Source organism: Pseudacidovorax sp. RU35E (assembly GCF_900156165.1).
GTDB lineage: Bacteria > Pseudomonadota > Gammaproteobacteria > Burkholderiales > Burkholderiaceae_C > Xenophilus.
The window spans coordinates 167,698-222,341 of record NZ_FTMY01000002.1 but is presented as its reverse complement, the minus strand read 5'-3'; the positions used below and the strand labels follow the sequence as shown (position 1 = coordinate 222,341).

55 protein-coding genes (2 of these 55 only partly in view) are annotated in these 54,644 nt (G+C 70.9%); 23 read left to right on the top strand and 32 right to left on the bottom strand.

Going from position 1 to position 54,644, the window contains the following annotated elements; all coding sequences use genetic code 11:
• The 4 genes from BXA03_RS03900 to gloA all read left to right on the top strand — a co-directional run.
• Nucleotides 1-40, top strand: partial view of a Fe(3+) ABC transporter substrate-binding protein gene (locus BXA03_RS03900; protein ID WP_076504029.1) — the 3' portion only. 1,013 nt of this gene lie to the left of the window's left edge; 40 of the gene's 1,053 nt are visible here — the last part of the coding sequence; its start codon lies off the left edge, out of view; the stop codon is at nt 38-40.
• A 22-nt stretch (nt 41-62) separates the two neighbouring features.
• Nucleotides 63-1,736: an ABC transporter permease gene (locus BXA03_RS03895; RefSeq protein WP_076504026.1), complete on the top strand. Its 1,674-nt coding sequence runs from the start codon at nt 63-65 to the stop codon at nt 1,734-1,736.
• Nucleotides 1,733-2,428, top strand: coding sequence for an ABC transporter ATP-binding protein (locus BXA03_RS03890; RefSeq protein WP_076504023.1), 696 nt, complete (start codon nt 1,733-1,735; stop codon nt 2,426-2,428). Before BXA03_RS03895 ends, BXA03_RS03890 begins: the two co-directional genes overlap by 4 nt.
• Before the next feature lie 95 nt (nt 2,429-2,523).
• Complete coding sequence (gloA, locus tag BXA03_RS03885) at nt 2,524-2,940, top strand: lactoylglutathione lyase (protein ID WP_076504020.1); 417 nt, start codon at nt 2,524-2,526, stop codon at nt 2,938-2,940.
• A 388-nt stretch (nt 2,941-3,328) separates the two neighbouring features.
• Here gloA and BXA03_RS03880 read toward each other — a convergent pair whose 3' ends face one another.
• Nucleotides 3,329-4,279 carry a LysR family transcriptional regulator gene (locus BXA03_RS03880; RefSeq protein WP_076504017.1) on the bottom strand — a complete coding sequence of 317 codons (951 nt, stop codon included), beginning with the start codon at nt 4,277-4,279 and terminating at the stop codon, nt 3,329-3,331.
• A 127-nt stretch (nt 4,280-4,406) separates the two neighbouring features.
• Here BXA03_RS03880 and BXA03_RS03875 point away from each other — a divergent pair, with 127 nt between their 5' ends.
• Genes BXA03_RS03875 through BXA03_RS03860 form a run of 4 tightly spaced genes read left to right on the top strand, consistent with a single transcriptional unit; the run spans nt 4,407 to nt 8,270 of the window.
• Complete coding sequence (locus tag BXA03_RS03875) at nt 4,407-5,345, top strand: dihydrodipicolinate synthase family protein (protein WP_076504015.1); 939 nt, start codon at nt 4,407-4,409, stop codon at nt 5,343-5,345.
• A 49-nt stretch (nt 5,346-5,394) separates the two neighbouring features.
• Nucleotides 5,395-6,360 (top strand): Bug family tripartite tricarboxylate transporter substrate binding protein, encoded by a 966-nt coding sequence (locus BXA03_RS03870; RefSeq protein ID WP_076504824.1) that lies wholly within the window; start codon nt 5,395-5,397, stop codon nt 6,358-6,360.
• Nucleotides 6,356-7,060, top strand: a complete 705-nt coding sequence (locus BXA03_RS03865; protein ID WP_076504822.1) for an SDR family NAD(P)-dependent oxidoreductase — start codon at nt 6,356-6,358, stop codon at nt 7,058-7,060. The genes BXA03_RS03870 and BXA03_RS03865 overlap by 5 nt, the downstream gene beginning before the upstream one ends.
• Nucleotides 7,061-7,103: 43 nt before the next feature.
• Nucleotides 7,104-8,270, top strand: coding sequence for a mandelate racemase/muconate lactonizing enzyme family protein (locus BXA03_RS03860; RefSeq protein WP_076504012.1), 1,167 nt, complete (start codon nt 7,104-7,106; stop codon nt 8,268-8,270).
• 19 nt (nt 8,271-8,289) lie between these two features.
• Here BXA03_RS03860 and BXA03_RS03855 read toward each other — a convergent pair whose 3' ends face one another.
• The 9 genes from BXA03_RS03855 to BXA03_RS03815 form a co-directional block, all read right to left on the bottom strand.
• Entirely contained in the window at nt 8,290-9,405 is a 1,116-nt protein-coding gene (locus tag BXA03_RS03855; protein WP_076504009.1) for an NADH:flavin oxidoreductase/NADH oxidase, read from the bottom strand.
• 204 nt (nt 9,406-9,609) lie between these two features.
• Nucleotides 9,610-10,233, bottom strand: a complete 624-nt coding sequence (locus BXA03_RS03850; RefSeq protein WP_076504006.1) for a DUF1294 domain-containing protein — start codon at nt 10,231-10,233, stop codon at nt 9,610-9,612.
• 1 nt (nt 10,234) lies between these two features.
• Nucleotides 10,235-10,972: a haloacid dehalogenase type II gene (locus BXA03_RS03845; protein ID WP_076504003.1), complete on the bottom strand. Its 738-nt coding sequence runs from the start codon at nt 10,970-10,972 to the stop codon at nt 10,235-10,237.
• A 40-nt stretch (nt 10,973-11,012) separates the two neighbouring features.
• Nucleotides 11,013-11,648, bottom strand: a complete 636-nt coding sequence (gene eda, locus BXA03_RS03840) for a bifunctional 4-hydroxy-2-oxoglutarate aldolase/2-dehydro-3-deoxy-phosphogluconate aldolase (protein ID WP_076504000.1) — start codon at nt 11,646-11,648, stop codon at nt 11,013-11,015.
• A gap of 175 nt (nt 11,649-11,823) precedes the next feature.
• The gene (gene edd, locus BXA03_RS03835) at nt 11,824-13,659 is read right to left on the bottom strand and encodes a phosphogluconate dehydratase (protein ID WP_076503998.1); all 1,836 of its coding nucleotides are present in this window, start codon (nt 13,657-13,659) and stop codon (nt 11,824-11,826) included.
• A 112-nt stretch (nt 13,660-13,771) separates the two neighbouring features.
• Complete coding sequence (locus tag BXA03_RS03830) at nt 13,772-14,782, bottom strand: TRAP transporter substrate-binding protein (protein WP_076503995.1); 1,011 nt, start codon at nt 14,780-14,782, stop codon at nt 13,772-13,774.
• A 73-nt stretch (nt 14,783-14,855) separates the two neighbouring features.
• Complete coding sequence (locus BXA03_RS03825; RefSeq protein ID WP_076503992.1) at nt 14,856-16,136, bottom strand: TRAP transporter large permease; 1,281 nt, start codon at nt 16,134-16,136, stop codon at nt 14,856-14,858.
• 28 nt (nt 16,137-16,164) lie between these two features.
• Complete coding sequence (locus BXA03_RS03820) at nt 16,165-16,695, bottom strand: TRAP transporter small permease (protein ID WP_076503989.1); 531 nt, start codon at nt 16,693-16,695, stop codon at nt 16,165-16,167.
• Nucleotides 16,692-17,255, bottom strand: a complete 564-nt coding sequence (locus BXA03_RS03815; RefSeq protein ID WP_234983587.1) for a gluconokinase — start codon at nt 17,253-17,255, stop codon at nt 16,692-16,694. The genes BXA03_RS03820 and BXA03_RS03815 overlap by 4 nt, the downstream gene beginning before the upstream one ends.
• A gap of 184 nt (nt 17,256-17,439) precedes the next feature.
• Here BXA03_RS03815 and BXA03_RS03810 point away from each other — a divergent pair, with 184 nt between their 5' ends.
• Together BXA03_RS03810 and BXA03_RS03805 are read left to right on the top strand one after the other, a co-directional pair.
• Nucleotides 17,440-18,465: an HTH-type transcriptional regulator GntR gene (locus BXA03_RS03810; RefSeq protein ID WP_076503987.1), complete on the top strand. Its 1,026-nt coding sequence runs from the start codon at nt 17,440-17,442 to the stop codon at nt 18,463-18,465.
• Nucleotides 18,466-18,587: 122 nt separating this feature from the next.
• Nucleotides 18,588-18,995 (top strand): hypothetical protein, encoded by a 408-nt coding sequence (locus BXA03_RS03805; RefSeq protein WP_076503984.1) that lies wholly within the window; start codon nt 18,588-18,590, stop codon nt 18,993-18,995.
• Between the two features lie 83 nt (nt 18,996-19,078).
• Here the strand turns inward: BXA03_RS03805 and BXA03_RS03800 are convergent, their stop codons facing one another.
• On the bottom strand, nt 19,079-19,633 hold the full coding sequence (locus BXA03_RS03800) for an OmpA family protein (RefSeq protein ID WP_076504816.1): 555 nt from the start codon (nt 19,631-19,633) through the stop codon (nt 19,079-19,081).
• A 139-nt stretch (nt 19,634-19,772) separates the two neighbouring features.
• Between BXA03_RS03800 and BXA03_RS03795 the strand changes: the two genes are divergently transcribed.
• Nucleotides 19,773-20,444, top strand: a complete 672-nt coding sequence (locus tag BXA03_RS03795) for a gamma-glutamylcyclotransferase (RefSeq protein WP_234983586.1) — start codon at nt 19,773-19,775, stop codon at nt 20,442-20,444.
• A complete protein-coding gene (locus BXA03_RS03790) occupies nt 20,441-20,998 on the top strand; it encodes a superoxide dismutase family protein (RefSeq protein ID WP_076503981.1) in 558 nt (185 codons plus the stop codon). The genes BXA03_RS03795 and BXA03_RS03790 overlap by 4 nt, the downstream gene beginning before the upstream one ends.
• Here the strand turns inward: BXA03_RS03790 and BXA03_RS03785 are convergent.
• The 7 genes from BXA03_RS03785 to BXA03_RS03755 are packed head-to-tail and all read right to left on the bottom strand — an operon-like array spanning nt 20,988 to nt 30,037.
• Nucleotides 20,988-22,457: an N-acyl-D-amino-acid deacylase family protein gene (locus BXA03_RS03785; protein ID WP_076503978.1), complete on the bottom strand. Its 1,470-nt coding sequence runs from the start codon at nt 22,455-22,457 to the stop codon at nt 20,988-20,990. The genes BXA03_RS03790 and BXA03_RS03785 overlap by 11 nt on opposite strands.
• Nucleotides 22,454-23,428, bottom strand: coding sequence for a MurR/RpiR family transcriptional regulator (locus tag BXA03_RS03780; RefSeq protein WP_083715865.1), 975 nt, complete (start codon nt 23,426-23,428; stop codon nt 22,454-22,456). The genes BXA03_RS03785 and BXA03_RS03780 overlap by 4 nt, the downstream gene beginning before the upstream one ends.
• Entirely contained in the window at nt 23,428-24,717 is a 1,290-nt protein-coding gene (locus BXA03_RS03775; protein ID WP_076503977.1) for an amino acid deaminase, read from the bottom strand. The genes BXA03_RS03780 and BXA03_RS03775 overlap by 1 nt, the downstream gene beginning before the upstream one ends.
• Before the next feature lie 46 nt (nt 24,718-24,763).
• Nucleotides 24,764-26,659 (bottom strand): dipeptide ABC transporter ATP-binding protein, encoded by a 1,896-nt coding sequence (locus BXA03_RS03770; protein ID WP_076503976.1) that lies wholly within the window; start codon nt 26,657-26,659, stop codon nt 24,764-24,766.
• 2 nt (nt 26,660-26,661) lie between these two features.
• Nucleotides 26,662-27,495, bottom strand: a complete 834-nt coding sequence (locus BXA03_RS03765) for an ABC transporter permease (RefSeq protein WP_076503975.1) — start codon at nt 27,493-27,495, stop codon at nt 26,662-26,664.
• 4 nt (nt 27,496-27,499) lie between these two features.
• Entirely contained in the window at nt 27,500-28,441 is a 942-nt protein-coding gene (locus tag BXA03_RS03760; protein ID WP_076503974.1) for an ABC transporter permease, read from the bottom strand.
• A 21-nt stretch (nt 28,442-28,462) separates the two neighbouring features.
• Entirely contained in the window at nt 28,463-30,037 is a 1,575-nt protein-coding gene (locus tag BXA03_RS03755) for an ABC transporter substrate-binding protein (protein WP_076503972.1), read from the bottom strand.
• A 172-nt stretch (nt 30,038-30,209) separates the two neighbouring features.
• On the opposite strand from BXA03_RS03755, the gene BXA03_RS03750 reads away from it, so the two are divergent.
• From BXA03_RS03750 to BXA03_RS03740, 3 genes are read left to right on the top strand one after another with little or no spacing between them, the layout of a single operon-like run.
• Nucleotides 30,210-30,599 (top strand): RidA family protein, encoded by a 390-nt coding sequence (locus BXA03_RS03750; RefSeq protein ID WP_076503969.1) that lies wholly within the window; start codon nt 30,210-30,212, stop codon nt 30,597-30,599.
• Between the two features lie 11 nt (nt 30,600-30,610).
• Complete coding sequence (locus BXA03_RS03745; RefSeq protein WP_076503967.1) at nt 30,611-31,510, top strand: 2-dehydro-3-deoxygalactonokinase; 900 nt, start codon at nt 30,611-30,613, stop codon at nt 31,508-31,510.
• 36 nt (nt 31,511-31,546) lie between these two features.
• Nucleotides 31,547-32,185, top strand: a complete 639-nt coding sequence (locus BXA03_RS03740; RefSeq protein WP_076503965.1) for a 2-dehydro-3-deoxy-6-phosphogalactonate aldolase — start codon at nt 31,547-31,549, stop codon at nt 32,183-32,185.
• A 37-nt stretch (nt 32,186-32,222) separates the two neighbouring features.
• On the opposite strand, the gene BXA03_RS03735 is transcribed toward BXA03_RS03740, so the two are convergent.
• From BXA03_RS03735 to BXA03_RS03715, 5 genes are read right to left on the bottom strand one after another with little or no spacing between them, the layout of a single operon-like run.
• Nucleotides 32,223-33,077, bottom strand: coding sequence for a CoxG family protein (locus BXA03_RS03735; RefSeq protein ID WP_076503962.1), 855 nt, complete (start codon nt 33,075-33,077; stop codon nt 32,223-32,225).
• Entirely contained in the window at nt 33,067-33,546 is a 480-nt protein-coding gene (locus BXA03_RS03730) for a (2Fe-2S)-binding protein (RefSeq protein ID WP_076503960.1), read from the bottom strand. The genes BXA03_RS03735 and BXA03_RS03730 overlap by 11 nt, the downstream gene beginning before the upstream one ends.
• Entirely contained in the window at nt 33,543-34,424 is an 882-nt protein-coding gene (locus BXA03_RS03725) for an FAD binding domain-containing protein (RefSeq protein WP_076503957.1), read from the bottom strand. The genes BXA03_RS03730 and BXA03_RS03725 overlap by 4 nt, the downstream gene beginning before the upstream one ends.
• Nucleotides 34,417-36,750: a xanthine dehydrogenase family protein molybdopterin-binding subunit gene (locus BXA03_RS03720; protein ID WP_076503954.1), complete on the bottom strand. Its 2,334-nt coding sequence runs from the start codon at nt 36,748-36,750 to the stop codon at nt 34,417-34,419. Before BXA03_RS03720 ends, BXA03_RS03725 begins: the two co-directional genes overlap by 8 nt.
• Nucleotides 36,747-37,739 carry a Bug family tripartite tricarboxylate transporter substrate binding protein gene (locus tag BXA03_RS03715; RefSeq protein ID WP_076503951.1) on the bottom strand — a complete coding sequence of 331 codons (993 nt, stop codon included), beginning with the start codon at nt 37,737-37,739 and terminating at the stop codon, nt 36,747-36,749. Before BXA03_RS03715 ends, BXA03_RS03720 begins: the two co-directional genes overlap by 4 nt.
• Before the next feature lie 213 nt (nt 37,740-37,952).
• Between BXA03_RS03715 and BXA03_RS03710 the strand changes: the two genes are divergently transcribed.
• Nucleotides 37,953-38,480, top strand: coding sequence for a MarR family winged helix-turn-helix transcriptional regulator (locus tag BXA03_RS03710; RefSeq protein WP_076503948.1), 528 nt, complete (start codon nt 37,953-37,955; stop codon nt 38,478-38,480).
• Here BXA03_RS03710 and BXA03_RS03705 read toward each other — a convergent pair.
• Nucleotides 38,420-39,502 carry an AraC family transcriptional regulator gene (locus tag BXA03_RS03705; protein ID WP_076503945.1) on the bottom strand — a complete coding sequence of 361 codons (1,083 nt, stop codon included), beginning with the start codon at nt 39,500-39,502 and terminating at the stop codon, nt 38,420-38,422. The genes BXA03_RS03710 and BXA03_RS03705 overlap by 61 nt on opposite strands.
• 202 nt (nt 39,503-39,704) lie before the next feature.
• On the opposite strand from BXA03_RS03705, the gene BXA03_RS03700 reads away from it, so the two are divergent.
• Nucleotides 39,705-40,865 carry an FAD-dependent monooxygenase gene (locus tag BXA03_RS03700; protein ID WP_076503942.1) on the top strand — a complete coding sequence of 387 codons (1,161 nt, stop codon included), beginning with the start codon at nt 39,705-39,707 and terminating at the stop codon, nt 40,863-40,865.
• On the opposite strand, the gene BXA03_RS03695 is transcribed toward BXA03_RS03700, so the two are convergent.
• Both BXA03_RS03695 and BXA03_RS03690 read right to left on the bottom strand, forming a co-directional pair.
• Complete coding sequence (locus BXA03_RS03695) at nt 40,866-41,435, bottom strand: nucleotidyltransferase family protein (protein ID WP_076503939.1); 570 nt, start codon at nt 41,433-41,435, stop codon at nt 40,866-40,868.
• A complete protein-coding gene (locus tag BXA03_RS03690; protein ID WP_076503936.1) occupies nt 41,432-42,343 on the bottom strand; it encodes a bestrophin family protein in 912 nt (303 codons plus the stop codon). The genes BXA03_RS03695 and BXA03_RS03690 overlap by 4 nt, the downstream gene beginning before the upstream one ends.
• A gap of 60 nt (nt 42,344-42,403) precedes the next feature.
• On the opposite strand from BXA03_RS03690, the gene pdxH reads away from it, so the two are divergent.
• Entirely contained in the window at nt 42,404-43,051 is a 648-nt protein-coding gene (gene pdxH, locus BXA03_RS03685; protein ID WP_076504813.1) for a pyridoxamine 5'-phosphate oxidase, read from the top strand.
• Between the two features lie 3 nt (nt 43,052-43,054).
• On the opposite strand, the gene BXA03_RS03680 is transcribed toward pdxH, so the two are convergent.
• Together BXA03_RS03680 and BXA03_RS03675 are read right to left on the bottom strand one after the other, a co-directional pair.
• Nucleotides 43,055-44,407 (bottom strand): HAMP domain-containing histidine kinase, encoded by a 1,353-nt coding sequence (locus tag BXA03_RS03680; protein ID WP_076503934.1) that lies wholly within the window; start codon nt 44,405-44,407, stop codon nt 43,055-43,057.
• Entirely contained in the window at nt 44,404-45,066 is a 663-nt protein-coding gene (locus tag BXA03_RS03675) for a response regulator (RefSeq protein ID WP_076503931.1), read from the bottom strand. The genes BXA03_RS03680 and BXA03_RS03675 overlap by 4 nt, the downstream gene beginning before the upstream one ends.
• Nucleotides 45,067-45,158: 92 nt before the next feature.
• Here BXA03_RS03675 and BXA03_RS03670 point away from each other — a divergent pair, with 92 nt between their 5' ends.
• Complete coding sequence (locus tag BXA03_RS03670; protein ID WP_076503929.1) at nt 45,159-47,207, top strand: S9 family peptidase; 2,049 nt, start codon at nt 45,159-45,161, stop codon at nt 47,205-47,207.
• Nucleotides 47,208-47,258: 51 nt separating this feature from the next.
• On the opposite strand, the gene BXA03_RS03665 is transcribed toward BXA03_RS03670, so the two are convergent.
• The 4 genes from BXA03_RS03665 to msrA all read right to left on the bottom strand — a co-directional run bounded on the left by BXA03_RS03665 (nt 47,259) and on the right by msrA (nt 52,274).
• Entirely contained in the window at nt 47,259-48,497 is a 1,239-nt protein-coding gene (locus BXA03_RS03665; protein WP_234983585.1) for an OmpA family protein, read from the bottom strand.
• Between the two features lie 549 nt (nt 48,498-49,046).
• The gene (locus BXA03_RS03660) at nt 49,047-51,167 is read right to left on the bottom strand and encodes a TonB-dependent receptor (protein ID WP_076503925.1); all 2,121 of its coding nucleotides are present in this window, start codon (nt 51,165-51,167) and stop codon (nt 49,047-49,049) included.
• 90 nt (nt 51,168-51,257) lie between these two features.
• Nucleotides 51,258-51,671, bottom strand: a complete 414-nt coding sequence (locus tag BXA03_RS03655) for a hypothetical protein (protein ID WP_076503922.1) — start codon at nt 51,669-51,671, stop codon at nt 51,258-51,260.
• Nucleotides 51,672-51,713: 42 nt separating this feature from the next.
• On the bottom strand, nt 51,714-52,274 hold the full coding sequence (gene msrA, locus BXA03_RS03650; RefSeq protein WP_076503920.1) for a peptide-methionine (S)-S-oxide reductase MsrA: 561 nt from the start codon (nt 52,272-52,274) through the stop codon (nt 51,714-51,716).
• A gap of 108 nt (nt 52,275-52,382) precedes the next feature.
• Here msrA and BXA03_RS03645 point away from each other — a divergent pair, with 108 nt between their 5' ends.
• The 4 genes from BXA03_RS03645 to BXA03_RS03630 all read left to right on the top strand — a co-directional run.
• Entirely contained in the window at nt 52,383-53,084 is a 702-nt protein-coding gene (locus BXA03_RS03645; protein ID WP_076503918.1) for a TetR/AcrR family transcriptional regulator, read from the top strand.
• Nucleotides 53,085-53,125: 41 nt separating this feature from the next.
• Nucleotides 53,126-53,797 (top strand): protein-L-isoaspartate O-methyltransferase family protein, encoded by a 672-nt coding sequence (locus tag BXA03_RS03640; protein ID WP_076503916.1) that lies wholly within the window; start codon nt 53,126-53,128, stop codon nt 53,795-53,797.
• 110 nt (nt 53,798-53,907) lie between these two features.
• Nucleotides 53,908-54,249, top strand: a complete 342-nt coding sequence (locus tag BXA03_RS03635; protein ID WP_076503913.1) for a rhodanese-like domain-containing protein — start codon at nt 53,908-53,910, stop codon at nt 54,247-54,249.
• Nucleotides 54,250-54,261: 12 nt separating this feature from the next.
• Nucleotides 54,262-54,644: the beginning of a TolC family outer membrane protein gene (locus BXA03_RS03630; protein WP_076503911.1), read on the top strand. The gene runs 979 nt beyond the window's last position; only the first 383 of its 1,362 coding nucleotides appear in the window; it begins with the start codon at nt 54,262-54,264; its stop codon lies beyond the right edge, outside the window.

Genomic DNA, 54,644 nt, shown 5'->3' with positions numbered 1-54,644 from the left:
GGCCAGCCTGCTGGTGGACAAGGTTGGCTTCGACAAGTAAGCCGCTGCGCTTCGTGCCGTTCATGAGCCGCCCCGCGGGCCTGCGTCCCGTCGGGCGGCTTTGGCATGCGGCCACGGTCGCCATCGCGCTGGGTGTGCTGGCGCCGGTGCTCAGCCTCGCCTGGCTGGCCCTGGGCGCCGACCTGACGCACTGGACGCACCTGGCCACCCATGTCCTGCCCGAGGCCGCGCTCAACACGGCCCTGCTGCTGGCGGGCGTGGGTGCCCTCACGCTGATCGTGGGCACCGGCTGCGCCTGGCTGGTGGCCACCACGGATTTCCCGGGTCGACGCTGGCTGCAGTGGGCACTGCTGCTGCCGCTGGCCATGCCGACCTACATCGTGGCCTTCGCCTATCTCGACCTGCTGCATCCGCTCGGGCCAGTGCAGGGCGCCATCCGTTGGATGCTGGGCTACGACAGCCCGCGGCAGTTCCGCCTGCCCGACCTGCGCTCCCTGGGTGGTGCCGTCTTCGTGCTGGGCATGGTGCTGTATCCCTATGTCTACATGACGGCGCGGGCCATGTTCGTGACCCAGCCCGCGCACCTGATGGAGGCCGCGCGCCTGCTCGGCGAAGGCCGCTGGGGCGCCTTCCGGCGCGTTGCGCTGCCGCTGGCCCGGCCGGCCCTAGCGGTGGGCCTGAGCCTGGCCTTGCTGGAGACGCTCAACGACATCGGCGCCTCGGAATTCCTGGGCGTCAATACGCTCACCGTGGCGGTCTACACCACCTGGATCACCCGCTCCGACCTGGCCGGCGCCGCGCAGATCGCCTGCGCCATGCTGGCGATGGTGGTCGCGCTGGTGCTGCTGGAGCGCCACGGCCGCCGGCACCAGCGCTTCGGCTCGGCGCAGCGCATGCGCGCGGTGACGCCCCGGCGCCTGCAGGGGCCGGCCGCCCTGGGCGCCACGCTGGCCGCGCTGCTGCCGGTGCTGATCGGCTTCGCGGCACCGGCCGCCTACCTGGTGTGGGAAACCATCAAGCGCCTGCGGCTGGGCGGCGGCGTCTCGTCTGCGCTGATCGGCAGCCTGGGCAACACGCTGGCGGTGGCGCTGGGCGTGACGGTGCTGGCCGTGGCTGCCGGTCTGGTGGTGGCCTGGGCCACGCGCCAGCCGCCCGGCGCACTGACGCCGCGCCGCTGGCCGGCCCGCGCCGCAAGCCTCGGCTATGCGCTGCCCGGGACGGTGCTGGCCATCGGCCTGCTGACGCCGGCGCTCGCGGCCGATGCCGGCATCGCCACCCTGCTCGGCCTGCCTGGCCTGCCACTGATGAGCCTGGGCGTGGTGCTGGTGGTGGCCTGCACGATTCGCTTCCTGGCCATGCCGGTGGGCGGCATCGAGGCCGGGCTGTCGCGCATTCCCGCCTCGCTCGAACAGGCCTCGCGCCTGCTGGGCGAAAGCGCGCTGGGCACGCTACGCCGCGTGCACCTGCCCCTGCTGCGCCCTGCCCTGTCGGCCGGCGCGCTGCTGGTCTTCGTGGACGCCATGAAGGAGCTGCCCGCCACGCTGCTGCTTCGCCCCGCCGACTTCGACACCCTGGCCACCTGGCTTTATGCCGAGGCCGCCCGCGGCACCTACGAGGAAGGCGCCATCGCCGCCCTTCTGATCGTGCTGGCCGGCCTGCTGCCCGTGGCGCTGCTGGCCCGCACGCCCGTCAGCGGCGGCGCGGTGCAAGCCGACGACATCACGCCCCATCCATGACGACCGCTGCCGCCCTGCACATCGACCACCTTCGCCTCGGCTACGACACGCCACGGGGCCTGCACACCGTGGTGGACGGCTTCTCGCTCACGCTGGAAGGCGGCCACATCGGTTGCCTGCTCGGTCCCTCGGGCTGCGGCAAGACCACCGTGCTGCGCGCCGTGGCCGGCTTCGAGCCGGTTCGCGGCGGGCACATCCGCCTGGGTGACCAGCTGCTATCGGCACCCGGCGTGCACCTGGCGCCCGAGCGGCGGCAGGTGGGCATGGTGTTCCAGGAATATGCGCTCTTTCCGCACCTCACGGCGGCGCAGAACGTAGCCTTCGGCCTGCGGAAGCAGCGGCGGCCTGCGCAGGATGCGCGCGTGCGCGAACTGCTGGGCGTGGTGGGCCTGGCCGAGGCGGCCGGCCGCTATCCGCACGAACTGTCGGGCGGCCAGCAGCAGCGCATCGCCCTGGCACGCGCACTGGCGCCCGCGCCCGCGCTATTGCTCATGGACGAGCCCTTCTCCAACCTCGACGGCGCCACCCGCCAGCACCTGACGGTGCAGGTGCGCGACATCCTGCGCGCCGCGGGGCAGACGGCCATCCTGGTCACGCACCACGAGGCCGAGGCCCACACCATGGCCGACCGCATCGGCGTGATGCACAACGGCCGGTTGGCGCAGTGGCGGGAGATGGCGCGGCCCGCCTGAGCGCCGGCGGCGACAGCGGGCTTTTGCCGCGAGCCGCGACGAGGAATCGCCCACACGGGAAAATCCGCGGTTTCGTTCCCTCACCCCACGACACCATGCGACTGCTGCACACCATGCTGCGCGTTGGCAACCTCCAGCGCTCCATCGACTTCTACACCCAGGTGCTCGGCATGAACCTGCTGCGCACCAGCGAGAACCCCGAATACAAGTACAGCCTGGCCTTCCTCGGCTTCGGCAACGGCAACCCCGAGCAGGCCGAAATCGAGCTGACCTACAACTGGGGCACCGAAAGCTACGAGATGGGCACCGCCTACGGCCACATCGCCCTGGGCGTCCCCGACGCCTACGCGGCCTGCGACAAGATCAAGGCAGCGGGCGGCAACGTCACGCGCGAGCCGGGCCCGGTGAAGGGTGGCACGACGGTCATTGCCTTCGTGACGGATCCGGATGGGTACAAGATCGAACTGATCCAGCGCAAAGACGACGCCGGCATCGGCCAGGGCCTGCGCTGAGTCGACAGCGGCAGGCAGGAACGGCGACGACCGCGTTGGGGTTCGGCGGCCCACGGCGTGTCGCGCCAGCGCCGGCCGCCTGTCGGTTGCAGGCCCTCGGTCACAGTCGCGCTTCACATTCCGTGGCAAGGCGGCAATCCCCCTGCGCTTCTGACTTAATGTTGTGACAGATGACCTAGGGCCGAGGCCGGGGTGCGCCCTATCTTCGAAGGCTTTGCATCCCTTGCCTGCCGATCCATGCCCGCCAAAGAAACCCGAACCGAAGCCCTCGCAGCCGCCCTCAAGATCGTTCTCCTCCTCTCCGGACTGACCGGCATGGGGCTCCTGCTGACCTACCTCGTCAGCTCCTTCGGCTGACCCCTCGCGGCGCGGCGCCGGGTCCCGCGCATCAGATCGCCGGCGCTGCCGGCATGCTCACCAGCCGCCACAGCGACTCCGCCAGGTCCGACATCGTCGCGGGCTGGCGGTACAGGCGGATCTCCACCGGCACCCGCCATTCCCCGCTTCCCGCATCCACCAGCGCGCCGCTGCGCAACTCGTCCTGCACCAGGCTGGCCGGCAACCAGGCCACGCCCTTGCCTTCGCGCACCATGGCCTTGAGCAGGATGGCATGGTGTGCCGTGAAGACGATGGAGGCGCGGGGTTCAACGGCGGCCTGCGCCTCGTCGCCGAACCACTCACGCAGCTGCGCTCGCAGGATGCGCCCGAGGCCCGAAGCCTCGCTGTAGGCCAGCACGGGCAACGGGCCGCCCGCAGCCATGTCATGCAGGGGCTGGCCGCCGGCACCCGGGGCAGACAGCGGCAGCAGCACGTCGTCATCCAGCCGCAGCCATGGGTGTTGCGCCTCGTCCAGCCGGCCCGCCACCTCGACATGCCCGTGGCACAGCACGAACTGCACGCGCCGCTGAAGGGCCAGGTCTTCGCAGGCCAGGGAGCTGTCCGACAGCGTCTGCACCGGGCCGATGCGCAACCGCCCCTCCAGCCCGGCCAGCCAGGTCGGGAACCAGGTCAACGACAGCACATGCGTGGCCGCGAAGCGCAGGCTGGCCGCGGCCGACTCGTGCGCTGCCCGGGCCTTCTGACGCGCCGCCTCCAGCCCCGCCAGCACGCCGCGCAGCAACGGTAGAAAGCGCTGCCCCGCCGCCGTGAGCGCCACCGGGTGGGCGCTGCGGTCGCACAGCTCCACGCCCACCCACTCCTCCAGCGAGCGGATGTGCCGGCTGAAGGCCGGCTGCGCAATGTGCCGCACCTCCGCCGCGCGCGAGAAGCTGCCGGTGTCGGCCAGCGCGACGAAGTCTTCCAGCCAGTCGAGGTCGAGGGGGCGGTTGCCCGGGCCCATGCGCGTCTCCTGCGGGGCCGCACGGCCCGCGATAGTTGTATGCGATTCGAGTATTGGACGGTCCGGGGGCCGGCGCGGAATCATCCGCTCCGCTTCCTTCACCCATCGCACCGCACGGAGACCTGCAATGCCGTCCATCGAAAATTATCGGGGGATCATCCCCGCCATCGCCTGCCCCTTCACCCCCGACCACCGCATCGACGAGCCGGCCCTGCGCCAGCTCGCCAGTTGGCTGGCCGGCCATGAGGGCGTGGTGGCCGTGATGACCAATGGCCACACGGGCGAGGTGTTCTCTCTCACCCCCGCCGAGCGGGCCGAGGTCACGCGCATCGTGGCCGACGAGCTGCGGGGCCGGCTGCCGGTGATCTCGTCCATCGTCTGCGAAGGCCTGGCCGAGGCAGCGGAACATGCGCGCGCCGCCCAGGCCGCCGGCGCCGCCGCGCTGGACGTGATGCCGCCCCACCACTGGCTGCGCTTCGGCTTCACGCCCGGCCATGCGCTGCAGTACTTCGAGGCCATCCACCGCGCCGCGCCCGAGCTGGACCTGGTCTGCCACGTCTACCCCGCCTGGACGCGCGCCTCGTACAGCTCGCAGTTGCTGGCCGAGCTGGCCCGCCTGCCCTACCTGCAGGCCTTCAAGGTCGGCCAGCGGGACATGAACAAGTACGCCCGCGACATCCAGGCCATCCGCGAGGCCGACCCGGCCAAGGCCATCCTGACCTGCCACGACGAATACCTGCTGGCCTCGATGGTGCAGGGCGTGGACGGCGCGCTGGTGGGCTTCGCCACCTTCATCCCGCAGCTCATCATCGACCTGTGGGCCGCCGTGAAGGCCGGCGACCTGAAGAAGGCGATGGCCATCCAGGCGGTGATCACGCCGCTGAAGGACGCCGTCTACGGCGGCGGCGAGCCCACGGGCGAGGCCCATGCGCGCATGAAGGCCGGCATGTACCTGGCCGGCGTGCTGGAGCGCGCCACCGTGCGCCCGCCCACGGAGGCGCCGAACCCGCAAGAGATGGACGCCCTGCGCGCCGCCTGCCGCCAGGCCGGCCTGCTGCGCCGCTGAGCCGTCCGCGCGGCTCGATCAGAACAACGACACCGGAGACAACACCATGCTGCAACGCAGACGCTTTCTGCACGGCGCCCTGGGCGCCGCCACGCTGGCCGCCGCCGCGCCCGTGATGGCGCAGGGCTGGCCCAACCGGGTGGTGCGCGTGATCATTCCCTTCCCGCCCGGCGGCACGCTCGACACGGTCGGCCGCATGCTGGCCCAGAAGCTGGGCGAGCAGATGGGCCAGACCTTCCTGGTCGAGAACCGTCCGGGCGGCAATGGCGCCATCGGCGCCGAGGTGGTGGCCAAGGCGGGCAACGACGGCTACACGCTGCTGTTCAATGCCTCGACCTTCACCACCGCGCCGATGACCATGAAGTCGGTGCGCTACGACGTGGTGCGCGACTTCGCGCCCGTGGCGCTGGTGGCCAAGGCGCCGCTGTCGGTGGCGGTCAACAAGAACCTGCCGATCACCGACGTGCGCTCGCTGATGGCCTACGCCAAGTCCAACCCCGGCAAGATGACCTTCGCCGTGGGTTCCATCGGCTCGGCCGGCCACCTGGCCACGGAGCTGCTGCGCCGCGCCGGCAATCTGGACTACCTGATCGTGCCCTACAAGGGCACGGCGCCCGCGTTCCAGGACCTGATCGGCGGGCAGATCGACGGCTTCATCGACCCGATCCTCGGCTCGCTGCAGTACCACAAGAGCGGCATGCTGCGCGTGGTGGCCGTCACCTCGGCCCAGCGCGCGGCCAGCCTGCCCGACGTGCCCACGGTGGCCGAGACGCTGCCGGGCTACGAGTTCTACAGCTGGTACGGCCTGTGGGCACCCGCAGGCACGCCGGCCGAGATCACGCGGCGCCTCAATGCCGAGACCAACAAGGCCCTCGTCGGCGAGATGAAGACGCTGCTGGGGTCGCAGGGCCTGCTGCTCACGCCCGGAACGGCGGAGGAATTCGCCACCTTCCAGCAGGCCGACATGGAGCGCGCGCGCAAGATCATCACGGAGGGCAACATCCGTGTCGATTGAGGGCCACACCGGGCAGCCGCATGCCGTGCTCAGTGGCAGCAGCAGCGGCATCGGGCGCGCCATCGCCCTGGCGCTGCTCGATGCCGGCTGGCAGGTCAGCGGCCTCGACGCCGCACCCGCTTCGATCACGCACGCGGCCTTCGCGGGCCATGCCATCGACCTGCGCGACGGCGCCGCCATCGCCCGCCTGTGCGCCACGCTGCCGCCCGCCCAGGCCCTGGTGCATGCGGCCGGCGTGCTGCGCGTCGGCCCGCTGGGCCAGCTCGATGCCGAGGCTGGCGAGCTGATGTGGCGCCTGCATGTGGACGCCGCCAGCCGCCTGGCCGATGCGCTGGTGCCCGGCATGGCCGCGCGCGGACTCGGGCGGGTCGTCTTCATCGGCAGCCGCGTGGCGCAGGGCATGCCCGGCCGGAGCCAGTACGCGGCCACCAAGGCGGCGCTGGTCGCGCTGGCCCGCAGCTGGGGCGCCGAGGTGGCGGCCCAGGGCGTGACGGTCAATGTCATCTCGCCCGCCGCCACGGCCACCGGCATGCTGCAGGACCCGGCCCGCGCCGGCAGCGCACCGCGGCTGCCGCCCATCGGCCGGCTGATCGAGCCGGCAGAAATCGCCGCCCTCGCCACCTTCCTGCTCTCGCCTCAGGCGGGGGCCATCACCGGGCAGGACATCGCCATCTGCGGCGGCTCGTCGCTGCCGCGCTGAGCCTGCTTTTCTCTTTTTTCGACCTTTCACTCACGCGCTCGCCATGAAGATCGTCAACATCCTCGAATCCACGCGGCCCATCCAATCCAACATCCGCAACGCCTATATCGACTTCTCGAAGATGACCCTGAGCCTGGTGGCCGTGGTCACCGACGTGATCCGCGACGGGCGGCCGGTGATCGGCTACGGCTTCAACTCCAACGGCCGCTATGGCCAGGGCGCGCTGATGCGCGAGCGCTTCATCCCGCGCGTGCTGGAGGCCGACCCGGCCAGCCTGCGCGATGAGACGGGCGACAACCTGGACCCGCACCGCATCTGGGCCTGCATGATGAGCAACGAGAAGCCGGGCGGCCACGGCGAGCGCTCGGTGGCGGTCGGCACCATCGACATGGCGGTGTGGGACGCCGTGGCCAAGATCGAGGGCAAGCCGCTCTTCCAGCTGCTGGCCGAACGCTACGGCAACGGCCAGGCCAACCCGCGCGTGTTTGTCTACGCGGCCGGCGGCTACTACCACCCGGGCAAGGGCCTGGATGGCCTGCGCCAGGAGATGGAGGGCTACCTGGCCCGTGGCTACTCGGTGGTCAAGATGAAGATCGGCGGCGCGCCGCTGGCCGAGGACTGCGAGCGCATCGAGGCCGTGCTCAGGATGCTCGCGCCCGGCCAGCAACTGGCCGTGGACGCCAACGGCCGCTTCGATCTGCCCACGGCGCTCGACTATGGCCGCGCCCTGTCGCAGTACCCGCTCTTCTGGTACGAGGAGGCCGGCGACCCACTGGACTACGAGCTGCAGGCCCGCCTGGGCGAGGCCTATGCGGGACCGCTGGCCACGGGCGAGAACCTGTTCTCCATGCAGGACGCCCGCAACCTGATCCGCCACGGCGGCATGCGGCCCGACCGCGACTGGCTGCAGTTCGACTGCGCGCTGAGCTATGGCCTGGTGGAGTACCTGCGCACGCTCGACATGCTCAAGGCGCATGGCTGGTCACCCAGCCGCTGCATCCCGCATGGTGGCCACCAGATGTCGCTGGCCATCGCCGCCGGTCTGGGCCTGGGCGGCAACGAGAGCTATCCCGACCTGTTCCAGCCCTACGGCGGCTTCCCCGACGGGGTGAAGGTGGACAACGGCTACGTGCACCTGCCGGCGCTGCCAGGCATCGGCTTCGAGGGCAAGGCCGATCTGATCGCGGAGATGCACGCGCTGGCGCGCTGAGCGGCGGCCGCCCTGCGCCTCAGCGCTGGCCGATGCGCAGGTCGGCGAACAGGTCCTTGAACTCACGCGGCTGCGAACGCCAGTACTGCCGCGGCGCGCTCACCTGGGCGCCGAGTTCGGCCGCGGCATGCCAGGGCCAGCGCGGGTCGTACAGCATGGCGCGCGCCAGCGCCACCGCATCGGCCTGGCCCTCGGCAATGGCGGCCTCGGCCTGGCGAGGTTCGGTGATCAGGCCCACGCCCAGGGTCGGCAGGCCCACGCGCGCCTTCACCTCGCGGGCAAAGCCCAGCTGATAGCCGGGACCCACCGGAATCTTCTGCTGGGGTGACACGCCACCACTGGAGACATGGATCGCGCTGCAGCCGCGCGCCTTGAGTGCCTCGGCGAAGGCCACCGTGCTGGGCAGATCCCATCCGCCGTCGACCCAGTCGGTGGCCGAGACGCGCACCCACACCGGCACCTCGGCCGGGACGGCCGCGCGCACCGCCTCGAACACTTCCAGCGGAAAGCGCATGCGGTTCTCCAGGCTGCCGCCGTAGGCGTCGCTGCGCGCATTGGCCAGCGGCGACAGGAACTGGTGCAGCAGATAGCCATGGGCCGCATGCAGCTCGATGCCCTGCAGGCCCACGCGCACGGCGCGCCGCGCAGCGGCCACGAAGTCGTCGCGGACCTGGGCCAGGCCGGCCTCGTCGAGCGCCGCAGGCGGCACCTCGCCCTCGCTGTGCGGCAGGGCGCTGGGCGCCACGGCCAGCCAGCCGCCGGGCTCGTCGGGGCGCAGTTGGCTGCCGCCGTCCCAGGGCGCGCGGCTGGAGGCCTTGCGTCCGGCATGGGCCAACTGCACGGCGATCGGCATGGCCGAATGCCCGCGTACCGTGCGGAGCATGTCGGCCATCGCTGTTTCGGTCGCCTCGCCGTAGAGGCCCAGGTCGGCGGGGCTGATGCGGCCCTCGGGCGAGACGGCCGTCGCCTCCAGGATCAGCAATCCGGCGCCGGACAGGGCCAGGTGCCCGTAGTGGATGCGGTGCCAGTCGCCCGCCCGACCCTCGTCGGCGGAGTACTGGCACATGGGCGCGATGGCGATGCGGTTGGGCAGCGTCAGTGCGCCCAGGCGCAGGGGTTCGAACAGGGGACTCATCCGGAAGGCTCCTCGGTGCGCAACAAAGCATCGGAGCCTAGCGGAGCGCTGCGCCGGCCGCCGCCGTGGGGCCATGGCGTGCGGCGCGGGCGCGCACAGCAGAGACACCGCCACCGCAAAAACTTCGGACCGGACAGCGCGCTGACTTTGGCCAGGACACGTGGAGGCAGGCCGGGAATCCTCACTCACACGCGCATCAGGGCCTCAGGGCGACCAGCCGAGGTGGCCGCCCGCAGCCAAGGCCAGGAAGCCGACCACGTTCGCCACCACCGTGCCCCAGAGCGCCTTTCGGAACGAGGCCTTGCTCGACTTGTGCCGCAGGTACTGCTGCGCCAGGATCGCCCCCGGCCACCCCCCAAGCAGACCGAGCATCAGCAAGGTGCTCTCCGGCGTGCGCCAGCGCCCTGCCCGCGCTGCAGACTTGTCGAGCGCATAGGCGGCGAAGCAGACTGCGCTGGCGCCCACGTAGAGCCAGCCAGTCCAGCGGGGCGCATTCCCCGTCATCACCGCAGTCAGCCAGACGAGGCCGAAGGCCGGCAGCACGAACAAGGTCACGCCCCCGCGCCGGGCGCGAATGGGCGCTGCACGCCGACGGCCCGCTGCCGCGACGGCGACGCCGCGCTCCGGCCGGACGTGCAGGGCACGCTTGCGCTGGTTGGGTCCCTGCCCCACCTCGAAGCTCAGGCGCTGGCCCCGCTGCGGCCGGCCGGCGCCCGGCGGCAGCGCCTTGATGTGGAAGAAGATCGGCTCGCCGCCCACGTCGGCATCGATGAAGCCGAAGCCCCGCTCATCGTTCCATTCGCGGACCGTGCCCGTGAAGCGGCTCACCTCAGCAACCCAGCAGGTCGGCCAGTTGCCCGATGTCCCTCACATGAAGATCGTTGCCCTGCTGTGGCGACACGTCCTTGGGGCGCGACGGGCCGAACTCCGCGGGCCGCTCGATGTAGGCCGTGGCCAGGCCACAGTGGCGTGCGGCGGCCAGGTCGTTGTGGTGGGCCGCGGCCAGCATCACGCGGTTGGGCGGCAGGTCGAACACGCCGGCCACGCCGAGGTAGGTGCGCGGGTCGGGCTTGTAGGCCTTGAAGACTTCGGCCGAGAGCACGCAGTCCCAGGGCAGGCCAGCGCGCTTGGCCATGTTGGTCAGCAGGCCGATGTTGCCGTTGGACAGCGGGCAGATGGTGTAGCGGCGCTTGAGCCGGGTGAGCCCCGCCACCGCATCGGGCCAGGCGGGCAGCCGGTGCCAGGCGCGGTTGAGCTCGCGCTTGGCGGCGCGGTCCAGCCGATCCGAGCCGATGGAGAAGTCGGCCAGCACGGTCTCCAGGATGCTCAGGTGCAGCTCGTCGAGCAGTGTGAAGCCGCCTTCGCCTGCCGAGATCCGCTCCATCACGGCCTTCATCGCCGGCTGGTAGCCGGCGCGCCAGGCCAGGGCGAAGGCGCTGCCATCGGTGCCGGGCAGCAGCCGCTCGACCTCGGCGGCGATGCCGCTGTGCCAGTCCACGACGGTGCCGAAGACGTCGAAGGCGATGACCTCGATGGAGGCGGGATCGAAATCGTTGGGTGCAGTCATGGCTTGGCACTCTAGCGCCAGGGGGCGCCGGCGTCCTGCATCAGCGCGACAGCGCCTTGGCCTCGCGCGCCAGGGTCTCGATGCGGGCCCAGTCCTTCTGCGCGATGGCATCGGCGGGCACGATCCACGAGCCGCCCACGCAGGCCACGTTCGCCAGCGCCAGGAACTCCGCCGCATTGCCCGCATGGATGCCGCCCGTGGGACAGAACTTCACCTCGCCGAAGGGCCCTTGCCAGGCCTTGAGCATGGGCGCACCGCCCGCCTGCAGCGCCGGGAAGAACTTGAGCTGCTGGAAGCCGTCTTCCTGCGCCATCATGATCTCGCTGCCCGTGGCCACGCCCGGCAGCAGCGGCATGCCCAGGTCGTGGCAGGCCTTGCCCACGGCGCGGGTGTAGCCCGGGCTCACGCCGAAGCGGGCACCGGCCAGGGCAGCCGCCTGGGCATCGGCGGCGCTGCGGATGGTGCCGGCGCCGGCCACGGCCTCGGGCACTTCCTTGGCGATGCGCTCGATGCACTCCAGCGCCACCGGCGTGCGCAGCGTCACCTCCAGCATGCGGATGCCGCCGGCCGCCAGGGCACGGGCCAGGGGCACGGCGTCCTGCGGGTCCTGCAGCACGATGACCGGAATGACGGGTGCGTCTTGCATCACGTCGAGGGCGGTGAGGGTGGGGTTCATGGCATTGGCCTTGGCAAGGCGGAAAGAGGTTTCAGAGGAAAGAAGAACGAGGGCATCGCGAGACAGTCGATCCAAAACCGTTCAGGCTGAGCTTGTCGAAGCCGGGGCACCGGGGTGTCAAAAGCCCTTCGACGAGCTCAGGGCGAACGGGTCAATCGACTGGACAGGACGGTGCTCAAAGCCAGGTGCAGGCGCCCTCTTCCGCGGCAGTGGCGTTGCGGCGCATGCCGGCGAAGAGCTCGCGGCCCAGGCCGCGGCCATCGGCGGCGCGCTGCTCGGCGGACATGACGGCCGCCTCGCGCTGGGCCCATTCGTCCTCGGGCACCAGCACCGCAAGCGTCCCGGCCACGGCGTCCAGCCGGATCAGGTCACCGTCGCGCACCTTGGCCAGCGGGCCACCGGCCGCGGCTTCGGGCGAGACATGGATGGCGGCCGGCACCTTGCCCGAAGCGCCGCTCATGCGGCCATCGGTCACCAGCGCCACCTTGAAGCCCTTGCCCTGCAGCACCGACAGCGGCGGCGTCAGCTTGTGCAGCTCGGGCATGCCATTGGCCTGCGGGCCCTGCCAGCGCACCACGCAGACCACGTCGCGCTCCAGCTCGCCGGCCGCAAAGGCCTTCTGCAGCGCGGCCTGCGAGTCGAAGACCTGCGCGGGCGCCTCGATCACATGGCGGTCGTCGGGCACCGACGACACCTTGATCACGCTGCGGCCCAGGTTGCCGGTGAGCAGCTTGAGCCCGCCGGTCGCGCTGAAGGGATTGTTGGCGGGGCGGGCCACGTCCACGTCCTTCGACGGCCAGGCGGGCACCCAGTTCAGGCCGCCGCCGTCGGCGCCCTGCGGGATCTGCGCGTACTCGGCCAGGCCGCCGGGGCGCACGGTGCGCACGTCGGCATGCATCAGGCCGGCCTCCATCAGCTCGTGGATCACGAAGCCGGGGCCGCCCGCCTGCTGGAAGCCGTTCACGTCGGCCGTGCCGTTGGGGTACACGCGGGTCAGCAGCGGCACCACGTCGGACAGCTGCGAGAAGTCGTTCCAGTCGATCAGGATGCCGGCAGCGCGCGCCACCGCCACCCAGTGGATCAGGTGGTTGGTGGAGCCGCCCGTGGCCAGCAGCGCGACCATGGCGTTGACGATGCAGCGCTCGTCCACCAGTTCGCCGATCGGCGGTACCGCATAGCCCTGGGCCGCCGTCCTGCCGAGCACGGTGCGCACCGCCTCGCGCGTGAGCTGCTCGCGCAGGCCGTCGTGCGGCTGGATGAAGGCGGTGCCCGGCACATGCAGGCCCATGGCCTCCATCAGCATCTGGTTGCTGTTGGCCGTGCCGTAGAAGGTGCAGGTGCCCTGGTCGTGGTAGGCGGCCATCTCGGCCTCCATCAGGCCTTCGCGGCCGACCAGGCCTTGCGCCGCCTGCTCGCGCACCTTGGCCTTGGCGCTGTTCGACAGGCCCGAGGGCATGGGCCCGGCCGGCACGAACACCGTGGGCAGGTGGCCGAAGTGCAGCGCGCCGATCAGCAGGCCCGGCACGATCTTGTCGCAGATGCCCAGCATGAGCGCGGCATCGAACATGTCGTGCGTGAGGGCCACGGCGGTGCCCATGGCGATGGTGTCGCGGCTGAACAGCGACAGCTCCATGCCCGGCGTGCCCTGCGTCACGCCGTCGCACATGGCCGGCACGCCGCCGGCGACCTGGGCCGTGGCACCGAGTTTGCGGGCCTCGTCCTTGAGCACCTCTGGGTAGGTGCGGAAGGGCGCGTGGGCCGACAGCATGTCGTTGTAGGCCGTGACGATGCCGATGTTGGGCGCGCGCTCGGCCACGATGCGCAGCTTGTCGTTGGCGGGCACGCCGGCCACGGCATGGGCCACGTTGGCGCAGCCCATGCGGTCGGACCCGCGCTGGCGGCTGCCGATCTCGGCGATCTGCTGCAGGTAGGCCGCACGCAGGTCGCGGCTTTTCTCGCGGATGCGTTCGGTGACGGCGTGGAGCGTGGGGTGCAGGGAGGAGCTGGGCATGGCGGGCGCGTGGGGCTGGGGAAACTACGGAGTCAATCGTACGTCGCAACCGGCCCGGCACGCGCGTCGGATTGCAACGCCCGCCCCGCGCGCCGGGCCGTTGCGGCGCGCCTTACTTGCCGCCGCGGGCCTTGGCGACCGCCGCGTTGACCGAGTCCCAGGTCTCCTGGCCCACGGACTTGGCGATGCCGGCGTGCACCGACGTGAGCTTCTCGCGCATGCGGTTGGCCTCGGCAGGCGGCAGCTCGTTGACCTGCATGCCCTTGGTCTTGAGCTCGGCCAGGGCCTGGGCGGCTTCCTCGCGGGTGTCCTTGCGCTCGAAGTCGCGGCTCTTGACGGCGGCGTCCTGCAGCACCTTCTTCTCGGCCGGGCTGAGCGTGTCCCACCACTTCTTGCTCACCGTGACGATCCAGGGGCTGTAGACGTGGTTGGTGACCGTGAGGTACTTCTGCACTTCGTAGAACTTGCTGGAGAGCACCGTGTTGTATGGGTTCTCCTGGCCGTCCACGGCGCGCGTCTCCAGCGCGGTGAACAGCTCCGAGAAGGGCAGCGGCACCGCGTTGGCGCCCAGCGTCTTGAAGCTGTCGAGGAACACGTTGTTCTGCATCACGCGCAGCTTGACGTCGTTCAGGTCCTCCAGCTTGGTGACGGGCCGCTTGCTGTTGGTGAGGTTGCGGAAGCCGTTCTCCCAGTACACCAGCCCCACCATGCCCTTGGGCTCCAGCTTGGCCTTGACGGCCTCGCCGGTGGGGCCGTCGAGTACCGTGTCGGCCTCCTTGGCGGTGGAGAACAGGAAGGGCGTGTCCCACACGGCCATCTCGGGCACCAGGCCCACCAGGGTGGCGGTCGAGCCGACCATCATCTCCTGCGCACCGCCGATCAGGGCCTGCTGCATCTGGGTGTCCGAGCCCAGGGACGCATTGCCGATGCCGCGGATCTTCATCTTGCCGCCGGTGGCCTTCTCGACCTCCTGCGCGAAGAAGCGCACCGCGCGGCCCTGGTTGGAGTTGTCGACCAGGCCATAGCCGAAGCGCACGATGCGCGGCTTGAAGTCCTGGGCGTGGGCGGCACCGGTGGCCACGAGAGCGGCGACGAGGCCGGCGAGAGCGAAACGCATGCGCATGGTTGTCTTCCTTTGGATCGAGACGAGGGTCGGGAACGGAAACGGGACGAGAAAGCGGGGGCGTGGCGGCGGATCAGTGCATCCACGCCAGCGGCGCCGTGATGAGCTGCGGAAAGATCACCATCAGCACCAGCAGCAGCACGTACATCAGCAGGAAGGGCGTGGTGCCGCGGATGACGGTCTCCATCCGCAGCCGGCCCACGCCGGCCACCACGTTCTGCACCGTGCCCACGGGCGGGGTGATCAGCCCGATGCAGCCCACGTAGATGAACATGAAGCCGAAGTACACCGGGTCGATGCCGGCCTTGACGGCCAGCGGCGCGCACACCGGGCCGAAGATCAGGATGGTGGGCGTGAGGTCCATGGCCGTGCCCACCGCCAGCAGGAAGACCATCATCAGGGCCATGAACACCACGGGGTTGCCCATGACGCCGGCGAAGCTGTCGGCCAGCAGGTTGGGCAGGTCGGCCAGCGTGATCATGTAGGCCGTGACGGTGGCCGCGCCGCACAGGAACATGACCACGGCGGTGGTCTTGCCGGCCGCCAGGAACACGTCGTACAGGCGCGCCAGCGTCAGCTCGCGGTAGATGAAGGTCGACACGAGCAGCGCGTAGACCGCCGCCACGACGGCCGCCTCGGTGGGCGTGAAGATGCCACCCTTGAGGCCGCCCAGGATGATGACCGGCATCATCATGGCCCAGAAGCTGTGGCCCAGCGCCTTGACGCGCGCACCCCACTGCACGCGCGGCAGGGCCGCCAGCTGGTGCTTTCGCGCGATGAAGGCCCAGGCCGCGATCAGGAAGATGCCCATCAGCAGGCCGGGCACCACGCCCGACAGGAAGAGCTTGCTGATCGAGGTGTTGGTCGTCACCCCGTAGATCACGAAGGGCATCGACGGCGGGATGATGGGCGCAATGATGCCGCCCGAGGCCAGCAGCCCCGCGCTGTAGCCGGGCGGGTACTTCTGCTCGCGCATCATCGGCAGCAGGATGGTCGCCAGCGCCGCGGTGTCGGCGATGGCCGAGCCGCTCATCGAGGCCAGCAGCACGGCCGCGCCGATGGCCACGAAGCCCAGGCCGCCGCGGATGTGACCCACGAAGGCGCGGGCCAGGTCGATGATGCGGCGCGACAGGCCACCCGCGTTCATCAGCTCGCCCGCCAGGATGAAGAAGGGCACGGCCAGCAGCGGGAAGTTGTCGAAGCCCGCCTGCAGGTTCTGCGCCAGCAGCTGCGAGTCGAAGAAGTCCAGGTGCCACATCAGCGCCACGCCGGTGAGCACCAGCGCCTGCGCAATGGGCATGCCGATGGCCATGCCGCCGATGAGCACGGCCAGGAAGATGAAGGTGACGATCATGTTCTGCTCGGAAGGTGGGACCGGGTCGTCATTCGAGGATGGCTTCGTCGTCCGCGCCTTCAAGCGGCTTGCCGCGGCGCAGTTCGATGGCCAGGGCCGCCAGCAGGCCGAGGCCGAGCACCAGGGTGGCCGCCGCGCCCAGCGCCAGCGGATAGCCCAGCACGGTGCTGAAGCTGTTCATGCCGGCCTTGACCTGCTCCCAGGAGCCGATGACGAGCAACACGAGGCACAGCCCGATGAGCAGGCGGCTCACCCAAAACAGCAGCCGCGCCGGCGTGCCCGAGAGCCGCGACGTGAGCATGTCGAAGCCCAGGTGCTTGGCCTCGAAGGCCGCCACGATGGCGCCCACCGCCACCAGCCACACGAAGAGCAGGCGCGAGATCTCCTCGTACGACACGATGCTGGTCGAGAAGACGTAGCGCAGCACCACGTTGACGAACACCGCCACAACCATGCCGGCCAGGGCCAGCACCATGAAGTGCTCGGCCAGGCGCTTGAGCAGCGGCCCGCGAACGGGGCCCGAAGGGGTGGATGAAGAAGATGGGGAAGAGGTCGTCATGCGATGTCTCCGGCGTGTCGGTCGGCGGCCCGCGGCGCGGCAGGCCGGGCCCAGGCGGCGATCTCGGCCACCAGGTCGACCAGTGGCCGCGTGGCGTCGAGCGTGAGCACGCCGGCTTCGCCCGTGGGCGACTCCAGCGTGGCGAACTGGTTGGCCACCAGGTCGGGCGAGAAGAAATGGCCGGGCCGCGACTTCACGCGGTCCAGGGCCTGTTCGAAGTCCAGCGACAGGAAGGCGAAACCCAGGCGCGGATTGGCGGCACGCAGCCGGTCGCGGTACTTGCGGCGCAGGGCCGAGCAGGTGAGCACCACGCCGCCAGGTGCGGCCTGCGGTGTCAGCAGCGCGGCCAGCCGGTCCAGCCAGCCGGCGCGGTCGGCGTCGTCCAGCGGGATGCCCGCGCTCATCTTGGCGATGCTCTCGGGCGCGTGGTAGGTGTCGCCCTCGCACAGCGGCCAGCCCAGCGCGTCGGCGCAGCCCTGGCCCACGCTCGATTTGCCGCAGCCGGACACGCCCATCACCACGATGGCCGACGGCTGGAACGATGAGATAGCGCTATCCATTCGAATCCAAAAAAAGCTGCGCGGTTTCAGCCTGCGCAGCCGAGGGGAGAGAGGAGAACCTCCCTCGACATGAAGTGCCGGTCGTTCAGGTCGGGTTGATGCACCGCACAAACCCTGCTGGTCGAACCGACTGGATAGCGCTATCTTATTGAACAATGATTTCTCGCCCGCCTAGGACAAACCCTTGACCGACGCCACCCGCCGCCCCCGCCGCTCCAGCGGCCGCCTCACCCTGGAAGACGTGGCGCGCGCCGCCGGCGTGAGCCCCATCACCGTCTCGCGTGCGCTGCGGGGCGAGCGCAGCGTGGACCCGGTGCTGGTCGAACGTGTGCGGGAGGCTGCTGCGCGCCTGGGCTACGTGCCCGACCCTGCCGCCCGCGCCCTCGCCTCGCAACGCAGCAGCCATGTCGCGGTGCTGATTCCGCTGCTCACCAACACCCTCTTCGTCGACCTGCTCGAAGCCGTGCAGCGCACCCTGCGCGCCAACGGTTTCCAGACGCTGATCGGCGTGACCCACTACGACCCGCGCGAGGAAGAGCAGCTGCTGCGCGAGCAGCTGATGCACCGCCCGGCCGGCCTCATCGTCACCGGCTTCGAGCGCAGCGAGGAGACCCGCGCGCTCATCCAGGCCAGCCGCGTGCCCTGCGTGCACGTCATGGAGACCAGCCGTGCCCCAGGCGTGCATTGCGTGGGGTTCTCGCAGCAGGACGCCGGTCAGGCGCTCACCGCCCATCTGCTCGCGCGCGGCGCGCGCCGCATTGCCTACGCCGCCGCCCAGCTCGATGCGCGCGTGATGCAGCGCGCCGAGGGCTACCGTCGCGCCCTGCAGGCCGCCGGCTGCTACGACCCGGCGCTCGAGTTCCTGCGGCCCGAGCCCTCGTCCTTCGCCCTGGGCGCGCAGATGTTCGGCCGCATCGTGGCCGAGGCGAAGCCCGACGCCATCTTCTTCTGCAACGACGACCTGGCCCAGGGCGCCCTGATGGCCGCGCCGCGGCTGGGCATCTCGGTGCCTCGCGACGTGGCCGTGGCCGGCTTCAACGACCTGCCCGGCAGCGACCAGCTGCTGCCCAGCCTGACCAGCGTGCGCACACCGCGGCGCGAAATCGGCCAAGCGGCGGCCGGCATGCTCCTGCAGCTGATGCGCGGGACGCCGGTCGAGCAGAGCTGCATCGAGCTGGCCTGGGAGGTGGTGGGCCGGGAAAGCGCCTGAGGGCGAAGCGCCGATCCAGCCCGGCCACCGCCCTCCCTGTGCCCGACAACCCGAAGGCGGGAACATTCCAACGCGCCGCGCACCTCACCTATTTTGTGTTCCCTTCGAAAAGCACCCTACCCATGGCCGCCGGCACCCTCTTCACCGTTCTTGCCAACATCCCCTGGGGCCAGGTCGTCGAGAACGCGCCCAAGGTCGCGGAGGGCGCGGCGAAGCTGTGGGGCTCCGTCACCCGGCGGCGCCAGAGCGCGGAGCAGGCGGCGGCCACCGAGGCCGAGACGCCACCCGCCCGGCCGCTCACCGAGGCGGAACAGCTTCGCCAGCAGGTCCAGCGTCTGGAAGGCGCCGTCCGGGACATCGAGGCGCAGATGCAGGCCTCGACCGAACTCATCAAATCCCTGGCCGAGCAGAACACCCAGCTCATCGCCCGCATCGAGATGAACCGCGTGCGGCTGCAGCGCTTGAAGTGGCTCACGGTGGGCCTGGCCGCAGGACTGGCGGCGACCGTCGTCCATCTGATCGCACGCTGATCGCGGTCAGCGGCCCGGGCTGCGGGCGCGCACAAAAAAGCCCGGCATCGCCGGGCTCGGTCGGGCATAGGGCAGGCGCTGCGTCAGTCGACCAGCTTGACCTCGACGCGACGCGCTGCCGCGTCGTCGCCCTGGCCAGCGGCGGCGACGGCCGGCTTCTCCAGCGTGACCTTGTCCTGCGGCACGCCCAGGCCCACCAGCACGTCGCGCACGGTGATGGCACGCTGCTTGGCCAGTTCGTCGTTCTTGGCCGCGTCGCCCGTCGTGTCGTGGTAGCCCGAGATGACCGCCTTGCGGCCGTTCTGCACACCCTGCAGCACCAGGGCCAGCGCCTCGGCGGCGCCCGGGGCGATGTCGGCACTGCCGGTGGCGAAGTAGAACTTCACCACGCCGCCTTCCACGCGCACGCTGGCACCTTCGGGCACCACGGCCACCACCGTCTCGGTGATGACGGCGACACCCGTGGCAGGGGCCGCCGGTGCGGTGCTGGCGGTGCCGGGGGCATCGGCGTCGCCGCGGCCGGGCATGCCGTAGTGGTAGACCGCGGCGCCGATCGTCGTGGCGACGATCAGGGCAATGATCACGAACACGAGGCCAAGGGCAAAGCGTTGCTGGGAGTCGTCGTCGGGGGTGGACATGAGGCTGCGTCTCTCGGGATGTTGAAGGGTGGCCATGGAAGATGCCTTGGCAATAATGGGCCGCGTGAAGCCCGTTTCAGAAGCCGAAATTTTAGGTGCCACCTCCGTGCCGCCTCTTGTCGGCGCGCATCCTCCGCTCGTGCGCGACCCTGGCCCGTTGCTGGAACGCACGATTGCCGAATGGGGCGGCCATGAAGACCTGTGGCTGTTCGGCTATGGATCACTCATCTGGAACCCCGGCTTCGACCACGACGAGGCCCGGCCCGCCCATGTGCGCGGCTGGCACCGTGCGCTGAAGATGTGGAGCCGCGTCAACCGCGGCAGCATCGACAAGCCCGGCCTGGTCTTCGGCCTGCTCAGCGGCGGCAGTTGTCGCGGCATGGTGTTCCGCATCCCCCAGGCCATCGCGCTGGAGACGCTGGGCCGGCTGTGGCTGCGCGAGATGCCCACCGGGGTGTACGACCCACGCTGGCTGCATTGCCGCACCCCACAAGGGCCGGTGCGGGCGCTCGCGTTCACGCTCTCGCGCAAGTCGCCCAACTTCACGGGCACGCTCAGCGAAGAGCGCTACCGCGAGATCTTCGCCACCGCCGTGGGCCGCTATGGCAGCTCGCTCGACTATGCGCGGCAGACGCTCGAAGCCCTGCAGCGCCATGGCATCCGCGACTCCGCCCTGGCCCGGCTGTTGCGTCTGGCCTCCCACGCGCCCGGGCAACTGGCGACCTCCGCCGACAGCCAGGCCCTCGCCGCATCGCTACACCTGAGCCCGTCCGATCCTCTTTCATCCTCCTCCAAAGGAACAACGCCATGAACCTCCGCTCCGCCCTGCCCTCTGCCCGCGTGCTGGCCGCGTGCACCCTGGCCGGCTCCAGCCTGCTGCTCGCCGCCTGCGCAGGCATGGGCATGGGCGCCTCGCGCGCCACGGCCAATCTCGCGCCCACCGGCGCCATGTCGCCCAACCCCACGATGGGTCAGGTCACGCTGACGGCGCTGGACCACGGCGTGCGCGTGGCCGGCGAGGTGCGTGGCCTGGCGCCCGGCTCGGAGCACGGCTTCCACATCCACGAGAAGGGCTCCTGCGCCGACAACGGCAATGCCTCGGGCGGTCACTTCAATCCCGCAGGCGGCACGCACGGCAAGTTCGGCGCGCCCGGCAGCCATGCCGGCGAGCTGCCCAGCCTGGTGGCCGACGCCAATGGCGTAGCCCGCTTCAGCGTGGACATCCATTCCATCTCGCTGACCGACGGTGCCGCCAGCAACGTGGTCGGCCGCGCCATCGTGGTCCACAAGGACCGCGACGACTACACCTCGCAGCCGGCGGGCAATTCCGGCCCGCGCATCGCCTGCGGCGTGATCACGCGCTGAAGTCCTTGCGGCTGAGCAGGCGGCCCGCCCGTGCGGTGAGGGCCGCTCCGCCTTCGCGGTAGGTGCACTGGCCGTTCACGTACACCGCTTCGATGCCCTCGCTCAGCTGTTCGGGCTGCGCATAGGTGGCCAGGTCGCGGATGCGCTCGGCATCGAAGACGACCACGTCCGCATGGTGGCCGGCACGCAGCATCCCGCGATCGGGAATGCGGAAGTTGCGGGCCGTGAGCCCGGTCATCTTGTGGATGGCCTGCTCGAGCGTGAACAGGCCACGACCCCGCCAGTAGCGGGCCAGCACGCGGGGAAAGGCGCCCCACAGCCGCGGATGCGGATGGCGGTCGTGCGGCAGGCCGTCCGAGCCGATCATGGTGCGCGGATGGGCCATCACCCGTTCCACATCGTCCTCGTGCATCTGGAAGTAGCAGGCGCCGCCGGGCTTGAGCCGGCGCGCGGCGCTCTGCTGGTCCACGCCCCACTCGGCCGCGATGTCCGCCAGCATGCGGCCGCCCGCTTCCGGGTGCGGCTCGCTCCAGGTGATCAGCACGTCGATGACGCCGTCCACCAGGTCCTCGCGCAGCACGGTGGAGCCGGCCACGTAGGGGTAGACGTCCATCGCGATGGGTTGGCGCTCGCCCAGCCGGTCGACCAGCGGCAACGTCTCTTCGGTGCGGCCCCAGTTGGCCGGCCCCGCGCACTTGTGGTGCGAGATCACCAGCGGCACGCCGGCCTCGAAGGCGCAGTCGCCCGCCTCGACCATGGCTTCGAGGATGGTCGCCATCTCGCTTCGCAGGTGCGTGGCATAGACGCCGCCATGCCGGGCCACCACGCGGGCCAGGGCCGTCACCTCATCGGCCGGGGCGGCGTAGGCCTCTTCATAGAACAGGCCCGAAGAAAGGCCGAAGGCGCCCTCGGCCATGCAGCCGTCGAGCAGCGCCGCCATGCGCGCCTGTTCCTGTTCGCTCGCGGGACGGTCGAGGTCCTCCATGGCGGCGAAGCGCAGCGTGGTGTGGCCGATCAGCGGCGCCACGTTGAGCGAGGGCCGCGCCGCCACTACCGCGTCGCGGTAGGCGGCCATGTCCGCGTAGCGGAAGGAGTCGGCACCCAGCAGCGTGAGCGGCGACTTCGCCTGCGCCACGCGGTAGGGCGCGAGCGAGATGCCGCAGTTGCCCGTGACCACGGTGGTGATGCCCTGCGAGAGCTTGGGCAGGTACTCGGGCATGCGCAGCACGGCGGCGTCGTCGTGCGTGTGGGCGTCGATGAAGCCCGGCGCCACCACCTTGCCGCGGCAGTCCACCACCTCGGCGGCGGCCAGGTCGATGCCCTGCGGCGGATGGGCGCGCAGGCGCTCGCCCAGGCAGACGATGCGGTCGCCTGCCATCAGCAGGTCGCCCTGCCAGCCGGGCTGGCCCGAGCCGTCGACCAGCAGGCCGCCTTCGAGCAGGGTGTGAGGAAGAGTCATGAACGGTTCTTGTCGTTGTCGTCTGGGTCGTCGCCGCCGATGCGCTTCGGTGCGGCGGCGTCGTTGGCGGCAGGCGGCGCAGCCGGGGCGGCGCCCCATACCGGCAGCGGGTAGCCCTGCACGTCGATGCCCTGGCGCTGAAGGGCGGCGCGCACGTCGCGCAGGCGCCGCACGGCCGGGTCGCCCAGCTGCTGGGCCACCAGCACCGACAGGATCTCGATGATGAGCAGATGCGCCAGGTAGGCGTCGATGCCCACGCGCATCACTGCGTCCTCCGGCACGTCCACGGCCAGCAGCAGATCGGCGCGCGCCGCCAGCGGCGAGCCGGGCCGGGTGATGGCGACGGTACGCGCGCCCTGGGCGCGGGCCACGTCCACGCTGTCCAGCAGCGAGGGCATGCCACCCACATGCGAGAAGACCACCACCACGCTGCCGGGCCCATGCGCGCCCGCCGCCACCTGCTGCAGGTGGTAGTCGGCCCAGGCATTGGCCGACAGACCCAGGCGAAAGAGCCGTGCCTGCAGGTCGTTGGCCATGAACCACGACGTGGCCCCGGCGCCGAAGATGTCGATGTGCGGCGCTGCGGCGATGGCGGCGGCCGTGGCCTCGACCACGGCCATGTCGAGCTGGGCGCGCACGCCCTGCACCGTGGACGCGGCACTGCCCACGATCTTGGCCACCACGTCCTGCGCGCTGTCGCCCAGGCTCACGCTGCGGTGCAGGGGCGAGGCGCCCACGGCCAGTTCCTGTGCCAGCGCCAGCTTGAACTCGCGCAGGCCGGCAAAGCCCAGGTCGCGGCAGGTGCGCATGATGGTCGGCACCGAGCTGGCGGAGCGCTCGGCCAGTTGCTCGAAGCTTTCCTCCAGCGTGCGCTGGGGGTCCGCGAGCATCAGGTCGAGGATGGCGCGGCGGGTGGCGGGCGCGTGTTCGCGCGCCCGGGCCATGCGCTGCAGCAGCGGCAGGTCGGCCATCAAAAGTGCGTGGTGATCGCGTCCACCACGGTGTAGTTAGCGTCCACCACGGGCATCCAGCGCCACTTGTCGAAGGTGGTGCAGGGATGCGAGATGCCCAGGCCCACGCGCTCGCCCACCACCGGCGCAGCGGCGTCGTCCGCCTCTTCCCAGCGCAGGTAGGCATGCTGGTCGTTGAGGGCCGTGATCTGCCAGCTCGCAGGCACCGCCTGCGGGGCCGCGGCGCCGCGCACGGCCCGCGCGATGGGCACGGGCAGCGAGAGGTCGAAGGAGATGTCGCGCCGGCCCACCGTCAGGATGGCCAGCCGCGGCTCGGGCCGCGACTGCACCGCGGCCCAGACCTCCATGGCCGGCTGCAGGCCTTCGCCGCAGTCGCAGCCCAGGCGGCGGTTCACCGCGCCGACCATGCGGGTGTAGAAGCCGTGGTCGTGCGTCACATAGCAGCCCGAGCGCAGCAGGCCGCGCACCGGCCGGCCCAGGGCCGGGCGCAGGCGGCCGGCCACCAGGTCGAAGATGGCGGAGCCGCCGGCCGAGAACAGCAGCTCGTCGGCCTCGAACAGCCCCTCGGCCACGCAGGCCTCGGCCACGGCCTGCACGCGGTCCATCAGCGCGGTGGCGTAGGCGGTGTCGGGGCCGTCCTGGCCGGTGGCGCCCTGGCCTTCGTAGCACTCGATGCCGACCAGCCGCACGGCCGGACTTGCGTACACGGCACGGGCCAGGGCCAGCGCGTCCTCGTGCGTGCGGCAGCCTGTGCGGCCGCCATCGACGCCGATCTCCAGCATCACCTCGAAGGGCCGTGCGCCGGCATGGCGGGCGGCCCAGCCGGCGATGAGCGCCAGCTGCGCCTGCGAGTCGACCAGGAACACCACGCGCAGGCCCGCATACGCCACCTGCAGCTGCTGGATGCCGGCCAGGTCCTCGTCCTGCACCACCTGGTTGGCGATGAGCGCGTTGCGCACGCCCGCCGCCGCGCCGATGGCCAGCTGCGCCACGTTGGCGAAGGTGATGCCCCAGGCGCCGGCATCGAGCTGGCGGGCGAAGAGCTGCGGCGACATGGTGGTCTTGCCATGCGGCGCCATGTCGATGCCCTGGCCCTGCGCATAACGCTGCATCCAGGCCAGGTTGTGGGCGAGCTGCTCGCGCTTGATCAGCGCCAGCGGCAGCGGCAGGTCACCGGCCAGCACGTTCCAGCCGGCGCTGCCCACGCGGCTGCGCGGGCGCGGCGCCTGGGTGCGGGGATAGCCCTTGTAGGTGCCGTCGAGAAGGGGGTCGGTCAGGTCGGTCGTCATGGCGAACGGAATGCGGAACGAATGAGGAGTGGAAAGCGATGGCCGCTCAGAACCCTGCTGCGATGGGATGGCGGGCCACGAAGTGGCCAGGGCCGACCTCCACCAGCGGCTGCACCACCGGCTCGTCGCCGATGGCGCGGATGGGACTGGGAATCTCGCCCTCGATCAGCGCGCGCTTGAGGTGCCGCCGCTGCGGGTCGGCCACCGGCACGGCGGCCATCAGGCGGCGGGTGTAGGCATGCTGCGGATTCTCGAAGACGGCGCGGCGCGGGCCGATCTCCACGATCTGGCCCAGGAACATCACGGCCACCCGGTGGCTGATGCGTTCCACCACCGCCATGTCGTGCGAGATGAAGAGGATGGCCACGCCCATCTCGCGCTGCAGCTGCATCATGAGGTTGACGATCTGCGCCTGGATGGAGACGTCCAGCGCCGACACCGATTCGTCCGCCACGATCACCTTGGGCTCCAGCGCGAGCGCGCGGGCGATGGCGATGCGCTGGCGCTGGCCGCCGGAGAACTCGTGCGGATAGCGCTCGGCGGCCTCGGGCGGCAGCTGCACCTTGTCGAGCAGCCAGCGCACCCGCGCCTGCCGCTCGGCGGGCGTGCCGACCTTGTGCACCATCAGCGGCTCGGCCAGCGAGAAGCCCACCGTCTTGCGCGGATTGAGCGAGGCGAAGGGGTCCTGGAAGATGAACTGGATGTCGCGCCGAAGGGCCTGCACCTCGCCGTCGCGCAGCTTCAGGATGTCGCGGCTGCCGAACTCGATGGCACCGCCCTGGCAGGGCACCAGGCGCAGCAGCGAGCGGCCGGTGGTGCTCTTGCCGCAGCCCGACTCGCCCACCAGCGCCAGCGTCTCGCCGGGATGCAGGTCGAAGCTCGCATGCTCCACCGCATGCACGCGGCGCGTGGCCTTGGCGAAGAGGCCGGGCTTGAGGTCGAAGCGGGTGACGAGGTCCTTCACGCGCAGCACGGGCGCGGCACCGGGCGTGCGGCTGTCCACCGCCGCCTCGGGCACGGGGGCGGGCGCGCCGTCCTCCACACGCAGCAGCTCGAAGGGCCGCGGCAGGTCGGTGCCCTGCATGGCGCCCAGGCGCGGAACGGCGGACAGCAGCGCGCGGGTGTAGGCATGGGCCGGGCGGGCGAACACCTCGTCGGTCGCGCCCTCATCCACCCGATCGCCGCGGAACATGACGAGCACGCGGTCGGCCACCTCGGCCACCACGCCCATGTCGTGCGTGATGAAGACGACGCCCATGTCCAGGTCGTCCTGCAGCTGGCGGATGAGCCGCAGGATCTGCGCCTGGATGGTCACGTCCAGCGCCGTGGTCGGCTCGTCGGCGATCAGCAGCTGCGGCTTGCACGACAGCGCCATGGCGATCATCACGCGCTGGCGCATGCCGCCCGAGAGCTGATGCGGATAGCGGCCCAGCACATTCCGCGCCTCGGGGATGCGCACCAGCTCCAGCATGCGCAGCGCCTCGGCGCTGGCCGCGGCGCGGTCCATGCCCTGGTGGGCGCGCACCGATTCCGCGATCTGCTCGCCCACGGTGAACACCGGGTTGAGGGAGGTCATCGGCTCCTGGAAGATCATGGCGATGTCGGCGCCACGCACCTCGCGCATCTGCGCCTTGCCGGCCTGCAGCAGGTCTAGCACCTGGCCGTTGCGACGGCGCAGCAGGGCCGAGCCGCCGACGATGTCGCCGCCGCCGTGCTCCACCAGCCGCATCAGCGCCAGCGAGGTGACCGACTTGCCCGAGCCCGATTCGCCGACGATGGCCAGCGTCTGGCCGCGGTCCACGGTGAAGCGCAGGTCGCGCACGGCCTGCACGGTGCGCTCGGCCGAGCGGAACTGCACCGACAGGCCATCGACGGTCAGCACGCGGCGCTCGGGCATCGCCAGCGCGGAGCCAGCGGCCTGGGGAATGACAGCGGCATCCATGCTCAGGCGGCCTTCTTCAATTTGGGGTCGAGCAGATCGCGCACGCCATCGCCCAGCAGTTGCAGCGACAGCGCCGTGAAGATGATGGCCAGGCCTGGGAACAGCACCACCCAGAAGGCCCGGTCGGCGTACTGCTGGCTGCCGGCGACCATGGTGCCCCAGGTGGGAATCTCCGGCGGCACGCCCACGCCCAGGAAGGACAGGCCGGCCTCGGCCAGGATGGCGTAGGCGAAGATGAAGGAGCCCTGCACCAGGATCGGCGAGAGCAGGTTGGGCAGCACGTGGTGCCACAGCACATGCGGCGTGCGCGCCCCGATGGCGCGCGCGGCCTCCACGAACAGCAGCTCGCGCACCACCAGTGTGGAGGCGCGCACCACCCGCGCCACGCGCGGCGTGTAGACCAGCACCAGCGCCAGCACCACGTTGGCGAGCGACGGCCCGAGGATCGCCACCAGGGCGATGGCCAGCAGGATGTCGGGGAAGGACATCATGGCGTCCACCACGCGACTGAGCGGCGCATCGAGCTTGCGGAAGAAGCCCGCCAGCAGCCCCACCAGCGTGCCCAGCACGATGGCACCCACGGCCGTGAGCGCCGCGATGGCCAGCGAATAGCGCGCGCCGTGGATGACGCGCGAATACAGGTCGCGGCCGAGTTCGTCGGTGCCCATCAGATGGGCGCCGCTGGGCGGCTTGAGGCGGTCGAGCACCGCCGTGTCGTTCGGGTCTGCACTGGCGAAGACCGAGGCGCCCAGCGCCAGCACCACCGTGGCCAGCAGCACCAGGGCGGCCAGCAGCACGATGCGGCGGCGGAAGAGCCGGGAGAGAAGCGCAACCATGGCTTCAGACCTTCACGCGCGGATCGACCACCGCATACAGCAGGTCGATCGCGAAATTGATGAACACATAGATGGCGGCGATGACCAGCAGCGCGCCCTGGATGACCGGGTAGTCGCGCCGCAGCACGGCATTGACCACCAGGTTGCCCACGCCCGGCAGGCCGAACACCGTCTCGGTGACGACGGCGCCGCCGATCATGAGCGCGGCCGTCAGGCCCACCACGGTGACGATGGGCACCAACGCATTGCGCAGCGCATGCTTGAGCACCACGACCACTTCGCGCAGGCCCTTGGCCCGGGCGGTGCGCACATAGTCCTCGCCCAGCACGTCGAGCATGCTGGCGCGGGTGAAGCGGGTGATGAGCGCCGAGTTGAGCAGGCCCAGCACCACGGCCGGCAATACCAGCGCATGCAGCCGCTCGGCCAGCGGCGCGCCAGGGTCGCCGTAGCCGGAGACGGGGAACCAGCCCAGCTTCACCGCGAAGAGCTGGATCAGCACGATGCCCAGCCAGAAGCTGGGCACGCTGGCGCCCAGCATGGCGACACCGGTGAAGGCCTGGTCCACCGCCTTGCCGCGGAACACCGCCGAGACGATGCCGCAGGGAATGCCGATGAGCGCCGCCAGCCCCACGGCCATCAGCGTGAGCAGGGTCGTGGGTTCGGCCCGCTCGGCCAGCGCCTGGGTGACCGGCCGCTGCAGGAAGATGGAATCGCCCAGGTTGCCGTGCAGCACCTCGCGCAGCCAGTAGCCGAACTGCACCGGCAGCGGCTTGTCCAGGCCGTACTGCTGCTGCACCCGGGCGATGTCGGCCGCCGTGGCCTGGTCGCCCAGCAGCACCGCCACCGGGTCGCCCGAGGCGGCGCGGGTGAGCACGAAGACCAGCACGGCCACGATGGCCAGCACGGCGAGCATGCCCAGGGCCTTGGAGAGGATGAAACGGTGCACGCGCGCGGCTCCCTGTGGGGCTTACTTGACCTTCACGTTCCAGAAGAAGGGCCAGGTGGCGGGCGTGTAGCCATCCAGCGCCGGGCTCTTCGCCGACAGGCCGCTGAACTTGCCCACGTTCACATACGGCACCTCGTCGTAGACCGTCTGCTGCACCTTGCCCCACAACGCGCCACGCTTGACGGGGTCGGACTCGGCATTGAACGCGCTCAGCACCGCCTTCTTGGCGGGCGTGTCCCACCAGCCCGGCGCGCCGTCGCCCAGTTGCGGCGGCGAGAGCATGGGCTCGGGGAACTGGCCGGAGTGGGTCACGTAGACATCCCACAGCTTGGCGTCGTTGCGGCGCTGCACCAGCGTGGCCCAGTCGACCACGTTCAGCTCCACCTTGAAGCCGGCGCGCTTGAGCTGCTCGGCCATCAGCAGCGCCATGTTGTAGTGGAAGTCGTACTGGCGGCTGGTGAGCACGCGCACCGGCTCGCCCTTGTAGCCGGCCTTGGCCGCCTGTTCCTTGGACTTGGGCGCATTGCGCTGGTTGTAAAGCTCGGTGCCGGCCGTCGAGTAGAAGGGCGAGCCCTTGGGGAAGTGGTTGCCCTCGGCGGTGAAGAAGCGGGTGTCGCCGAAGCCGGCGGCCAGCATCTCGCCCTCGCCCAGCGCGGTCTGCAGCGCCTGGCGCAGGGGCTGGTTGGCCATCACGCCTTCCTTGGTGTTGAACACGAGGTACGGGAAGCCGAAGGCCGGCGTCATGACCGGCACCGTCTTGCCGGCGGCCTTCTCCAGGCGCGGCAGGGCCTCGGTCGGCAGCAGGTCGGCAAAGTCGTACTGGCCGGCCAGTGCGCCTTCGACGCGGGTGTTGGCATTGGGCACGGGCACGAAGCGCAGCTCGCGGATCAGCGCCTCGCGCTTGCCGCCGTAGCCGTTGGCCGGCTCCTTGCGGGCGCTGTACTTGTCGAAGCGCTCCAGCAGCAGGTACTGGTCGGGCCGGCGCTCCTTGAACTGGTAGGGGCCGGTGCCCACGAAGTCCTTGAGCGGCGTGGCGATGGAGTCCTTGGCCATGATGGCCGCCATGCCGCTGGGCAGCGCCAGCTGGGCCAGCAGCGGCGCATAGGGCGCGGTGAGCGCGATCTCCACCGTCAGCGGGCCCTTGGCCTGGACATGCGCCAGCTGCTTGCCCACGGCCTTGCCGCGCGGCGACTGCTCGATCCAGCGCTGCAGGCTGGCCACCACGTCGTCAGCGTTGAGCTCGCGCCCGTTGTGCAGCATCACGCCCTTGCGCAGGGCGATGGTGTAGACCTTGCCGTCGGCCGAGATCCTGGGCTGGCCCTCGGCCAGCATGGGCACCACGTTCCACTTGCCGTCGAAGGTGTAGAGCGTCTCGTAGACGTGCTGCATGATGGTGCCCACCAGGTCGGCGGTGGAGGCCATCGGGTCCAGCGTCTGGGGCTCCGCCACCATGGCGAGCGTGGCGTGGTCGCGCACGGCTGGCTGGGCGTAGGCCAGCCCCGCCCAGGGCAGCAGGCAGGCAGAGACCAGCAGGCTGCGGCGGGCAAGGCGCAGGCCGCGGGCAGCGGTCAGGACATCGGCGGCAAAGTGGGGCATTGGGGTTCCTCGGTCAGTGGCCATGCGCCAAGTTGGTGAAAGTTTTTTTCAGGAAGAGCGCAGGTTAGCCAGCCGCAAGCAGCAATCATGCCCGTGTTAACCCTAGTTTGCTGAAATTCAATTTCATTCCAACCTAAACTGGGCGCTCGTTGTTCTGAAAGAAGGTTTTTCCATGCCGCTCGAATACCTGGGCCTGCCGCCCGTCGCCTCCGACCGCCAGGCCCGTCCGCTCTCCCCCGCCGTCCGCGCGGGCGATTTCGTCTATGTGTCGGGCCAGGTGCCCGTCGGTGCCGACGGCGAACTGGTCGTGGGCGGCATCGAGGCCCAGACCCGCCAGGTGATGGACAACATCCGCGCCGCGCTGGCGCTGGCCGGCGCCGGCTTCGAGGACGTGTGCAAGTGCACCGTGTGGCTGCAGGACGCGCGCGACTTCGGTGCCTTCAACCGCATCTACATGGGCTACTTCCCGGACGGCAAGCCCGCCCGCTCGACCACCGAGGCGCGCCTGATGATCGACGCCAAGGTCGAGATCGACGTCATCGCCTACAAGCCCAAAGCCTGATCCAACGCCTGATGCCCAACACCCTCGTCGCCCTCGATTGGGGCACCACCTCTCTGCGCGGCGCGCTCATTGCCGAAGACGGCCGGGTGCTGGAAGAGCGCAGCGCCCCGCGCGGCATCCTGCACCTGGACGGCGCCGGCTTTGCGGAGGTGTTCGAGGCCTTCACCCTCGACTGGATGGCCGTGCCCGGCCGCCGCTGCCTGATCGCCGGCATGGCCGGCAGCCGCCAGGGCTGGGTGGAGGCGCCCTACTGCGCCTGCCCCTGCGGGGCGGAGGAGATCGCGCAGCAGGTCATGCCGGTGGAACCCGGCCGCATCGACATGGTGCCGGGCCTGGTGGATCACCAGTCCGGCGTGCCGGACGTGATGCGCGGCGAGGAGACCCAGATCCTGGGCGCCATGCGGCTCACCGGCCTGCAGGACGGCCTGTTCGTGCTGCCCGGCACGCACAACAAGTGGGCGCGGGTAGCCGAGGGCCGGGTGACGGGCTTTCGCACCTTCATGACGGGCGAGTTCTATGCGCTGCTGTCGCAGCATTCGATCCTCTCGCGCACGCTGCAGGCCGACGCGCCACTGCACGAAGGCGCCTTCCTCGATGGCGTGGGCCGGGCACGACGGCCCGACTCGCCGGGGTTGCTCAACCTGGCCTTCGGCATGCGCGCGCTCTCACTCTTCGAGCGGCTGAGTCCCACGGCGGCCAGCAGCTACCTGTCGGGCCTGCTCATCGGCGACGAACTGCGCGCCCAGCCGCTGCAGCCCGGCGTGTCGGTGGTGCTGGTGGGCAGCCCGACGCTGACCGAACGCTATGCCCTGGCGCTGGACAGCGTGGGCGTGCCGGCGCGGCAGCTCGACGCCCAGGCCACCTGGGCCGGCGCGCATGCCCTGTGGCGCGCGCGGCTGGCCGCCGGCTGAGCGCCCGGCACTTCCCCCCTTCCGACATCCATGCACATGAACGACCTGCTCCCCGCCTTCCAGCGCGCAATGGCGCAACTGCCCCTCGTCGCCATTCTGCGCGGCCTCACGCCGGCCGAGGCGCCGGCCGTGGGCCAGGCGCTCGTCGCGGCAGGCTTCGACCTGCTGGAGGTGCCGCTGAATTCGCCCGAGCCGCTGCAGAGCATCCGCCTGCTGCGCGAACAGTGCCCCGCTGCGCTGGTGGGCGCGGGCACCGTGCTGACGACGCAGCAGGTGCGCGAGGTGCATGCAGCGGGCGGCCAGTTGATCGTGTCGCCCTGCTTCGATGCCGCGGTGGTGCGCGAGACCGTGGCGCTCGGCATGGTCGCCCTGCCCGGCGTGCTCACGCCGACCGAGGCCTTCGGCGCACTGGCTGCGGGCGCCCACGCGCTCAAGCTCTTTCCGGCCGAGATGGCCTCGCCCGCCGCTGTGAAGGCGCTGAAGGCGGTGCTGCCACGCGACACGCCGCTGCTGCCGGTGGGCGGCATCACGCCCGAGGGCATGGGGGCCTGGCGCGCGGCCGGCGCCGATGGCTTCGGCATCGGCTCGTCGCTCTACAAGCCGGGCAAAGCGGCGGCGGCCGTGGCCGAGACGGCGAAGGCTTTCGTCGGCGCCTGGCGGGCCATGGCGGGCTGAGCGCCGGGTCCCTTGCGTCCGTGCCGGTCCGCCGCGCTCAGCGCAGGGGCGTGCCGGATGCCGTCAGCTCGCGCAGCCATTCGCGGCACTGGTCGGCGGCTTCCACGGGCCATTCCACGCTGACGGTGCGATCGCGCTGACGCACCTCCACACGGATGCTGCGGCTGCCCGCAGCGCCCGAGGTGCGGTGCCAGAAGCGCGACCACCAGCCACCGGGCCGCGCGACCGTCCCGCCGGATTGCAGGCCTGCGTGCGAATCGATCGCGGCGACAGGCGCCTCGGTCGGCGGCGTGGATGCTGACGGAGGTTTCGCCTGCGCGAGCTGCGGTGACTTCTCCGGCGGCTGGGGCGGCCGTGGCAGCGGCTGCGCCTGCGGCAAGGCCGAGGCGGCCTGTCGATCTGGAAGGGTTGTGCCCTGCGGCTCGGCAGCGGTCGGCAGCGCAGCGCCGGCCTCCACCCGTGCCTTGAGGTTGGCACCGAATTCGTCCCACAGCCGGTCGGCCTTGGTCTTCATCACCGACAGGCCGAAGGTGCCCAGCCGACCCAGCAGGTCGACGGACACGCGGATGCGCAGCTCGGTGCCGCCTTCCGCCGCCGGCGTCAGGAAGACCTCGGTGCGCTGCTTGAGCGAGCTGGCGACGGAGGCATCTTCTCCGGTGCCTTCGGCGCACAGGTATTCGGGTGCGCGCTGCTCGACGATGCGCGTGCGCAGCCGGAAGCGGGCACTGATGAAGGCGATCTTCTGGTGCATCACCGCCGCGTACTCGGTCGGGCTGACCACGTCGATGGACTGCATCCCCGGCACGGCGCCGGCCATGACCTGCGGGTCCAGCAGCAGCGCCCACACCTGCTCGCGGGGCGCGGCCACCGTGAGCGTCTTCTCAATGTCCATGGTTCATCTCCTGGGCGGCGTGCAGCACCGATTCGACGATCTGCGTGTAGCCGGTGCAGCGGCAGAGGTTGCCGCCTAGGCCGTGACGGACCTCGTCGACGCTGGGCTGCGGGTTGTGGGCGAGCAGGTCGCACGAGGCCATCACGAACCCCGGCGTGCAATAGCCGCATTGCAGGCCGCCGCAGCGCATGAAGGCCTCCTGCAGCGGATGCAGGCGGTCGCCGTCGGCCAGGCCCTCGATGGTGGTGAGGCTGCGGCCATCGACCTGCACGGCCAGCAGGAGGCAGGACTTGACCACCTCGCCGTCCAGCAGCACGGAGCAGGCACCGCAGATGCCGGTCTCGCAGCCGCGCTTGGTGCCGGTGAGGTTCAGGTCCTCGCGCAGGAAGTCGGCCAGCAGCCGGCGTGCGGGCACGTCGACGGCATGGGCCTCGCCGTTGACGGTGCAATGGATGCGGTGGGTGCTCATGCGCTCATTCCTTCGTCGATCGAAAGGCCGAACTGTTCGGCCACGGTGCGGCGTGTCATGGCCCGCACCATCTCGCGGCGGTGCTCGGCGCTGCCACGCAGGTCGGACACGGGCGCGATGTCCTGCGCCACGATGTCGGCCGCCTCCGCGGCCACGGCCGCGGTGATGCGGCGGCCGGCCAGGAAGGCCTCGGCCCGCCGCATGCGCGCCGGAATGGGCACCGAGGCGCCGATGGCCAGGCGCGCCTCGTGGCACAGCGCACCGTCGCGCCGCACCACCAGCGCCACGCTGGCCAGCGGCCGGTGCTCGGCCGCGGTGCGCAGGAAGCGGGTGTAGACCCCTTCGCTGCCGGGCAGCTGCAACGGGACGCGGATCTCCAGCACCAGCTCATCGGGCTCCAGCGCGGTGACGTAGTAGTCGACCAGGAATTCCTCCATGATCAGCACCCGCTCGCCGCGGGCACTGCCCAGCACCACCCGGGCATCGAGCGCCATAAGACAGCCCGGCGGGTCGGTGGACGGGTCGGCATAGCAGAGGTTGCCGCCCAGCGTGCCCTGGTTGCGCACCTGCGGGTTGGCCACGCGCGCGGCCATGCTGGCCAGCACGGGCGCATGGGCCTGCACCAGCGGCGATCGGGCGATGTCGCTGTGCCGGGCCAGCGCGCCGATGCGCAGGCCATGGCCTGTTTCGAATCCGATGCCGCGCAGCCGCTCGATGCGGGCCACCGAGATCAGGTGGGTCGGCGCGAGCATGCGCTGGCGCATGGCCAGCATGAGCGCCGTGCCGCCCGCGATGACGCGCGCGTCCTCGCCCACGTCGGCCAGCATGCGGCTGGCCTCCTCGACCGAGGCCGGCTCGAGGTAGTCGAACTCACGCATGGCGCGGCTCCTCCTGCTGTCGGGCCCGCAGGGCGGCGAGCACCTTTTCGGGCGTGATGGGCAGGTCGCGGATGCGGATGCCCACGGCGTCCTCCACCGCATTGGCGATGGCGGGCGCGCCGGGCAGGATCGCCGTCTCGCTCGCGCCCTTGGCGCCGTAGGGCCCGTTGGGGTCGTTGCTCTCGACGAAGCCGCCGCGCAGCATCGGCACGGCATCGGCCGTGGCCATGCTGTAGTCGGCGAAGTTGCCGTTGGCCAGCCGCCCGTTCTCGTAATGCAGCTGCTCGTACAGCGCCCAGCCGAAGGCCTGTACCGTGGCGCCGTTGGTCTGGCCATGGATGGCGATGGGGTTGAGCGCCTTGCCGCAGTCGTCGGCGACATAGCTGTCCAGCACCGTCACGCGGCCGGTCTCGGTGTCCACCTCCACCTCCACCGCCTGCGCCGCATAGGAATAGGCGGCGGCCACGTTGCCGAACAGGTCGGCGTCGTGCATGACGGTCTTGGGGTCCCAGCGGCCTTCGACCTGGATGCCGCCGCCGCCATGGCGCCAGACCGCCTGCCGGGCCAGTTCGGCCAGCGTGGCGCGCTGCGCGGGGTCCGCCGTCACATGGACCGCACCGCCGGCGATCGACAGCGCCTCGGGTGCCACGCCCCAGCGCGGCGCAGCCAGCGCGAACAGGGCGTCGCGCACCTTGCGCCCCGCCTGGATCGCGGCATTGCCGGCCGACATGGTCACCCGCGAGGCCAGCGTGCCGACCGCGAACGGCGCCACGTCGGTGTCGGGCGCGAGCACATGCACATGCGACAGCGGCAGCCCGAGCTCATGCGCCACGATCTGGCTCATCATGGTGTTGGCGCCCTGGCCCATGTCGCACTCGCCGCTGATGACGAACACGCGGCCGTCCTCGTTGAGCCTGACGACCACGGTGGCGCCGTCCCAGTTGCCGATGGTGCGGTTGCCGCTGACGTGCATGGCCCCGGCCACGCCCACGCCGCGTCGCTTCACGCCCCGGTCCTTCGGCCGCTGGCGCTTCCGGGTCCAGCCAATGGCTTCGGTGGCCTGCTGCAGGCACTCGACGAGGCCGGTGCTGCCGATCTGCCAGCCGTGCACCGACACGTCGCCGGCCTTCAGCGCATTGCGCACATGCACCTCGACCGGGTCCAGCCCCAATTGCCCGGCCATGTTGTGGATGTGGCTGTTGAGGGCGAACTGCATCTGCGTCCCGCCGAAGCCGCGGAAGGCACCCCGCGGCGGGTTGTTGGTGTAGACCAGCGTTGCATGCGAGCGCACGTTGCCGTTGCGGTGCATGTTGTCGCTGCGCATGGCGCTGACGTGCATCACGTCGCCGGCCAGGCCGGCATAGGCGCCGCATTCGGCCAGGATGCGCACCTCCTTGGCCACGATCAGGCCCTCGCGGTCCATGCCAAGGCGCAGCGTGATGCGCTCGGGCACGCTGGCACAGCAGGCCTGGAAGTCCTCCAGCCGGTTGTTGACCAGGCGCACCGGGCTGCCGGTCTTGAGCGCCAGCAGGCCGGCGACGAGCTGGTTGTCGTCCTCGACGATCTTGCCGCCGAAGCCGCCCCCTGTCGTCGCCTGCACCACCCGCACCCGCGACACCGGCAAGCCCAGCGTCGCCGCCACCTGCAGGCGCACCAGGTTCACCGCCTGGGTCGAGGTCCACAGCACCAGCCGGCCGTCCGGGTCGAGCGCGGCCACCGTGGCCATCGGCTCCATGTAGCCGGGGTACTGCGAATGCGTGGTGTAGGTGGCCTCGTGCACCAGATGGGCCGCGGCGAAGCCGGCGTCCACGTCGCCGCGCTCGAAGCGGATCTCGTGGCCGATGTTGTCGGCGCGGCCGGGATGCAGGGGCGGCGCCTCCTCGTCCAGGGCCTCGTCGATGCTCAGGATGGCGGGCAGTTCCTCGTACTCGACCTGGATCAGGTCCAGGGCATCGCGGGCGATCTCTTCGGAGACGGCCGCCACGGCCGCCACCTCCTCGCCGCAGAAGCGCACCACGCCGCGCGCCAGCACGGCCCGCTCCTTGTGGTGCGCGCCCCAGAGTTGGGCCGGCGCGTCGTCGCCGGTGAGCACGGCCCGCACGCCCGGCAGCGCGCGCGCCGCCGCGGTGTCGATGGCCACGATGCGCGCATGCGGATAGGGGCTTCGCAGCACCTTGGCATGCAGCATGCCGGGCAGGCGGATGTCGCCCGCATAGACGGCGCGGCCCAGCACCTTGGCACGGGCCGTCACCTGCGGGATGCCGACGCCGAGGGTGGACGCGCCCTCCTCCTGGATGTCGGCAGGCGATGGGGCGGCGGTGCTCATTCGGCCGAGATGCCCAGATCGCGGATCGCCTTGCCCATCACCGCATATTCGCGCTGGTTGAGCCGTCCCAGGACCTCGGGCGATCCGCCCGCGGGCAAGGCGCCGAACACCGCCAGCTTCTGCGTCACCTCGGGCTCCTTCAGGATGGCGTTGAGCTCCTGGTTGAGCCGCTGCACCACGGCCGCGGGCGTGCCCTTGGGCGCGAAGAAGCCGTTCCAGGCGCCGACCACCACGTCGGCATAGCCCAGCTCGCTCAGGGTGGGGACGTCGGGGGCCAGCTTGCTGCGCTGCGCGTCGCCGATGGCCAGCGGCACCAGCTTGCCGGCCGCGATGTACTGGTAGACCGGCCCGAAGGTGACCCAGGCCACATCCACATGGCCGGCCACCACGTCAGTGACCGAAGGGCCGACACCGCGGTAGGGCACGTGCGTGAACTTGACGCCCGCCGCCTTGTTCAGCCACTCGCCCACGATGTGCATGGGCGAGCCCGCGCCCGGGCTGGCATAGCTCACGGCCTTGCCGGCCTTGGCCGCCGCCACCAGCTGCGGCAGGGTGCGCGCCCCGCCGAGCGCCGCCGGATTGCCCACCAGCACCAGCGGCTGCACCGCCGTGTTGATCACCGGCTCGTAGCCGCCCAGCACGTCGTAGGCCGCCGCGCCCGACAGCTTCATCACCAGCGGGGCCGTGGTGAAGGGGTTGGGCGTGAAAAGCAGCGTGTAGCCATCGGGCTGGGCGCGGCCGACGAAGCCGTTGCCGATCGCGCCGCCGGCGCCGGGCTTGTTGTCGACCACCACCGGCTGCTTCAGGCGCTGACCCAGCTTGTCGGCGAACAGGCGTGCAATGGCATCGGTGTCGCCGCCGGGCGGATAGGACACGACGACCGTGATGGGCTTGCTCGGATAGGCGCTCTGGGCCAGGGCAGGCACCGCGGCGGCCGCGAGCACGGCGGCGGCGGTCGAGGCCAGGATCAGACGGCGATGGCAGGACATGGTGGGACTCCTCGTGGGGCAGACGGACTGCAGGACAGACAAAGGGATGGGACCGCACGATTGATCCACGTATGAAACGATCAATCGCCACCGGAACGATGCAGATTCTGTGCCGCTTGTTGATGCATCAACTTAGGGCAAACACTGATTTCCGGCGCCTCACCGATCGGACCGAAAAGCCGGGCCTTCTGCCCGTGGAACAATCCGCCGCCCATGACCGATGCCTCTCCCACCCCCTGGACCGACCTCGACGAACAAGGCAATGGCCTGACCGTCGATGCCTTCATCACCACGCTCATGAGCCAGGTGGGCAACGCCCTGCGACGCACCATCACCGTGCCCTATGCAGAGCAGTTCGGCCTGACCGTGTCGGAATGGCGGGTGCTGGCGCTGGTGGCGCATGCCGGGCGCATCGCGTTCAGCGATGTGGTGCAGCAGTCCACCTCGGACAAGGCACTGGTCAGCCGCACCCTGAAGCTGCTGGAGGGCCGGGGGCTGGTCACCCTCTCCTACGAGGGCAACACGCCCCGCAAGAAGGTGTTCTGCCTCATCAGTGCGGCTGGCGAGGCGCTGCATGCCCAGGCCATTCCGCTGGCCCGCGCGCGCCAGGCGGCCGCCATCCGCGTGCTGCCGCCCGAGGAGCGCGACGCCATGTACCGCGCCTTGATGCGGCTGCGCCGCTACTGCCTGGAGGACGGCGACCGCGCCGGCGCCGACGACATCCGCGGCCTGGATATCTGAGGATCGGCCCCAGGTCGCCCGCCCGCGTCGGACAGCGAGCCGGTAGCGCGCGCAGCCGGCTCGCCGAAGCCGCCCAGCGCCTGCCGGCGCGCACGCTCCCGCTTGAGGTAGGCGGCCGGCGTCAGCCCCGACCAGCGGCGAAAGGCCCGGGCGAAGACCTTGTCCGATTCGTAGCCCGCTTGCGCCGCCGCCTGCGCCACCGTGAGGCGGCCGGCCTCGAGCTGCTCGGCCGCGAGCGTCATCCGATGGGCCGTGAGGTAGCCGATGGGCGTGCTGCCGACCAGGCTCTTGAACCGCAGGCAGAAGCGCGACCGCGACATCGCGGCGGCGCTGGCCAGTCGCGCGATGTCCCAGTCGTCGTGCGGCGCATGGTGGATGCCTTGCAGCGCACGGGCGATGGCCGGATCGCCCAGTCCGCGCAGCCAGCCCGCCTGTGCGCGCGCCGCATCGCCCAGGCGCTCGCGCAGGATGTTGACCAGCAGCAGCTCGCCCATGCGCTCGGCCGACAGGCGCCAGCCCGGGCGCCGGCTGAGCGTCTCCTGCACCAGCGCCTGCAATGCGCCCGCCAGGCTGCCCCCGGCCGGCATGTCGCCCTGGCGCACATGCAGCAAGGGCGGCAGCAGGCGCAGCACCGCGTGCCGGCTGTACGCCGAGAACCAGAGCAGCGTCGAGAAGATCTCGGTCACCGCACCATCGCCGCCATGGCGGAACACCAGCGGGTTCTCGTCCCGGGCGCCATCGGCGTGCTGCGCGATCAGGTCGGCAAAGGGGGTGGGCGCAAGGCCAGGGCTCGACGCCAGCACGTGCGGGCTGCCCAGGGGCAGCATCAGCAGATCGCCTTCCAGCACCTGCACGGGCGACTCGCCGTGCACCTGCACCCAGTACGGCGCCCCGCGCGAGATCCGCAGCATCACGCCCGGCACGCCCGCCGACGACAGCGCCCAGGGCGCGCCCAGCGAGAAATGCGCGGTCACGGCCCGCTCGGCACGGCAGATGGCGAGCACGTCGCTGAGGACATCCATGAGAGGCGGTGGTGGCTGGCGCGGCGCTCGCGCGTGGGGAGGGTGAAGGCGGTGGAGACGCTTCGTCCCCATTGCGGGATTTTCGGCGGTTATGCGTGGCGAGGCCGGCCGGAAGAATCGCGCTCATCACGACGGCCATCCGGCCCGAAAACCAGGCCACACGGCCTGCCCCATTCCCTCCCTCTTCGAACCTCTCACTGCCATGCCCGAATCCCCGCCCCCTCCCCTTCGCATCGGCATCGTCGGTGCCGGCATCGGCGGCCTGGCCGCCGCCTGCGCACTGCGGGCCGCCGGCCACGACGTCCAGGTCTTCGAGCAGAGCCGCCAGTTCCTGCGGGTGGGCGCCGACATCAACCTCACGCCCAATGCCGTGCGGGCGCTCGACGGCCTCGCGCCCGGCATCGGCGAGGCGGTGCGCGCCTCGGCCGCCCGGCCCACGCACCGCATCAGTCGCACCTGGGACAGCGGCGAGGAGACCTCGCGCCTGGCCATGGGCGACACGGCCGAGCAGCAGTACGGCGCGCCGCAGCTCACCATCCACCGAGCCGACCTGCTGGCCGCGCTGGCCGACGCATTCCCGCGCGAGCGCGTGCGGTTCGGCAAGCGGGCCCAGGCCATCGCGCAGGACCGCACCACGGGCGAGGTGACGGTGCACTTCGCCGACGACAGCGAGGCCCACCGGCTCGACCTGCTCGTGGGCGCGGACGGCATCCATTCGGTGGTGCGCGCCGCCCTCTTCGGCGATGAGCAGCCGCGCTTCACCGGCGTCGTGGCCTTCCGTGCGGTGGTGCCGACCCCACGCGTCGGCGAGGTGCCGGACCTGGGCGCCTTCACCAAATGGTGGGGGCCCACGCCGGAGAGCCAGATCGTGACCTTCCCGCTCAACCAGGGCCGCGACACCTTCATCTTCGCGACCACGGCGCAGGATTCCTGGCACGAGGAGTCGTGGACCACCCCGGGCAGCGTGGACGAGCTGCGCGAGGTCTACCGCGACTTCCACGCGCATGCACGGGCACTGCTGGCAGCGTGCGACTCGGTGCTCAAGACCGCCCTGTACGAGCGCGACCCGCTGCCCGCGTGGTCGCAGGGCGCGATCACGCTGCTGGGCGATGCCTGCCATCCCATGATGCCCTTCATGGCCCAGGGCGCCGGCTCGGCCATCGAGGATGCCGTGGTGCTGGCCCGCTGTGTGGGCCTGGCCGGCCCGGCGGCCGGGGTACCAGCGGCGCTGAGGCGCTACGAGGCCGCAAGGCAGGAACGGGCCAGTCGCATCCAGATCGGCTCGCGCGGCAACAACTGGCTGCGCGCCGGCGGCAATGCGGACTGGGTGTACGGTTACGACGCCTGGGCCGTGCCGGTCTGATCAGCCGCCGCTGCGGCGCGCCTGCCACAGCGCCTCGGCCCGCGCGAGGTCATCCAGCGTGTCGATGTCGGTCACCACGCCGGCATCGTCCACCGTCAGTTCGCGCACGGCGCCGCGGGCGCGCAGCGCCTTGAGCACCGGTGCGGCGCCCTGCTCGCCGGCCAGTGCCTGCAGGGCCGCACCGCTGGCCACGCCGAAGCCCACCGGATGCCCCCGCTCGCCCCGGTACACGGGCTGCGCCGCCCCGTCTTCCGTCAAGGCCTGCGCCACCGCCCGGAGCGTGGCGGGCAGCACCAGCGGCAGGTCGGCCGGCAACACCAGCCAGCCCGGCGCATCGGCCGTGGCACGCACCGCTGCGGCGATGGAGTCGCCCATGCCGGGATGGCCGGCGTCCTCCACATGCCAGGGCAGGCCGCTCGCGCGCACCGACTCCAGGGTGCGGTCGATCACGCGGCCACCGGCCAGCAAGGCCTGCAGCTTGTGCACCCCGCCGCCGGAGGCGCGGAAGCGCTCGCCACGGCCGGAGGCCAGCACCAGGACGACGGGCAGGCTTTCGGGATTCATGGTCATGTGAGCACGTAGTCGCGGGCCTGGGGCTGTGGTGGCCAGTCGGCGTCGCCGATGGATTCGAGCACCGAGGTCTCGATGCTCCAGCAGATGGCGTCGAGCGCCAGATCGTTGGGCGCCTCGCCGAAGGGCTCCTCGATCTCGGAGCCCAGCGCCTCCAGCGCGAAGAAGGTGTAGGCCACCAGCACCACGATCACCGGCGTCATGGGCCCGATGGCATCCACCAGCCCGAAGGGCAGCAGCAGGCAGTACAGGTAGATGGTGCGGTGGATGATGACGCCGTAGGTGAAGGGGATGGGCGTATTGGCCAGGCGCTCGCAGCCCCCGATGGCCGCGCCGATGCGGTCCAGCGGGCCTTCCAGCGCAGGCACGATGGCGGCCTCGGCCCGGCCCTGGACGCGCAGGTCGCGCAGCCATTCGCCGGCCATCAGCAGCAGCATCGCCGGCCGGTAGCGCGCCGCCATCACGCGCTGGGCCTCGGCGGCCGGCAGCAGGCGCGCGAGGTCGGCCGCCGGATCGCTCCCGCGCAACTGGTGGCGCAGCGCATGCACCAGCGCGATGAGCCGCAGCGCCAGCACCCGCGCCTCGCCGCCGCCCTCGGGCAGGGTCAGCGCCTGCCGCACGGCGGCCCGGCAGTCGATGAGCAGCGCGCCCCAGAGCATGCGCGCCTCCCACCAGCGGCCATAGCTGGTGCTGTTGCGAAAGCCCAGGAAGATCGCCAGCGTCAGTCCGATCAGCGAGAAGGGCACGAAATTCATCGGCACCTTCCAGCGCAGCACCTGGCCGTGCAGCAGCGTCACGACGACGGCCAGCGCCAGGGTCAAGGCCAGCTGCGGCAGGATCTGCGAAAGGATCGAGCCGCGCCAGACGAAGAGCAGGCGCAGCCAGTGCGGGCGGGGGCGGACGATCATGGGCGGCCGATGTTAGGCCTCGTCAAGGCGCGGCCATGGCCAGCGCGGACAATGCCCGCCATGAGCGATCTGAAGACCTCCCTGGCCGACCTGCGCAAGAGCTACGAGCGGGCCGAACTCGACGAAACCCACAGCGCCGCCGACCCGCTGCTGCAGTTCGAGCGCTGGCTCGGCGAGGCCATCGCCGGCCAGGTGCCCGAGCCCAACGCCATGACCGTCGCCACCGTGGGCAGCGACCTGCGGCCCTCCACCCGCATCGTGCTGATCAAGGGCTACGACGCGCGGGGCATCGTCTGGTTCACCAACTACAACAGCCGCAAGGGCCAGGAACTGGCAGGCAACCCGTTCGCCGCCCTGCAGTTCCACTGGGTCGAGCTGGAGCGCGTGGTGCGCATCGAGGGCCGGGTGGAGAAGGTCAGCGACGAGGAGAGCGACGCCTACTTCGCCAGCCGCCCGCTGGACTCGCGCATCGGCGCCTGGGCCAGCCCGCAGAGCCAGCCCATCGAGGGCCGCGGCGTGCTGGTGGCCAATGCGGCCAAGTACAGCGCCAAGTTCCTGCTGAACCCGCCGCGCCCGCCGCACTGGGGCGGCTACCGGCTGGTGCCCGAGCGCTGGGAGTTCTGGCAAGGCCGCAAGAGCCGGCTGCATGACCGGCTTTGCTACCAGCAGGACGGCCAGGACTGGATCAAGACACGCCTGGCACCCTGAGGCTCAGGGCAGGCGCAGATGAAAGCCCGCGCCGCGCCCTTCCAGACCTGGGCCCAGCCGCACCTCACCGCCCAGCCGCACGGCGGCCTGCTGCACGATGGCCAGGCCCAGGCCGGCACCCCGAGTGAGCGGGTCGGCGCCGCGGTGGAAGCGCTCGAACACCTGAGCCGACTCCCCGGGCGGAATGCCCGGCCCGTCGTCCTCCACCGAAAGGCACAGCGGATGCACCGTGTCGGCCAGCGTCACCACGATGCGTGTGCCTGCCGGTGTGTGGCCGATGGCGTTGGCCAGCAGGTTCTGCATGATGGACAGCAATGCCGCCGGCTCCACGGTGGCCATCAGCCGGTCGGGCGCGACCAGGCTCAGGTCCATCTCGCGCGCCATGGCCGCCGGGGCCATGTCCGCCAGCACCTGACGCAGCCAGTGCGCCACATCGATCAGGGGCGCCGCGGCGGTGGGCGCATCGTCCAGCCGGGCCAGGTCCAGCAACTGCTGCGTCAGGTGCGAGGCGCGGGCGATGGCCGATTCCAGCTGCTGCTGCGCCTCGCGCCGTTGGCCGGCATCGGCGGCGCCGCCCAGTGCATGGGCCTGGGTCGCGATCACCGCCATGGGCGTGCGCAGTTCGTGGGCCGCGTCCTGGATGAAGGCGCGCTCGCGGTCGATGCGGGCCTTGAGCTTCGACAGCAGCCCGTCCAGCGCCTCGGCCAAGGGCTGCAGTTCGGCATGCCGGGGCTGGAAGCCGAGCGGCGTCAGATCGTCCGGCGAGCGGCGCTGCAGCCGCTGCGTGAGCTGCCGCAAGGGCCGCAACCCCAGCGCCACCGCCAGCCAGGCCGGCACCAGCACCAGTGGCAGGGCGATGAGCAGGTAGGGCAGCACGGCCCGCGTGTTGTTGGGCACCACCCGCGCCAGCGTGCGCTCGGGCTCGGCGGCATAGACGCGCCATCGGCCGGCGTCGGCGCGGTAGACCCAGTAGGGCACGCCCTCCATGTCCATCGTGCTCACGCGACCGGGCGGCGCGTCGAGCGCCCGGTCGCGCAGCAGCGGTGCGCTGAAGAGCAGCCGCCCCTGCCGATCCTCCAGCCGGAAGACCAGCGTGCCGGTCGGGTTGCCGCCCAGGCGCAGATGGCCGTAGATCGTCTGCATGGCCTGCACCGTGGCGACCGCCTGCGCTTCGTCGTCGATGGCCGCCAGCGCCTCGCCCAGTCCACTGCCCAGCCGGCTGAGCGGCTGGCTCACCGCCAGCGATTGGCGGAAGTTCAACCACATGTAGGCCTGCAGCACCGCCAGCACCAGCACGAAGGACGCCAGCACTACGAGGAAGATGCGCCGCGAGAGCGATCGCCGCCAGAGCGTCATGGCGCCACCAGCAGGTAGCCCACGCCGCGCACCGTGCGGATGCGCTCGGCGCCGACCTTGCGGCGCAGGTTGGAGACATGGACCTCGACCGTGGCGAAGTCCAGCGCCTCGCCCAGCGGCTCCATGCGCTGGGCGAGCAGGCCCTTGGGCAGCACGGTGCCGGGCTCGCGCGCCAGCTCCAGCAGCAGGCGGAACTCGCGCGGCGACAGCTCCAGCGGCTGGCCGTCCAGCCGGGCCGCATGGCCCCGCGGCTCCAGCGTCAGGCCACCGCCCAGCGTCCAGTGTTCGCTGGCCTGTCGGGCCGAGCGGCGCAGCACGGCGCGGATGCGCGAGATCAGCTCGGCCGTCGCGAAGGGCTTGACCACGAAGTCATCGGCCCCGGCATCGAGGCCGGCGGTGCGGTCTTCCACCGCCGAGCGTGCCGTGATGACGATCACCGGCAACTGCTGCCCGCTGCGCCGCCAGCGCGTGAGCAGCGACTGGCCATCGCCATCGGGCAGGCTCAGGTCGAGCAGCACGCAGGCGAACTGCGCCGCGTCCAGCACCGCCGGCGCATCGGCAGCGCGACGCAGCCATTCGCTGCTCAGGCCCTCGACCTTGAGCGCCGCCTGCAGGGCGCGGCCGAGGTCCAGGTCGTCTTCGATGAGGAGAAGGTGCACGGCGGCGATTGTGGCGGGCGCTTTCTTTGGCGAAGCCAAAGGTGCGGTCGACACAATGCCGCGACGAGAGAGATCCCGAGGAGGAGTGTTCGATGCTTTTACCTGCCCTGCGCCGCCTTGCGGTGCTTGCCGGATCGGTGGTGCTGCTGGCCCTGGCCGGCTGCGCCACCGCGCCCCGCCACCCGGCCGTCCAGGCCGCTGCGAGCGAGGGCCGGCTGCCGCCGCTGGTGCCCATGCGCCGCTTCGTCGCCGACCTCGATTTCGCGGACGGCCACATCGTCTCGCCCGACGGCCGCCGGCTGCTGTGGCGCCAGGTGGTGGGCACGGACATCGGCCTGGCCGTGCGCCCCGCCTTGTCCGAAGACGGGGCAGCCGCGCCGGGGCGCATCCCGACCGGCACGCTGGCGCGCCCGGGTGCCTCCGGCGCCACCTATGCCTGGCTGCCCGACAGCCGCCACATCGCCTACCAGAAGGACTTCCGCGGTGACGAGAACACGCAGTTCTTCGTGGTCGACGCCGACAACCCCGAGGCCTCGCCCTGGGCCGTGACCCCCTGGCCCGGCGTGCGCTCCACCTTCGTCTCGCGCGGTGCGCCGGGCAGCGCGCGCTTCTTCTTCGCCAGCAACCGGCGAGAGCGCAGCAGCATGGACCTGTACGAGGCCGACGCCGCCACCCGCACGGTGCGGGAAGTCGCCCGCAGCGACGCCGACAGCCGCGTCATCGGCTGGCTGATCGGCACCGACCACCAGCTCGCCGCGCGCTGGCGGCAGCTCGGCGACGAGGACGGCCGCGACGTGGCCGTCGAGCTGCGCCTTCCCGATGGCGAATGGCGCCGGCTGCGCACCGTGCCGGCCTTCTCCTTCTTCTCGATCCACCGCATCGATCCTGCCGCCGGCCGTCTCTGGGCCATGACCAACATGGGCCGCGACAAGGTGGCGCTGGTCGAGCTGGACCTGTCGGCCGACCGCGAGACGGTGCTTGCCGAGCACGCCGAGGTGGACCTCGAGGGTGCCTGGTTCCCCCCTGCCGGGGGCGCGCCGTATGCCGTCTCCGCCCTGCCCGACCTGCCGCAGATGCGCTACCTGGACACCGGCATCGGCGCGGAGCTGGCGCGCGCCGCCGACGAGGCCCGCGCGCGCGAATGGATCGATGCACCCGCCGTGGTCATCCGGCCCACCAGTGCGGCGCAGGACAACCAGCGCATGGTGCTGCGTGCGACCACGCAGACGGAGGCGGTCGAGATGCTGCTCGACCGCACCACCGGCCGCCTCGAGCGGCTGACACCGACGCGCCGGCCCGAGCCCGGGCTGTTCTCGCCCATGACGCCCTTCGTCTTCACCGCCTCGGATGGCCTCAAGGTGCATGGCTACATCACGCGGCCGACCGGCGTGCAAGGAGCGGCGCCGACCGTCGTGGCGATCCACGGCGGCCCATGGGCGCGCGACAGCTGGCAGCTAGCGGGCTACACCTTCACCCAGATGCTGGCCAACCGCGGCTATGCGGTGGTGCAGGTCAACTACCGCGGCTCGGCCGGTTACGGCAAGGCGTTCATCCGTGCGGGCGACGGCGAATACAACGGCCGGATGCAGCAGGACATCGCCGAGGCCACGCAGTGGGCCATCGACCAGGGCATCGCCGACCCGAAGCGGCTGGCCGTGCTGGGTGCGAGCTTCGGCGGCTTCTCGGTGCTCGCCCAACTGATCCAGAAGCGGCAGGACTGGCGCTGCGGCGTCGACATGGTCGGCGTGGCCAACTGGCCGCGGGTGATCGAGAACTGGCCGCCCTTCTGGCGCAACCGCCACTACTTCGCACGCACCTTCGGCGACGTGAACGACCCGGCGCAGCGCGCCCGCATGCTGGCCAATTCGCCCATCACGCAGATCGACCGCATCGACGTGCCGCTGCTGGTGGTGCATGGCGACAACGACGTGCGGGTGCTGCGGCAGGACTCGGACGAGGTGGTCGACGCGCTGCGGGCGCTGGGCCGTCCAGTGACGCACCTGCGCTTCGCCAACGAAGGCCACCAGGTGCGCCACTGGCGCAACCGCCTGGCCATGTGGCGCGCCACGGAGGACATGCTGGCCGGCTGCCTGGGCGGGCGCAGCGGCGGCTTCGACCTGTTCGAGCTGGTGCCGCGCTGAACGCGGCCCCCGTAGCCGAGCTCAGCCGCCGGCCTGCCGGTGCCGAACGGCTCAGGACGAGGCTGCGCAGTCCTCGACCTTGAACTCCACGCGCCGGTCCAGCGCGTCGCTGGCATCGTCGGCGCCGGTGCCGACGATGTTCTCGCGAAAGCCCATGCCGGCCTCCTTGAGGCGCCTGGCCAGGCTGGGCGCCTCGGCCGCCAGGCGCGTGCGCACGATGGTGGCGCGCTGCAGCGACAGCCGCTCGTTGATCGACTCCGAGCCGGTGCGGCTGGTGTGGCCCGTCACGAGCAGGCAGTTGTTGTTCATCTGAGCGGCCTGCCGGGCGATCTGCCTCAGCCACATGGGATAGACGCCGCTGATGCGCGCATCGTTCAGGAACTCGGTGGAGCCGGGACGGAAGAGGAACTTGACGCTCAGCTTGCTGGCCTCCAGGCCCAGCTTGGCGAGCTGGCCGAAGCTGCGCTCGGCATCGGCGGTGCGACCCAGCTGCATCTGCGTGAGGTACAGGCCGTTGTAGACGCGCAGCTGCTGCCCGTCGGGCCGCTGGGCGGCGGCCTCGTAGCGGGTCAGCGCCTCCTGCCAGCGGCCGGCGGCATAGGCATCGATGGCTTCCTGCAGCACGGCGGTGGTGGGCAAACGCTGCAGGTACAGCGCATCCGCCTGCTGGCCGGCCGGCGTCTGGCTGGTGCGGATGTAGCCGTCGACGGCGCGGTCGCGGGTGCTCACCGGGCTGTCGCGGTAGAAGGCGGTGGGCCGGGTGTCCAGCTTCTCGTCGGCGACGCGCGCCACGGTCTGGGCGACCACGGTGCCGCTCTTGATGTCGGTGAGCGCCAGGGCCAACTGCCAGCGGCCGGCCGAGGCATCGGCCTGGCGGGTCAGCGTGCCGCTCAGCAGGTACTGCGCCTGCTCCACCGCCTGGCTGTCGACCTGGCTGACCGTGAACTGGCTGAAGCGCTCCTGCATGCGCTGCACGATGCGTTGCTGCGCAGCTTGCGTCACCTCGGTCTGCTGGCCGGTGGTGCCGTCGATCAGCGGGTCGATCACGATGCGACTCTTCTGCAGACGCGATTCGACGCGGGCCAGGAAGGCCGGCATCTTCTGCGTCTGCACGATCAGGTCGTCCACGGCCTGCTGCACCGCGCGGTCGAAGGGCATCACCTCGGTGGACGCGACAGGCTTGTTGGCGCAGGCCGCCAGCAGGGTGCCGGCGGCCGCGATCAGCAGCAGCGCACGCAGGCGCGTCCAGGCACGGAGAACGACGGCGGCAACGGCAGACGACGGATTCAACATTCACTCCTCAGATAAGCCATGTCTTGTGCCGACAGGGGTTCGCCCACCGCGGCGCGCATGTTGATGTCGATGCACCGACGCGAGGCCGGCGGGCGTGGCGGCGGCTCCGGAGCCGCTGCTTCGGTGGACACGGGCGCCGCAGCCGGCGCTGGCCGGTTGCGTACGACCGGCCGCGGCGCTGGCGATGGGGGCGCCTGCGCCGGTGCCGGCAGGGGACGGGCCAGGCAGGGTGTGGGGCACGGGGCAGGCCCGTCCGCGGCGTTCGCCGGCGCAGCCGGTGCGAGCCATCCACCCACGCCCAGCATCCATGCTCCGGCGAGCGCCGTCCTGCGCATGCGGGCTCAAGCCACGCGCACGCGGGCGCCAGACTGCGCGGCCGGGCCGGCAGTCGGGCCGTCCAGGCGGGCCGTGTGCAACATCATCGAGACGAATGTAGAGGAACACGTGCGCGCCGAACGCCTGCCGAATGGCCGGTCCGCCGAATGGCATAGGCACGCCGCCGGGCGCTGTCGCACCTGGCGGCGGCCCATGGCCGCACTGCCTGCGTCAGAAGTCGACGCGCAGTCCCACCTTCACGCTGCGGCCCGGCAGCGGGGCCCGCGGGTAGACCGTGGTGGTCAGGATCGACGTCGCGCTGTAGGCCAACTCGTTGCCCAGGTTGTCCACGCGGGCGTACCACAGCAGGCTGGCGCGCTGCACCTTCATGCGGTAGCCGACAGAGGCATTCCACAGGGTGTAGCTGCCGGTGGCGCGGTCGGTGGCCGGCACGCGGTTCTGCGCGGCATAGTGGTCAAAGCCCAGGCGCGCGTTCCACGGGCCGCTGGTCCAGGCCAGCGTGGCGCCGACGCGCACCGGGGCGATGCGCGGCAACGGCTGGCCGGTGTCGGTGTTGGTGGCGCGCACGGCGTCGGCGCGCCATTCGAGGTCGACCTTGCCGCCGGCGAGCGGGCGCAGGCCGTCGCTGCCCAGCAGACGCAGGTTGCCGCTGGCCTCGACGCCGGTGAAGCGCGCACGCACGCCACGGTAGACGTATTCGGCCAGCAGTTCCTCGTCCAGCGCAGCGGCCTGGGCTTCGTCCGAGCCCGCGACGAAGGACGCGCCCTCGTCGTTGCGCAGATTGCCCGTGGACGTCAGGCCGATGTAGTTGCGGAACTTCGACCAGTAGGCGTTGACGTGGGCATTGTTGGGCCCGGACTTCCACTGTGCGCCGATGTCCGCGCCCATCGAGCGCTCTTTCTGCAGGTTCGTGTCGCCCACTTCCCAGGCCGCGGTGGCCACGTGGGGGCCGTTGGCGAACAGCTCGTAGTCCTTCGGCGCGCGCTCGGTATAGGCCAGGTTGCCCGTGATCTGCCACTGCGGCGCCACGTTGTAGAGCAGGCCGAAGGAGGCGCTGTGCGGGTCGAAGCTGCGCTCGCCCAACGCAAAGCGGGTGATCGACGGATCGTCCGGATAGCCCTGCGACGACACTTTCACCCGCTCGGTGCGCGCCCCGAAGCTCAGCTTGCCCCACGACAGGGGCAGTTCCTCGTACAGGAAGAGCGCGTCGCTGCGCGTGCGGCTGTGCGGTGCGAAGGCCTCCTCGCCATCGGCAGCGAAGCGCGTGCGCTCGCTCTGCAGGCCGATCAGGCCCTCGAAGCCCGCGATGGGCCGGTGCCGGGCCTCGATGCGCAGGTCGTTGCCCTTGTTCATGAAGGTGGTGCCCGGCGAGCCGCCTTCGTACTCGGTGTGCTTGTAGTCGGTGTGGCTGGCCTTGGCATGGATGCTGGTGAAGAAGCCCCCGGGTCGCCATTCGCCCTCGATGGCCTGGCGCTGCTGGCGCATGCCGATGGTGACGTCGTCCTCGGCCACGGTGCCGTAGTTGCTGTGGTAGTCGCTCACCGACGCGCCGATGTAGCCTGCGCCACCGAAGAACAGCGTGCCGCCCACCGCGCCGCCACGGCTTTCGGAGGCCGAGTTGCAGATGCGCTTCTGCAGCACGTTGACACCGCCCTTGCCGCACTCCAGCCAGGTCGGCGCGTTCACATCGTCGGCATGACGGCGGAAGGCGTCGACATGCAGCGCGAAGCGGTCGTTGCCACCTTCGAGCACCACCGCGCCGCTGCCTTCCTTGCTGCCGCTGGCATAGCTGGCATCGGCCCGGCCGCCGAAACCATCGAGGGGCTCGGTCGGGATGCGGTTGTCGATCACGTTGACCACGCCGCCGACGGCGCTGCCGCCATAGAGCAATGCGCCCGGCCCACGCAGCACCTCGATGCGGTCGGTGACGAGCGCGTCGGTGGGTACCGCATGGTCGTAGCTCAGGGCCGAGGCATCGACCGAGGCGCCGCCGTTGGAGAGGACGCGGATGCGGTCGCCGTCCTGGCCGCGGATGGTGGGCCGGCTGGCGTTGGGGCCGAAATAGGTGCTGGAAACGCCGGGCAGGCCCTGCAGCGTCTCGCCCAGCGTGGACTGCGAGCGGTAGAGCAGCGCGCTGCCCGACAGCGCCTCCACCGGCGCGATGGCGTCAGCCGAGCGCAGCGGATTGCCGGTCACCGTGATGGTGCCCAGGCTGGGCGTGCCATCGGAGGCCGGCTGCGCTGCCACCTGGGCGAGGGCAGGAACAGCCTGCGACAGCACGAGGCAAACGGCCGCGCCGACGGCGTGGCGGGAGAAGGAATGAATGATCATGGAAAGCTCGTTGAATCCGGGATTGCCGCGCGTGAGCGGCAGCGCCGCACAGGCCGAAGCGCTGCGCGGCGAAAGAGAAAGCCAGGGGATTCAGCGAGCCGCGGGAGGACCGCGCGCGTCAAACAGCAGGACCCAGCGCCGAAGCGCTTCGCCCTGCATGAAGGCCATCACTGCGGCGGGTGGCAGTGCAGGCAGCATCACCGACGCCACGGTGGGCGTCGCACCATCATGCTGGAGCTGGTCGAACAGCAGGCACAGGGCACTGCCGTCCTCATGGTCGTCGAAGAGGGCCGCCAGACCCGCATGCCGCGCATGTGACCGAGCGGCTGGCGCGGACGCTGTCTGTCCACCGGCGGCGGTGAGGACATGGCCGCCGCCTGCCCCGAGGTGCAGCGTCCGGTGGGCGAGGCCCAGGACCGAGGCGAGCACCAGCACGAGCACCAGCCCGACCGCGAACGCGGTCGTGCAGCGTAGGCGCAGCAGACGCAAGGTCGAGAGCGGCATCCGGGCGGGGCGTGAGTCAGTCGGAAAGCGGGCGCAGGCCGCTCAGTCCTTCCTGACCCGGTCCGCGAAGGTCTTGCGGAACTTCTCGACCTTGGGCGCGACGACGAAGGCGCAATAGCCCTGGTTCGGGTGGTTGACGAAGTACTCCTGGTGGTACGCCTCGGCCGGCCAGTAGCGCTGCAGGGGCGCGATCTCGGTCACGATGGGCACGCCGCCATAGGCCTGGTGGCTCGCCAGCTCGGCCACCACCTCGCGCACGGTGGCCATCTGCGCGTCGTCCGTGGTGTAGATGGCGCTGCGGTACTGCGGGCCGACGTCGTTGCCCTGGCGGTCGGGCGTGGTCGGGTCATGCACGACGAAGAAGATGTGCAGGATCTCGCGCAGGTCGATGACCGCCGGGTCGAACTGCACCTTGATCACCTCGGCATGGCCGGTGGTGCCGCTGCACACCTGCTCGTAGGTGGGATGGTCCACATGCCCGTTGGCATAGCCGGATTCCACGTCCAGCACGCCTTCAACGCGGTCGAACACCGCCTCGGTGCACCAGAAGCATCCGCCCCCGAGGACGATGGTCTGCGGCGATGCGGATGGGATCTCGGACATGGCGCTTCTCCTGGGCAAACCGTCGATTGTGCCGCCTCGCCTTGACGCCTGCAGAATCGGCGGCCAATAATTAATAACCAACCGGTCATTAACTGAGTTCCAGCTTCCATGGGTTCGTCCCCCTCCCTGCCCTGCCGCCTGCGCGACGCCGTCACCGGCGCCAAGCGTGCGCGCCGCAAGGAGGCCCGTCCCGGCGAGCTGCTGCAAGCGGCACTCGACCTGTTCGTGGAAAAGGGCTTCGCCGCCACCCGCTCGGAAGACGTGGCCGCCCGTGCGGGCGTCTCCAAGGGCACGCTGTTCCTGTACTTCGGCTCCAAGGAAGAGCTGTTCAAGGCGGTGGTCACCGAGAACCTCGCCGGCCGCTTCACCGAGTGGAACCAGGAATTCGAGACCTTCGAGGGCAGCAGTCCCGACATGCTGCGCTACGCCCTCAACACCTGGTGGGAGCGTGTGGGCAGCACGCAGGTCTCGGGCATCAGCAAGCTGATGATGAGCGAGGGCCGCAACTTCCCGGAGCTGTCGGCCTTCTACCACCAGAGCGTGGTGGCGCCCGGCAACGCGCTGGTGCGGCGCATCCTGGAGCGCGGCATCGCCCGCGGCGAATTCCGCACCATGGACCTGGACCAAGCCGTGCATGCGGTGGTCGCACCGCTGCTCTTCATGATCCTGTGGAAGCATGCGCCCGAAGTGTGCGGCGGCACGACATCGCTCGACCCGACGCGCTATCTGGCCACGCAGGCCGATCTGTTGCTGCACGGCATGTGCACCCGCCACGGGCGCGCTGCGGACGGCAGCGCGGCAGGCTCCTAGAATCCCGGGCTTTGTCCGTTCTGCGTCGCCCCGCCCCCACCATGACCGCCTCCCTCGTCACCGATCCCCTGCGCTTCAACATGATCGAGCAGCAGATCCGCCCCTGGAACGTGCTCGACCTCGAGATCCTGGAACTGCTGACCGAAGTGCGCCGCGAAGACTACGTGCCCGAAGCCCACCGCGGCCTGGCCTTCTTCGACATGGACATCCCGCTCGGCGACGGCCCCGGCCAGGTCATGCTCTCGCCCAAGATGGAGGCGCGCCTGCTGCAGGACCTGCAGATCAAGAAGACCGACTCCGTGCTCGAGATCGGCACCGGCTCCGGCTACATGGCCGCCCTGCTCGGCGCCCGTGCCGCCCGCGTGCTGACTCTGGAAATCGACCCCAAGCTGGCCGCCACGGCCGCCCAGACCCTGCAGCGCAACGGCGTCGGCAACGTCGAGGTGCGCCACGCCGACGGCGCCCAGCCGCTGCCCAGCGGCCCGACCTTCGACGTGATCCTGCTCAGCGGCTCGGTCGCCCGCATTCCGCAGAACCTGCTCGGCTCGCTGAACATCGGCGGCCGTCTGGCGGCCATCGTCGGCGACGAGCCGGTGATGCGCGCCCATTTCGTCACCCGCACGGCCGAAGGCAAGTGGGACACCCAGGAACCCTGGGACACCATCGCCCCGCGCCTGCTGAACTTCCCGGAGCCCTCGCGCTTCAACTTCTGACCGGTACCGACCGCGCCTCGACCGTCATCCGTTCGCGCTGAGCCTGTCGAAGCGCTGGGCCGGGACGTTGAAGGGGCGCCAGGGACGGTCTCCTGCCCACCTCGCGCCAAATGATCGACCAAGTCCCTCCCGCCCACCTGCAAGCCTGGTTCGACCAGGCACCCGACGCGCCGGCCGTGGTGCTCGACGTGCGCGAGCCCTGGGAACTGCAGACCGCCAGCGTGAAGCCCGATGCCGGCTTCACCGTTGTGGCGGTGCCCATGAACGAGATCCCCGCGCGGCTGGCCGAACTCGCCCCCGCCCAGCGCATTGCCTGCCTGTGCCACCACGGCGCCCGCAGCCAGCGCGTGGCGGCCTTCCTGGCCCACAACGGCTACGAGCAGGTGGCCAACATCAGCGGCGGCATCGACGCCTGGTCGCAGCAGCGCGACCCTTCCGTTCCCCGCTACTGACCGGCGCACGCCATGCGCCCGTTCGTTCTTCGCGGGGCGGCCCTGGCGGCCGCCGCGCTGGCCCTGCACGGCCCCGCCGCTGCCCAGAGCCTGGGCAGCCTCTACGACGCCGCCCGCGGCTACGACGCCGGCTACCAGGCCGCCCGCGCCCAGTCAGAGGCCACCACGGCACGCGGCGAGCAGGCCCGCGCCGGCATCCTGCCGCAGGTGGGCTTGGCGGCCAGCGCCTCGCGCACCGACTCCGAGATCCGCACGCCCGTGGGTACCGGCCCGCGCGACTTCACCACCACCCAGGTCGGGGTGCAGGCCACCCAGCCGATCTACCGCCCGGCCAACTGGGCCAGCTACCAGCAGGGCCAACGGCAGGCCGCACTGGCCCTGGCCCAGCTCCAACT

Excerpts from the sequence above, each read along its gene's own strand:
- BXA03_RS03800 (WP_076504816.1), bottom strand. The coding sequence starts at position 19,633 with ATGTCCACCCCCGACGACGACTCCCAGCAACGCTTTGCCCTTGGCCTC.
- gloA (WP_076504020.1), top strand. The coding sequence starts at position 2,524 with ATGCGACTGCTGCACACCATGCTGCGCGTTGGCAACCTCCAGCGCTCC.
- BXA03_RS03820 (WP_076503989.1), bottom strand. The coding sequence starts at position 16,695 with ATGACGACCTCTTCCCCATCTTCTTCATCCACCCCTTCGGGCCCCGTT.
- BXA03_RS03890 (WP_076504023.1), top strand. The coding sequence starts at position 1,733 with ATGACGACCGCTGCCGCCCTGCACATCGACCACCTTCGCCTCGGCTAC.
- BXA03_RS03660 (WP_076503925.1), bottom strand. The coding sequence starts at position 51,167 with ATGATCATTCATTCCTTCTCCCGCCACGCCGTCGGCGCGGCCGTTTGC.
- BXA03_RS03655 (WP_076503922.1), bottom strand. The coding sequence starts at position 51,671 with ATGCCGCTCTCGACCTTGCGTCTGCTGCGCCTACGCTGCACGACCGCG.
- msrA (WP_076503920.1), bottom strand. The coding sequence starts at position 52,274 with ATGTCCGAGATCCCATCCGCATCGCCGCAGACCATCGTCCTCGGGGGC.
- BXA03_RS03645 (WP_076503918.1), top strand. The coding sequence starts at position 52,383 with ATGGGTTCGTCCCCCTCCCTGCCCTGCCGCCTGCGCGACGCCGTCACC.
- BXA03_RS03635 (WP_076503913.1), top strand. The coding sequence starts at position 53,908 with ATGATCGACCAAGTCCCTCCCGCCCACCTGCAAGCCTGGTTCGACCAG.
- BXA03_RS03775 (WP_076503977.1), bottom strand. The coding sequence starts at position 24,717 with ATGACGACCGACCTGACCGACCCCCTTCTCGACGGCACCTACAAGGGC.
- BXA03_RS03640 (WP_076503916.1), top strand. The coding sequence starts at position 53,126 with ATGACCGCCTCCCTCGTCACCGATCCCCTGCGCTTCAACATGATCGAG.
- BXA03_RS03715 (WP_076503951.1), bottom strand. The coding sequence starts at position 37,739 with ATGTCCTGCCATCGCCGTCTGATCCTGGCCTCGACCGCCGCCGCCGTG.
- BXA03_RS03695 (WP_076503939.1), bottom strand. The coding sequence starts at position 41,435 with ATGACCATGAATCCCGAAAGCCTGCCCGTCGTCCTGGTGCTGGCCTCC.
- BXA03_RS03670 (WP_076503929.1), top strand. The coding sequence starts at position 45,159 with ATGCTTTTACCTGCCCTGCGCCGCCTTGCGGTGCTTGCCGGATCGGTG.
- edd (WP_076503998.1), bottom strand. The coding sequence starts at position 13,659 with ATGCCCAGCTCCTCCCTGCACCCCACGCTCCACGCCGTCACCGAACGC.
- BXA03_RS03790 (WP_076503981.1), top strand. The coding sequence starts at position 20,441 with ATGAACCTCCGCTCCGCCCTGCCCTCTGCCCGCGTGCTGGCCGCGTGC.
- BXA03_RS03680 (WP_076503934.1), bottom strand. The coding sequence starts at position 44,407 with ATGACGCTCTGGCGGCGATCGCTCTCGCGGCGCATCTTCCTCGTAGTG.
- BXA03_RS03855 (WP_076504009.1), bottom strand. The coding sequence starts at position 9,405 with ATGAGTCCCCTGTTCGAACCCCTGCGCCTGGGCGCACTGACGCTGCCC.
- BXA03_RS03780 (WP_083715865.1), bottom strand. The coding sequence starts at position 23,428 with ATGGCCGACCTGCCGCTGCTGCAGCGCATGGCCCGGGCGCGCGAACAC.
- BXA03_RS03770 (WP_076503976.1), bottom strand. The coding sequence starts at position 26,659 with ATGGATGCCGCTGTCATTCCCCAGGCCGCTGGCTCCGCGCTGGCGATG.
- BXA03_RS03700 (WP_076503942.1), top strand. The coding sequence starts at position 39,705 with ATGCCCGAATCCCCGCCCCCTCCCCTTCGCATCGGCATCGTCGGTGCC.
- BXA03_RS03815 (WP_234983587.1), bottom strand. The coding sequence starts at position 17,255 with ATGGATAGCGCTATCTCATCGTTCCAGCCGTCGGCCATCGTGGTGATG.
- BXA03_RS03735 (WP_076503962.1), bottom strand. The coding sequence starts at position 33,077 with ATGGACATTGAGAAGACGCTCACGGTGGCCGCGCCCCGCGAGCAGGTG.
- BXA03_RS03895 (WP_076504026.1), top strand. The coding sequence starts at position 63 with ATGAGCCGCCCCGCGGGCCTGCGTCCCGTCGGGCGGCTTTGGCATGCG.
- BXA03_RS03725 (WP_076503957.1), bottom strand. The coding sequence starts at position 34,424 with ATGCGTGAGTTCGACTACCTCGAGCCGGCCTCGGTCGAGGAGGCCAGC.
- BXA03_RS03750 (WP_076503969.1), top strand. The coding sequence starts at position 30,210 with ATGCCGCTCGAATACCTGGGCCTGCCGCCCGTCGCCTCCGACCGCCAG.
- BXA03_RS03705 (WP_076503945.1), bottom strand. The coding sequence starts at position 39,502 with ATGGATGTCCTCAGCGACGTGCTCGCCATCTGCCGTGCCGAGCGGGCC.
- BXA03_RS03755 (WP_076503972.1), bottom strand. The coding sequence starts at position 30,037 with ATGCCCCACTTTGCCGCCGATGTCCTGACCGCTGCCCGCGGCCTGCGC.
- BXA03_RS03730 (WP_076503960.1), bottom strand. The coding sequence starts at position 33,546 with ATGAGCACCCACCGCATCCATTGCACCGTCAACGGCGAGGCCCATGCC.
- BXA03_RS03785 (WP_076503978.1), bottom strand. The coding sequence starts at position 22,457 with ATGACTCTTCCTCACACCCTGCTCGAAGGCGGCCTGCTGGTCGACGGC.
- BXA03_RS03710 (WP_076503948.1), top strand. The coding sequence starts at position 37,953 with ATGACCGATGCCTCTCCCACCCCCTGGACCGACCTCGACGAACAAGGC.
- BXA03_RS03875 (WP_076504015.1), top strand. The coding sequence starts at position 4,407 with ATGCCGTCCATCGAAAATTATCGGGGGATCATCCCCGCCATCGCCTGC.
- eda (WP_076504000.1), bottom strand. The coding sequence starts at position 11,648 with ATGAACCCCACCCTCACCGCCCTCGACGTGATGCAAGACGCACCCGTC.
- BXA03_RS03740 (WP_076503965.1), top strand. The coding sequence starts at position 31,547 with ATGAACGACCTGCTCCCCGCCTTCCAGCGCGCAATGGCGCAACTGCCC.
- BXA03_RS03690 (WP_076503936.1), bottom strand. The coding sequence starts at position 42,343 with ATGATCGTCCGCCCCCGCCCGCACTGGCTGCGCCTGCTCTTCGTCTGG.
- BXA03_RS03765 (WP_076503975.1), bottom strand. The coding sequence starts at position 27,495 with ATGGTTGCGCTTCTCTCCCGGCTCTTCCGCCGCCGCATCGTGCTGCTG.
- BXA03_RS03720 (WP_076503954.1), bottom strand. The coding sequence starts at position 36,750 with ATGAGCACCGCCGCCCCATCGCCTGCCGACATCCAGGAGGAGGGCGCG.
- BXA03_RS03880 (WP_076504017.1), bottom strand. The coding sequence starts at position 4,279 with ATGGGCCCGGGCAACCGCCCCCTCGACCTCGACTGGCTGGAAGACTTC.
- BXA03_RS03860 (WP_076504012.1), top strand. The coding sequence starts at position 7,104 with ATGAAGATCGTCAACATCCTCGAATCCACGCGGCCCATCCAATCCAAC.
- pdxH (WP_076504813.1), top strand. The coding sequence starts at position 42,404 with ATGAGCGATCTGAAGACCTCCCTGGCCGACCTGCGCAAGAGCTACGAG.
- BXA03_RS03830 (WP_076503995.1), bottom strand. The coding sequence starts at position 14,782 with ATGCGCATGCGTTTCGCTCTCGCCGGCCTCGTCGCCGCTCTCGTGGCC.
- BXA03_RS03745 (WP_076503967.1), top strand. The coding sequence starts at position 30,611 with ATGCCCAACACCCTCGTCGCCCTCGATTGGGGCACCACCTCTCTGCGC.
- BXA03_RS03825 (WP_076503992.1), bottom strand. The coding sequence starts at position 16,136 with ATGATCGTCACCTTCATCTTCCTGGCCGTGCTCATCGGCGGCATGGCC.
- BXA03_RS03845 (WP_076504003.1), bottom strand. The coding sequence starts at position 10,972 with ATGACTGCACCCAACGATTTCGATCCCGCCTCCATCGAGGTCATCGCC.
- BXA03_RS03805 (WP_076503984.1), top strand. The coding sequence starts at position 18,588 with ATGGCCGCCGGCACCCTCTTCACCGTTCTTGCCAACATCCCCTGGGGC.